This is a genomic window from Marinilactibacillus piezotolerans (assembly GCF_900169305.1).
GTDB lineage: Bacteria > Bacillota > Bacilli > Lactobacillales > Carnobacteriaceae_A > Marinilactibacillus > Marinilactibacillus piezotolerans_A.
Genome location: NZ_FWDP01000004.1, coordinates 173,015 through 230,685 on the forward strand (window position 1 = coordinate 173,015; position 57,671 = coordinate 230,685).

Genomic DNA, 57,671 nt, shown 5'->3' on the forward strand with positions numbered 1-57,671 from the left:
ATTTCCAGTGTAATGGCTCAACAAAATATTCAAAATGTTTCGGTCATCAAGCATAGCGGCGGGCTGACTGTGGAACTTGCGAGATCTCTGGGTGTAAAAGCTCTGGTCCGAGGAATCCGTTCTGTAAAAGACATGGAGTACGAAATGGATATTGCCTCAATGAATAAAACGCAAGCTGCAGACATTGAAACGATTTTTTTAATGTCTGATGAAAAGTACCGCTTTATCAGTTCTTCTCTAATTAAAGAAGTGGCTAAATTTGATGGAGATCTAAATAAATTAGTGCCTAAGGTCGTACTTGAAAAATTGCAAAATCATTTACAGTAATAGTGAAAGCAGGCGAATAGATTGAAAAGAATTCCAATTTGGGTTAAAGGAATCGTTATCATTGTAGTGCTTTACTTATTCTTCCTTCAACCGATTCCTTACTATATTGAACGTCCCGGTGGTGCACTGGAGTTAGATACAATGATTGAAGTAGATGGAGAATATGCAGAAGATCCGGGTACTTATATGATGACGACAGTATCAATCATGCAAGCGACGCCTTTTACTTATTTATCGCAATTCTTACCTTATACAGATGTAGTACCCGAGTCCGCGTTATTTGGAGAAATTGAAAATTATGAGCAATATAATATGCTGCAGCGCTATTATATGGAAAGTTCCATTCACTCTGCTGTCGTCGCTGCTTTTGACGCAGCAGAGCAGCCTTATGACTTAACCTATAATGGCGTCTATGTGATGAGTGTCACTGAGAATTCTAGTTTTGCTGAGAGTCTCCAGATGGGAGATGTGATTACGGGAATTGATGGGACAACTTTCGAAAATACGGAAGCATTCATGGAGTATATTAAAAACCAAGAGGTAGGACAGACGGTGTCGATTGAGTATCAGCGGAATGGTACCGACTACGTTTCAGAAGGTGAGCTGGTTCAGTTAGAAGAAACTGGACAACCAGGTATCGGCATTACTCTAGTCGACCAGTCGACAGTAGAAACCGATCCGGAAGTCAGTGTACACTCTGGGGAAATCGGCGGACCTTCAGCTGGTTTGATGTATTCCCTGCAGATTTATTCTCAGATTACCCAATCAAACCTAAAAGACGGCAGAAGAATTGCCGGTACGGGGACGATTGCAGATGATGGTTCGGTTGGACCAATCGGTGGCATCGACAAGAAAATCGTTGCTGCTGACAAAGAAGGTGCTGTAATCTTTTTTGCTCCGCACAATGAGCTTGAACCGGAATTGAAAGAGCAATATCCTGAGTATGAAACCAATTATGAAATTGCCGTTAATACTGCAGAAGATATTGGTACGGATATGGTAATCGTTCCTGTTCAATCGTTGAATGATGCGATTGACTATCTAGAACAAAGCAGCGTTGAAGCGAGTCTGCCGAGTTCAAAACAGGTAAACAATCTATTAGTTGCATAATCAATAGAGGAATCAGACCTTAGTGTCTGGTTCTTTTTTTATTTTTAACTGATGACTTTCAAAAAGATTGGATAATATATCTAATAGAGGTTGCTTGAGGAGGGATGGAGAGATGTTTGGATTTTCAGAAAAATCTGATGTTATTGAATGGATAAAAAATCTTAGCCTTCAAACAAAAGTGATATGTTTTTCAATGGTAGTAATCTGTTTACTGGGCATAACCTTATTGATACAGCAGAATGAAGACAATGCAACCTCAGCTGAACAAACAGATTCAGTTGAAGCACTTTTGAGTGAATCATCAGAAGCGTCTTCAACATTATCTTCAGAGAAACCGACAAGCGATCCTGAAACAACAGTATCCGAAACTGAAAGTCAACCACCACATTCTGCTCTAGAAAATAAAGCTTTAGTCGTTGATATAAAAGGAGCGGTTGATCAACCGGGCGTTTACGAATTTCAATCTGGAGACAGAGTTGCAGATGCTGTCAAAGCAGCTGGCGGATTAACGAAGGATGCAGAAAACCAGCAAGTTAATCAGGCTAAACTGCTGGAAGACCAAATGATGATCTATGTGCCCGAAAAGGGTGAAAAAACTTTTCAACCTGCGATACAACCGGAACAGACAGCAGAATCTGCATCAAATACAGTAACTCTGGTCAATATAAATGAAGCAGCCGCATCTGAACTAATCACTTTAAATGGGATTGGAGAGGTAAGAGCACAGTCTATCATCCAGTATCGAGAAGAAAACGGCGGATTTAAAACGATTGAGGAAATTAAAAACGTTTCTGGCATCGGTGAAAAGATTTTTGAAAACTTAAAAAATGAAATTATGGTAGAGTAGTCAATGTAGAATTGCTTCGGAAAAAACTCTCTTGTATACTATAGACACGGGAACTTTTATCCGAGAATAGAGATACTTAAATAAGCTATCTTATCGAAAGGAAACTGCTAAATGAAAAACAGAATTCCCTGGAATCAATACTTCATTTCCCAAAGCATGCTTTTGGCCATGCGAAGTACATGTACAAGACTAGCAGTTGGAGCTGCTATCGTCAGAGAAAAACGAGTGATTTCGGGCGGGTATAATGGATCGGTCAGCGGAGATGTCCACTGCAGTGAACTTGGCTGTTACGTCGTTGAAGGTCATTGTGTCCGTACAGTTCATGCTGAAATGAATGCAATACTCCAATGCTCAAAATTTGGAGTAAAAACAGAAGGTGCGGATATCTATGTTACACACTTCCCGTGTTTGCAATGTACAAAAATGATCATTCAGGCAGGCATACAGAAAATCTACTATCTAAAAGACTACCATAATAATCCTTATGCAATAGAACTATTGGAGCATGCACGTGTAGAATACGAGCAAGTTGAAGTTCCAAAAGATTTATTTCAATCCATAGGTCATTTTTACAGTTCAGATCTAACTACCGAAACAGAACGATAAGCATTTCTATTGAAAGGCGTTTATATCTATCCGGCCCTCTTTTCTCTGGCGGTTGCTGTGTTCGTTCTTGAACAGTTCGCACTGCTGCCGCTTATAGCAGTCTGTATGATTTGTTTAAGAATCATTTTTACGAGAAATAAAAAAATAGTATGCCACTCTCTAGCTTGGGGCAGTCTGTTTTTTTTGCTGACCTTTACTCAGCAGCTTAAGCAGGAAAGTGTTCTTACAGATCAGCAACCCGTGTTCATTACAGCAGTAGAGCAGACAACTGTTAGAATAGATGGAGATCAGTTAAGATTTACAGGTCAGACAAAAAATCAAAACAATCAGACAGAAGAAATCGTAGTAACCTATCGTTTCTCAGAACAAGAGGAAAAAGAACGGTGGCAAACAAAAGAGATGCCTGAAATGTTGAAAATCACAGGTGGTTTAAAGCAACCGAGTACAGCTAGAAACTTTAACCAATTTGACTACCGTGCTTACCTGAAAAGAAAACAGATCTACTGGACCTTAAAAGCCGAAAAAATAGAACCGGCAGAAGCCCATCAATCACTTTATTCTCTTGCTTATCAGATCGATAAGGTGAGATCTGATTTTTTTAACTTTATTGATCAGTATATACAAGGAAAACCAGCCAGCTATCTGAAGGCATTGCTGTTTGCAGATAAAAGAGCATTAAATGATTCTACTTTAGAAAATTACCGAGCGCTTGGTATTGTTCATCTGTTAAGTATTTCAGGTCTGCATATCTCATTTCTGATTGCTTTTGTTGAAAAAATACTGCTTCGATTAACGGTCACAAAAGAGAAAACAGCTTTGATTCTTTTTTGTCTGCTTCCTGTATATGGACTAATGGCTGGATTTGGGATCAGTGTCTTTAGGGCAGTGATTCAAGCGGTGTTGCGACTGGGAAGCCGTTTGCTGAAACTAAACATCTCTTCGCTGGATATATGGTCTTATACAATGCTTCTAGCATTAATAGTCGATCCATACCAAATCTATTCGGCTGGGTTTCAGTTAAGCTATCTTTTAAGCGGCATTCTCATATTCCTTAGCGGTCAAACCTGGTTTATTAAACAGCCTGCCGTTAAATCGGTTATTTTATTGAATGGGCTTATTTCATTAGTCAGTCTGCCTATTTTGACCTATCATTTCTATGAGTTTTCTTGGGTTGTTTTATTATTGAATCTAGTATTTGTACCTTTATTCTCTTATCTAGTGCTTCCGCTGCTGATAGGTCTCTTGATCAGTATTCCTGTCTTAATGTTCCTTCCTTGGCTGGAAGGTTTAGTTTTCATGGCCGATCTATGCTTGAACTATCTGGAAAAGCTTGTGGAAGCCATCAGCAGCAGTGCATCCTTTAATATTATTACAGGCAGGTTATCCATAATTGGAATGACTATAATGCTGATAGGTGTTACCTGGTTGTTTATCAATTTTGAAAAATCTATCAAAAGGTGTAATCGTTGGCAATGGTGGGCAGCTGGTTCGCTTATTGTTATAGGCTTGTTTTCTGAAGTTTATTCTCCTGCCGGCAAAGTTGTCATGCTGGATATCGGTCAAGGAGATGCGTTGTTGATCAAAGAGCCTTTTGGTCGCGGCAACTATCTGATCGACACAGGAGGAGCAGTGGATTGGAAAGAAAAAGAAGAATGGGCCAAAGCTGAAGCGCCATATTCAGTAGGGAATGATATAGTTATTCCCTCTTTAAAATCTTTGGGTGTTCCTAACTTGGATCAACTGATTTTAACCCATGCAGATACAGATCATGTTGGCGCATTAAAAGACATTTTAGAAGATATGCCGACAACAGAGATCACTGCAACAAAACGTACGCTGTTGGACCCAATTATACAAGAGAGCTATCCGCTGATTAAAAAACAGTCTATTAGTCTGAATGCAGTCAATGCAGCCAAACAAGAACGAGTTGGACCAGATCTGATGGTCTTATATCCTTTAACAGAAACAAACGTAACAGACGAAATCAGTAAAAACGATGCTTCTTTAGTCTTATACGGAAAAATCGGGGGACAAAAGTGGTTATTCACTGGAGATGTGGAATCTGGTGGAGAAAATGAATTATTATCTTACTACCCGGGGTTAAAGGCTGATATACTGAAAGTTGCCCATCATGGAAGCAAAACTTCTTCACAGGAGACATTTGTAAATAAAGTGAGCCCTGCTGTCGCTCTTATATCCAGTGGGCAGAATAATTTTTACGGACATCCCCATGCTGAAGTCGTCAAACGATTGAAAGCAGTTCAGGCAAAGCTGTATCGAACTGATCAGCAAGGGGCAGTGATGTTCACTTATCTGCAGCTGCCTATGCAGAAAAAGCCTAAGACAGCATTTAAGACCGCAATACCAGCTGAGATGAATTAGAGTGAGGAGCTCAATATGAGTGGATTAAATAAACAGCTACAAAAAATCAAAAGCAAACAACATGCTCCAGTCTATCTCGTCCAAGGTACGGAGCATGTTTTAAGTGAAAAGGTAAAATTTGCATTACTGAACTCCGTTTTGGATGAAGAAGCCACAGACTTTAATTTTGGGCAGTTTGATATGCGAGAAACAACGATTGACCTAGCGATACAAGAAGCAGAGTCCTTCCCGTTTTTTGGGGACAAACGGCTGATTTTTATTCAGCATCCCTTTTTTCTCACTGGGAAAACTGTTTCAAATGGACCCGATCATAATACTGAATATTTGGAAAAGTATGTTCAAAATCCTTCAGAATTTACAGTGCTGGTCCTATTTGCACCTTATGATAAACTGGATAAAAGGAAAAAACTGACGAAAACACTTTTAAAACATTCAGAGGTCATCAATGTAGATCCCATGAATGAAAATGAAATCAAATCTTATATTCAACAAGCCTGTCAATCACAGGATTTTGCGATTGACACAGATGCTCTGGAAGAACTACTGAAACTGACAGACAGAAACCTTTCAAAAGGCATGCAGGAGCTGGACAAACTGATGATTTTTCATCAGCAAGACAAACGGATTTCTATTTCGACAGTGAGGTCATTAGTGCCAAAAACATTGGAACAGAACATTTTTGAACTAAATGATCTAGTCTTAAGCCGACAAGCACAGCAGTCAATTGAACTTTACCAGGATCTGTTGATGCAAAAAGAAGATCCGATCAAAATAATTGCTTTGATGATCGGACAGTTTCGTTTGCTGCTGCAGGTAAAAATACTGAGAAAAAAAGGGTATCAGCAAGCAGATATTGCCAAGCTGTTGAAAGTGCATCCTTATAGAGTAAAGCTGGCACTTCAAAAAGAAAAGAAGTTTGATCAGAGTGTCTTGTCGCTTGCCCATCACCAGTTGATTGATGCTGACTTCCGGATTAAATCCGGACAAGTGCATCCTGAGCTGCAAGTAGAACTGTTTATACTGAATTTTACAGATCAGACCCCAGTACTTCAAAAGAATCTTTAAAGTTTATGCATAGAAATATTGCATAATTTTTTAGAATAATGTACAATGGAGAATGTTGAAAATCAACGGAATAGAGAAGGCGATTTTAAACATTCTTTGTAGAATCTATCTATGTAGAATAATGAATCTGCCGGATTTAAAGAATTTCTTATAAAGGAGTGTTTTGAATATGCCAAATATGGTGCAAACAATCAAACGTCAACGCCAAGATGTTAAAAAGAACGCTAACAACATTTCGCAAGTATCCGCTATGCGTAGTGCTAAGAAAAAATATTTAACAGCGGTTGAAAACGGACAAGACAATGCAGCTGAGTTATTTAACCAAGCAGCAAAAGCCATTGATGCAGCAGCAACTAAAGGATTAATCCACAAAAACAAAGCTGCCCGCGACAAGTCTCGTTTATCAAAAAAATTAGGATAATGTCTTAATTGAATTAAAAGTTCTTCCTTTCTGACCTGGTCAAAAGGAAGAGCTTTTTTTGTGCGGTTTATGGTATGATTAATACGAATGTATGTTTAGTTTCGAAAGGGGAACCACAATGCCTGATAATAAATTTCAATTAAATTCCGTCTATCAGCCGAGCGGTGATCAGCCTGAAGCGATCAAAAAACTAATAAAGGGGATAAAAGCCGGACAAAAAGAACAGGTACTCCTTGGAGCCACAGGTACAGGGAAGACTTTTACCATGTCCAATGTAATCCAAGAGGTAAATAAACCAACACTGGTTATTGCACATAACAAAACCTTAGCCGGACAATTATATTCGGAGTTCAAAGAATTTTTCCCAAATAATGCCGTTGAATATTTTGTCAGCTACTATGACTACTACCAACCAGAAGCTTATGTTCCATCTACAGATACTTTTATTGAAAAAGATGCTTCGATCAATGATGAGATCGATAAGTTGAGACACTCTGCGACGAGTTCTCTTTTAGAAAGAAGAGACGTCATTGTAGTCGCTTCAGTTTCTTGTATCTATGGTTTGGTTAACCCTAAAGATTATGAAGAACACGTGCTGTCTTTAAGAGCAGGGATGGAAATTAGTCGGGATGCTGTTTTAAGAAGATTAGTGGACATGCAATTTGAACGAAACGATATAGATTTCCAGCGGGGAAGATTTCGTGCACGCGGAGATATTGTTGAAATCTTTTTAGCTTCCAGAGAAAGCGAAGCCGTTCGTGTGGAATTTTTCGGTGATGAGATTGATCGGATTAGAGAAGTAGATGTATTGACTGGGGAAGTTAAAGCAGACTTATCACATGTGGCGATTTTTCCTGCAACCCACTTTGTTTCTAATGATGAACAGACAAGATCTGCCATTGATTCGATCAAAACAGAATTAGACAGCAGACTCAAAGAATTGAATGAGGATCATAAGTTACTGGAAGCACAGCGACTGGATCAGCGAACCCATTATGATATTGAGATGCTGATGGAAATGGGCTATTGCTCCGGGATTGAAAATTATTCCAGACATATGGATGGCAGAAAGCCCGGAGAAGCACCTTATACACTGTTGGATTTCTTCCCTGAAGATTCTTTGTTTGTTGTGGATGAGTCGCACATTACGATGCCTCAGATCCGCGGAATGTATAATGGTGACCGTGCCCGTAAGCAACAATTAGTTGAGCACGGCTTTAGGCTGCCGAGTGCACTGGACAACCGTCCTTTGAGATTAGAAGAGTTCGAAGAACGTGTTCCACAAATTACGTATATCTCTGCAACACCAGCAGATTATGAAATCAGCAGAGCTTCCCAGGTTGTCGAACAAATCATCAGACCGACTGGGTTACTGGACCCAATTATTGAGGTGAGACCGATTGAAGGCCAAATTGATGATTTGATTGAAGAAGTCAACCTGCGTATTGAAAAAAATGAACGAGTCTTTATTACAACACTTACTAAGAAAATGGCTGAAGATTTAACCGACTACCTTAAAGAAGTCGGGATAAAAGTTCAATACCTGCACAGTGATATCAAGACGTTAGAGAGAACGCAGATTATTCGCGACTTGAGAGTCGGTAAGTTTGATGTATTGATTGGAATCAACTTGCTGCGGGAAGGGTTGGATGTCCCAGAAGTTTCAATGGTGGCTATTCTTGATGCAGATAAAGAAGGATTTTTAAGAAGTACACGTTCACTGATTCAGACAATTGGACGAGCAGCGCGTAACGAGAACGGCAGAGTTATCATGTATGCAGATAAGCGGACAGACTCTATGAATATGGCGATAGAAGAAACCGAGCGTCGTCGTGAGATTCAAGAGGAGTACAACCGCGAACATGGAATTACTCCGAAAACAATTAAAAAAGAAGTACGCGATCTAATTCAAATTTCTACGGTAGTTGAAGATGGCGAAGGGTTATCGGAAGACAGCGTCAAGAAATTATCAAGAGAAGAAAGAAGAGAACTGATTGAAACGATGGAGCTGGAAATGAAGCAAGCTGCAAAAGAGCTTGATTTCGAAAAGGCTGCTCAGCTGAGAGATGTCGTAATGGAAATCAAAACAAAGTTCTCCAAATAACAGTGTTGACTTTCACAAGCGAAACCTGTAGAGTAAATTTAAAGTTAATCGATATCCTTTAAAAAGTAGTCCAGTGAGGCTGATAAGGAGCAAAAGCGTTCAATACAGCATTGATCTAAATCAGTGCGATTGAAAATATAGGAGCAGAATCTATTCTGCATCTATATCTAATCCTGAATATATTTTGGGAAGCTCTCTTATCTAATATGGATAAGGGAGCTTTTTTTAATCATTCGATTGCCGACTCCAAGGGTCGTTAACTGACAGTGCAAAACGAAATGGAGGTATTCTGATGGAAAAACAGGTGCAAGAAATCGAATTAATGAATGAAGAAGCAGTTAAACGAGCTTTGACCCGAATTACGTATGAAATTATAGAGAAGAATAAAGGAGTGGAGGATTTAGTCATTCTGGGCATCAAAACCAGAGGCGTATACTTAGCACACAGAATAGCGCAGAGAATGGAACAGTTGGAAGGTCGGCCGGTAGAAGTAGCTGAACTGGATATTTCAAATTATAGAGATGATCAGCAGTCTCTTGCTTCTGCTCATAAACCTGATCTGAACTGCACTGTACAAGGGAAAAAAGTCGTGATTGTAGATGATGTATTGTATACCGGAAGAACGATCAGGGCAGCGTTGGATGCGATCATTGATCAGGGAAGACCAAAAAGAATCTACCTGGCAGTACTCATTGACCGAGGCCACCGCGAGCTGCCGATCAGAGCGGATTTTATTGGAAAAAATATTCCGACTTCCAGCGAAGAAGACATTAAAGTTTCTTTAACAGACATAGATGAAAAAGATCGTGTGACTATTCATAAACCAACTCAATAACTGCCGAACTTTAAAAGTTGTCCAGAGAGGCATCAAAGGTCGCAGGCAAACATGCATCTCTTCTCTTTCATTAAGAGAATGAGTCTGTCTTTTTACACTGGTAAAAGTAGACGATGATTGCCTACAGCTTTTAGACCTGATGCCTCTTTACATCAGGTCTTTTTTTAGCGAAAAGAAAGGAAGCGACTATGGTTAATCGTCACAAGATAAAACATCCTAATCATTTTTTGTCACTGAATGCACTATCAGAAAAGCAGTTATTTCAACTTATTGAACGGGCCGTTCATTTTAAGAAACATCCGTTTACTGAGAAAAAACGACATTCACTGTATGCAATAAATTGTTTTTTTGAAGACAGTACACGTACACATAAAAGTTTTGAGATGGCAGAAAGAAAACTAGGTATGCAGCTTTTGGATTTTCACCCTTCAACCAGCAGTGTGAAAAAAGGGGAAAGCTTGTTTGACACAGTAATGACACTTCAGGCAATCGGAGTAGATCTGATTGTGATACGCCATCCGCAAGAAGCATTCTATGAAGAACTTATTCAATCTCCTTTATTGACCAGTTCCATTGTTAACGGAGGGGACGGATCTGGAGAACACCCTAGCCAGTCTCTGCTGGATTTGATGACCATTTATGAAGAATTTCATACTTTTAAAGGAGTGAAAGTCGCGATAGCTGGAGATTTAATCCATTCACGGGTCGCAAGAAGCAATGGTCGGATACTTAAAAAACTCGGTGCTGAAGTATGGTTTACGGGCCCTGAGGCTTGGATGGATCCCTCTTACGAAACCTTCGGATCATATGCGCCGATGGATGATCTGGTAGGAAAGGTAGATGTAATGATGCTGCTGCGAGTACAGCACGAACGGCATAAAGAAAGTCATTCGGCTTTTTCAAAAAAAGGATATCTATCAGAGTATGGGTTAACTTCTGACAGAGAACAGAAAATGAAATCAGATGCCATTATTATGCACCCGGCACCGGTTAATCGCGATGTCGAGATTGCGTCAAACCTAGTCGAAAGCAGTCGTTCTCGTATATTTAAACAAATGGAAAACGGCGTTTATGCCAGAATGGCTATTATCGATTCACTACTGCAATGATCACAGGAGGAGACTTATGACATTACTGATAAAAGAGGCGCAACTCTTAAATACTGAGCTGGGTCAATTGACTGACATCTATATAGAAAACAAAACGATTAGTGCCATTGGTCAGGATCTACCGTATGAAGCAGATACTGTACTGGAGGCGAAAGGAAAATTAGTGACAGCCGGATTGATTGATGTGCATGTGCATCTGAGAGAGCCCGGATTTGAATACAAGGAAACGATTGAAACAGGCAGCAAAGCAGCGGCTAAAGGCGGATTTACTACAATTTGTGCTATGCCGAATGTCAATCCGGCGCCTGATACTGTTGAAGCTCTACAGAATATACAAAATATCATACAAAGAACCGCCGCAGTGAAAGTTAAACCTTACGTACCAATCACTAAAGATCTGACTTCAGATGAATTGACTGATCAATCTGCTCTGAAAAAAGCAGGGGCATTTGCATTCACAAATGATGGAGTAGGGGTTCAGACAGCGGCTACTATGTATTTAGCCATGCAAACAGCAGCGAAACTCAACGTGCCGATCGTTGCGCATACAGAAGATAACTCCTTATTGTTTGACGACGGCGGTGTCATGCACGAAGGCAAGCGAAATCAGGAACTGGGTCTGCCGGGAATGTCTCAACTAACGGAATCAACACAAATTGCAAGAGATGTTCTGTTGGCTGAAGCAACCGGTGTTCACTATCACGTTTGTCACGTATCAGCGAAAGAAAGTGTAAGAGTCATCAGAGATGCTAAAAAAGCAGGCATCAATGTAACAGCAGAAGTAACACCGCATCACTTGCTGCTTTGTGAAGAAGATATTCCAGCTGATTCAAGTCTTTATAAAATGAATCCACCGTTAAGAAGTCGATCAGATCAAGCAGCATTACTCGAAGGACTGCTTGACGGGACTATTGATATGATCGCAACAGATCATGCACCACACAGCGAAGCGGAAAAAAAAGGCTCAATGATAGGTTCTCCATTTGGGATTATCGGCAGCGAAATTGCCTTTCCCCTTTTATATACTTATCTGGTCAAAACTGGAAAAGTTTCATTGAAACAATTGATAGACTGGATGACCGTTAATCCGGCTCAAACATTCTCGCTGGGGACTGGAAAGATTACAGTCGGGTCAATGGCTGATATAGCCTGTTTTGATTTAGAGCAAAAGAACAGCATCGAAAAGGACTTCTTTCACTCTAAATCGTCTAATACGCCCTTTATAGGTTGGACGATTTATGGTGCAGCAGCGTTTACGGTCGTCAATGGACAAGTGGTCTATCAGGAGGGGAAATAAGTGAAAAGAAGAATGCTTGTATTAGAAGACGGAAATGTTTTTAAAGGATACGGTTTTGGATCGGAAAAGGAAACAATCGGAGAAGTTGTTTTTAATACAGGAATGACGGGGTATCAAGAATCCATCACAGATCAGTCCTATAACGGTCAGCTTTTGACCTTTACCTACCCGTTGATTGGGAACGCCGGCATCAACCGCGACGATTATGAATCAATCTTTCCAACAATCAAGGCTGTGATTGTAAAAGAGTTTGCCAGAGTTCCTTCAAACTGGCGCAGCCAGATGAATTTAGATGAATGCTTAAAAGAAAAAGGCATTCCGGGGCTGACAGGCGTGGATACTAGAAGACTGACACGTGTAATTAGAGAACATGGTGCAATGAAGGCGCTGCTTACAGACACAGATTCATCAATCGAGGAATGTCTTCAAAGAGTACGATCGAAAAAACTGCCGACCAACCAAGTTGCCCAAGTATCAACGACACGACCGTACGTCAGTCCGCAAAATGGCAGAAAAGTAGTAGTAATTGACTTTGGCTTAAAACACAGTATTTTGCATGAATTGAATAAACGGGCTTGTCATGTCATGGTACTGCCTTTCGATACGTCGGCTGAAACGATTCTGAACTTGAATCCTGATGGGGTTATGCTGACGAATGGACCGGGAGACCCGACGGATTTACCCGACGTTATTGAAATGATAAAAGAACTTCAGCCGCAAATACCGATTTTTGGTATTTGTTTAGGGCACCAGCTGCTGGCTCTAGCCAATGGTGCAAAAACATATAAGATGGATTTTGGGCACAGAGGGTTTAATCATCCAGTCAGAGAAATCGCCACTGGCAAAATCGCTTTTACTTCTCAAAATCATGGATATGCTGTTGCGGCAGACTCCGTTGATCCAAAACGATTAAGCGTTACACACGTTGAAATCAATGACGGAACAGTGGAAGGACTGAAGCATCGTGCTTACCCGGTATTCAGTGTTCAGTATCATCCAGATGCTGCTCCGGGGCCGCATGATGCAGCCGATTTGTTCGACCAATTTATTGAAGTGATGGATGCACAGAAAGCGGGGATGATTCATGCCTAAACGACAGGATATCAAAAAAATATTAGTTATTGGATCCGGACCGATCATTATTGGACAAGCTGCAGAATTTGATTATGCAGGGGCACAAGCCTGTCTGGCGCTCAGAGAAGAAGGCTATGAAGTCGTACTGGTCAACTCTAATCCAGCTACGATTATGACAGACAAAGAAATCGCCGATAAAGTTTATCTGGAGCCGCTGACTTTAGAATTTGTTTCTAAAATCCTCAGAAAAGAACGGCCGGATGCAATCCTGCCAACATTGGGCGGCCAGATGGGATTGAATATGGCGATTGAACTGGATAACAGCGGCATCATAGCAGAACTGGGCATTGAACTGCTGGGTACGAAATTGTCAGCTATCAATAAAGCAGAAGACAGAGAGCTGTTCAGAGCTTTGATGCGAGAATTGAATGAGCCGGTCCCGGATAGTGAAATCGTGCATACAGTGGATGAAGCTCTCGACTTCGCCGGTCAAATCGGCTATCCGCTGATCGTGCGTCCTGCCTTTACGATGGGCGGTACAGGCGGCGGTTTATGCGACAATGAAGCAGAATTGAGAGAAATTGTTGCAAACGGCATAAAACTTTCTCCGGTACATCAGTGCCTAGTCGAAAGAAGTATTGCCGGTTATAAAGAAATAGAATATGAAGTGATGCGGGATCATGCTGATAATGCCATAGTAGTCTGTAATATGGAAAATTTTGACCCAGTTGGGATTCATACAGGTGATTCGATCGTCTTTGCTCCGAGCCAGACACTGACAGATAAAGAGTATCAGCTGTTGAGAGACGCTTCCTTGAAGATTATTCGGGCGCTTGAAATTGAAGGCGGATGTAACGTTCAGCTTGCTTTAGATCCTCAAAGTTTTAATTACTACATTATTGAAGTGAATCCAAGAGTCAGTCGTTCTTCGGCATTGGCGAGTAAAGCGACCGGATATCCGATTGCAAAACTGGCAGCTAAAATTGCGGTCGGTCTGACACTGGACGAAATGAAAAATCCTGTTACTGAAACAACCTATGCTCAATTTGAACCAGCTTTGGATTATGTCGTTGCAAAGATCCCAAGATGGCCGTTTGATAAATTCGCAACTGGAGACCGTACCTTAACAACGCAAATGAAAGCAACAGGTGAAGTGATGGCGATTGGAAGGACTATTGAAGAAAGTTTGTTGAAAGCTGTCCGGTCTTTGGAAGTCGGTGCTCAGCATATTGAGTTGCCTGAATGTGCAGATCTGCCTGATCACCAATTGATCGATAAAATCGTAAAAGCCGAAGATGAACGCTTATTTTATCTAATGGAGGCTATTAGAAGACAGTATCCAATTGAAGAACTGGCACAGCTGACCAAGATAGATCTGTTCTTTATGGATAAACTCCTGCACATTGCAGAAATCGAGAATACTTTAAAACAGTCAGTATTTGATGCCGATACACTGCGATATGCTAAGCAATATGGCTTTTCGGATCAGGCAATCGCTGATCGCTGGGGTTGTACAGCAGAAGAAGCCGCCCAACTCAGAAAGAAAAATCAGCTCACACCTGTTTACAAAACAGTTGATACTTGTGCTGCGGAATTCCAATCTTCTACACCTTACTTATATAGTACTTATGAAGAGGAACAGGAAAGTATCGTTACAGAAAAGCCATCTATCTTAGTACTCGGCTCTGGTCCTATCCGAATCGGTCAAGGCGTTGAATTTGATTATGCTACTGTCCATTCAGTTAAAGCGATTCGCCAAGCAGGGTATGAAGCGATCATCATGAATAATAATCCAGAAACTGTTTCAACAGACTTTTCAATTTCGGACAAGTTGTATTTTGAACCATTAACAGTGGAAGATGTCATGAATGTCGTTGAACTAGAGAATCCAAAAGGCGTCATCGTACAATTCGGCGGACAGACAGCCATCAATTTAGCTGAGCCGCTGGAAAGACGTGGTGTGAACATTTTAGGAACGACGGTGGAAAATCTGGATCGTGCTGAAAATCGTGATTCATTTGAAAAATCGTTAAAAGAACTAGGGATTCCGCAGCCAGAAGGAGATACAGCCAGAGCAGAAACGGAAGCTTTAGAGATTGCTGAGCGTATTGGATATCCTGTGCTGGTAAGACCGAGTTATGTATTAGGCGGGCGCGGAATGCAGATTGTAGATAATGCGCAAGATCTGATGACGTATGTACGAGGTGCAGTCAAGCTTTCGACAGAACATCCCATATTGATCGATCGCTACCTCATTGGGAAAGAAGTCGAAGTGGATGCAATTTGTGATGGTGAAACTGTCTTGATTCCTGGAATCATGGAACATATCGAAAGATCAGGGGTCCATTCTGGGGATTCTATGGCTGTCTATCCTCCGCAAGCCTTGTCTGACAATGTTATCGAGAAAATTATAGATTATACACAAAAACTGAGTATCGGTTTAGACTGCATCGGATTAATGAATATCCAGTTCGTTGTGCATGATCAGACTGTTTATGTCATTGAAGTGAATCCGCGTGCTAGTCGTACAGTACCTTTCTTGAGCAAAGTAACCAATATTCCAATGGCACAAGTAGCGACAAAAATTATTCTAGGACAGTCGTTAAAAGACCAAGGTTACCAAAACGGATTGCATAAGCCGGGAAATGGAGTCCATGTTAAAGCGCCTGTGTTCAGTTTTTCCAAGCTGCATAAAGTGGATGCTTCGTTAGGACCAGAGATGAAATCAACAGGGGAAGTAATGGGCAGTGACCATACGATGGAAAAAGCATTGTATAAAGCCTTTGAAGCAGCCGGGACACATTTGCTGGATCATGGAAAAGTATTATTTAAAATAACCGATGAAGACAAAAAAGAAGGACAATTATTAGGCAAACGGTTTGCGGAAATTGGCTACACGATTATTGCAACAGCAAAAACCGCAGAGATATTTGAGGAAAAAGGCCTTTCGGTACAGAAGATAGAAGGCAAAGGTCAGAAAAATGTAGAAGAATCAGTGCTGGATCTGATTACGAATCAGGAAGTTGATCTAGTGATCAATACAATTGGAAAAAATGCAGCGGCCATTAATGATGGTCTGTACATTCGAAAAGCTTCTATTGAAAAAGGGATACCTTTAATGACTTCTCTGGACACTGTATCAGCTGTTTTAAGAGTGCTGGAGTCCAGATCTTTTTCTACTTTGGCATTATGAAATAAAAAAATGAATTAAAAATGGAGGAATGGATATGGGACAATTAACAGTAACATTACCCGGACTGAGAATGAAAAACCCGATCATGCCGGCAAGCGGTACATTCGGATTTGGAGATATGTACCAAGACCTATATAATTATAATAAACTGGGAGCTTTAGTCCTGAAATCTACAACCGAACATCCTCGAAAAGGAAATGAAGATCCAAAATTCCACCCTTTAAGAAGCGGCGTATTAAATGCAGTAGGATTAAAAAACCCTGGTGTCGATAAAGTGATTTCCGACAAACTGCCCAAATTGGCTCACTATGAAACACCGATTATAGCAAGTGTCGCTGGAGCAACAGTGGAAGAATTTGTAACTGTAGCTGAAAAGCTCTCTCAAAGCCAATTGATCTCTGCCTTGGAAATCAATGTGTCTTGTCCGAATGTGAAAGAAGGCGGATTGACGTTTGGAACAAACCCTGCAGTAGTGCAAGAAATCACTGAAAAAATCAAGCAAGTTACAATACTGCCGATCTATATCAAACTGACACCGAATGTTACAGACATTGTGAAAATCGCAAAAGCTGCTGAAGCTGGTGGTGCAGATGGAATCAGCTTGATCAACACTGTGCTGAGTATGAATTTTGATGTGCAGACTCGAAAACCGGTACTGGGTAATGGAATGGGCGGCTTATCTGGAGAAGGCATTTTCCCGATTGCTGTACGCATGGTTTATCAAGTAGCACAAGCGGTTGATCTGCCAATTATCGGCATGGGCGGCGTCCGCACCACAGATGATGTGATCCAGATGTTTCTAGCGGGGGCATCTGCTGTAGCAATCGGAACAGCGACGTATAAAAATCCGCTGGTTATGAATCAAATCATCGAAGAACTACCAGTCAGATTAAATGAATTAGGGGTCAGTTCAATTGAACAGCTGATTGCTGATGTGAAAAGAGCGAAAGTACATGGATAATAAACCGATTATTGCTTTAGATTTTTCAACAAAACAGGAAGTACGTAAGTTCCTTGAACAATTTCCTTCAGAATCCCTGAATTTGAAAATCGGGATGGAATTATTTTATCAGCAGGGACCTGAGATGCTGTATGAACTTAAAACACAAGGACATGACTTGTTTTTGGATATCAAACTGCATGATATCCCGACCACTGTTCGCAAAGCGATGAAAGGACTTGCTTCTTTAGGAGTAGATATGGTCAATCTTCATGCAGCCGGCGGCAGAAAAATGATGGAAGCAGCGAAAGAAGGACTAACGGCAGGTACACCGGCTGGTCAGAACTCGCCGATCCTGCTGGCCGTTACTCAATTAACGAGTACAACAGAACAGATGATTCAAGAAGAACAGCGTCTTGCCTGTTCATTAGAAGAGAGTGTCCTACACTATGCTGAATTGGCGAAAGCATCTGGTGCAGATGGTGTTGTCTGTTCAGTTCTGGAAGCAGAAAAGATCAAAAAGACGATTGCACCGACATTTTATAGAGTAACCCCTGGAATCAGATTGGCCAAGGATGATACAAACGATCAGCATCGAGTAGCTGATCCAAAAACAGCAAGGATATCTGGTGCAAGCCATATTGTTGTTGGACGCACCATTACACAGTCAACCGTTCCTTTTAAAACGTATCAAACAGTTTTAAAAGAATGGAAGGGAGAATAATATGAATCATTCATTTGAAGTAGCAAAAGCTTTACTATCTATCGGTGCTGTTTCTATACAGCCCAATGACCCCTTTACATGGACAAGCGGTATGAAAAGCCCGATCTACTGCGATAATCGTATTACAATGAGCTATCCTGAAGTCAGAAGAAGCATTATTCAAGGGTTTGCAGCTCTGATCAAAGAGCGATTTCCTGAAGCAGAAGTGATTGCTGGCACAGCCACTGCAGGCATACCGCATGCTGCCTGGCTTGCTCAGGAGCTGGATCTGCCGATGGTCTACATTCGCAGTGCAGCAAAAGAACATGGAAAAGGCAAGCAGATTGAGGGTGTATTTGAGCCGGGAGCTAAGATGGTTGTGATCGAAGATCTGATATCAACAGGCAGCAGTGTGATCAATGCGGTCCAGGAAGCACGCAGTGAAGGGGCTGAAGTTCTCGGAGCAGCAGCTATTTTTACGTATGAACTGCCAATCAGCTTCCAGGCTTTCCAGGATCTTGGAATTGAGTTCTATACCATTACGAATTATACAACACTGATTGACTGTGCGCTGGAGTCAAAACAGATTGAACAAAAAGATATGAAGCGTTTGGAAGAATGGAAAAAGGATCCGAAAAGTTGGCATTGACACTTGCTTTTTGTACTAAAATGCTGTAACCTTAATCAAGTGCTATTGGGCCGGAAAGTGTTTAAAGCTGAATGGTTTAATAGAACAAAGTCCGTTACTTGGATAGGCGTTTCACCAGCGTTATCTCAGTAGCCGGAGTCAAAAAAAGAGAAAGAGGTGTAGTGAAATGGCAGTATCAAAAGAACAAAAAACACAAATCATGACTGATTATGCTCGTCACGAAGGAGATACTGGTTCTCCAGAAGTACAAATCGCAGTTTTAACAGCTGAGATCAATGAATTAAACGAGCACGCAAGAGTACACAAAAAAGATTTCCACTCTATGCGCGGGTTGATGAAAAAAATCGGACACCGTCGTAACTTGTTAGCATATCTTCGTAATAAAGATATTACTCGTTACCGCGAATTGATCCAACGTCTAGGTTTACGTCGTTAATAAAAAGCTATATAGACCGCTTAGTTATGCAAGATAAATGGATCGCGGCCAGCTTTTTAGCAGCCTGATCAAATCTTAATAACAAATCTGGATTTATATGCTGGATTTTATGTATAATAAAAAGCGGGATTCTCTGGAATCTCGCTTTCTTTATCGTTAAAATGAAACTGCAGGAAGTTTCAGTTCTCTACTATGCAAATGTGAGGGTTTAATCAGTGATTAAATAATGACATTTGTTTAGTAGAATGGGCTTCCTGACAACTTATGCTCAAAGGAGATTATAATGTCAGATAAAAAAGTATTTACGTCGACGATCGGCGGCAGAACACTGACCGTTGAAGTTGGTCAACTAGCAAAACAGGCGAACGGAGCTGCATTGATCAGATATGAAGACACTGTTGTATTAACGGCAGCTGTTGCAAGCAGTCAAGCCAGCGACCGTGATTTCTTCCCGTTAATGGTTAGTTATGAAGAAAAAATGTATTCAGTAGGAAAAATTCCTGGAGGATTCATCAAGCGTGAAGGACGTCCTTCAGAAAATGCAACCTTGACAGCTCGTCTGATCGATAGACCTTTACGTCCTATGTTTGCTGAAGGTTTCCGTAATGAAGTTCAAATTACAAACACAGTTATGTCAGTAAACCCTGACAACTCTCCAGAAATGTCAGCAATGTTCGGTTCATCATTAGCGTTGTCTATCTCAGATATTCCATTCAACGGCCCGATTGCAGGGGTTAATGTTGGGAGAGTTAACGGAGAATTATTGATTAACCCTACAGAAGCACAAACTGCTGAGTCAGATATCCACTTAACGGTTGCGGGAACAAAAGAAGCCATCAACATGGTGGAAAGCGGCGCAGAACAAGTATCTGAAGAAGATATGCTGGAAGCACTCTTATTCGGACACGAAGCCATCAAAGAATTAGTCGCTTTCCAAGAAGAAATTGTTGAAGCGGTCGGACAAGAAAAAATGGAAGTCATTTTATCTGTTCCTAACGAAGAACTTAAAGCTGAGATCGTTGCTGCATACAATGATGAAATGAAAGCTGCGATCCAAACGTTTGATAAACAAGAACGTGCAGAGAAAACAGAAGCTGTTAAACAAGACATTATCAGCACGTATGAAGAGAAATATGCAGATCACGAAGATGCTGCAAGCATTTTAAAAGATGTAAAAGCCATTGCCTCTGGGATGGAAAAAGATGAAGTACGTCGTCTGATCACTAAAGAAAATGTTCGTCCAGACGGTCGTAAAGTGGATGAGATTCGTTCATTAGAGTCAGAAGTTTCTATTTTACCGCGTGTTCACGGCTCGGGGCTATTCACCCGCGGCCAGACGCAGGCACTTTCTGTCGCAACTCTGGCACCATTGAACGAACATCAGATTATTGACGGGTTAAGCAGTGAAGACAGAAAACGATTCATTCACCACTATAATTTCCCGCAATTTTCAGTAGGAAGTACTGGACCTGTCAGAGGACCGGGACGTCGTGAAATCGGACACGGAGCTTTAGGAGAAAGAGCATTGGCTCAAGTTATTCCAAGCGAAGAAGAATTCCCTTATACAATTCGTCTAGTAGCAGAAGTACTTGAATCTAATGGATCATCTTCACAGGCAAGTATCTGTGCGGGTACCTTAGCTTTAATGGATGCCGGAGTTCCGATCAAAGCTCCTGTTGGCGGTATTGCTATGGGACTGGTTATGGAAGGCGACGATTATACCGTATTGACGGATATCCAGGGTCTTGAAGATCACTTAGGCGATATGGACTTTAAAGTTGCAGGAACTCGAGAAGGAATTACTGCATTGCAGATGGATATCAAAATTGAGGGAATCACTAAAGAAATTTTAGTTGAAGCTTTAACGTCAGCTAAAAAAGCTCGTCTTGAGATCCTGGACAATTTAGAAGCAACGATTGAACAGCCGCGTACAGAGTTAAGCCAATACGCTCCGAAGATTGAATCAATCAAGATCAAACCTGAACAAATCAAAGTTGTGATTGGTAAAGGTGGAGACACCATCAACGGTATTATTGACGAAACTGGCGTTAAAATTGATATCGATGAAGAAGGTAATGTGGCAATCTACGGTGTTGATGCATCAGCTATCAAACGTGCGGTAGAAATTATCGAAGAGTTGACGGAAGAAGTTGTCGTTGGGAAAGTTTACAATGGAACAGTCAAACGTGTTGAAAAATTCGGTGCCTTTGTAGAAATTATTAAAGGGAAAGACGGACTGGTTCACGTTTCTGAATTATCCGACAAGTACGTTAAAAATGTTGAAGATATTGTTTCTATAGGGGACAAGTTAGAAGTTAAAGTAACAGAAATCGACAAAATGGGTCGTGTAAATCTTTCTAGAAAAGCTGTACTAGAAGCAGACGCTTCAGACTCTGAGAGCGAATCTAAGTAATTTTTATTTAGTCAAATATCGGCTGGGACAAAAACAGCAACCTGGCTAATGAAAAAATAACCGAGCGGAACTGTACATGAGTACAATACTGCTCGGTTTTTTCTATCTTATCCTTTTATTTTATTATTTATTTTAGTCTCATTATTCAAAGTTTTGATTTAATAGGGATTTACTTTTCAGTTCGGGTTGTCTCCTGCTTTTTTTGCTTAAAATAAATTACTTATAGATACCCATGTTCACCACGGATAGAATAATGGGTAGAGGTCAGTACTTCAGTCTCGGAATTATCCAGGTACTTCACTACTAAACCACCCGTTTCATTAATGGTTTGAATTAATGCTTTTCGATGATTCTGGTCAGCAGAGTGTGTGTCAATGATCCAGAAAGTATGACCAATCAGAGCAGAATGGCTGCGGCAACTATCTAAAAAATGGTTCGACTGGTGTGTTGTCAGCCACTCCGTATACAGCTGTTCGAATTTCTCGGCAAATCGTGCAATGATTAAATTTGGATCCACCGTACCCCTCACAACTTTCAGCGAACCGGCTTTCAATTTCAGTTCTTCTGAAAAATCTGTTTCTTCCAGATTAGTATTTATCCCAATTCCTATGATGATCCCTTCCAGGAAACTGCCGGAATATTCTGCTTCTGTCAATATGCCGGCTACCTTTTTGTTCTGAACAATGATATCATTCGGCCACTTGATTTTCGCCTCACAGTAAATTTCTAATGCAGAAACTAGCGCAGCAGCAGCTAATTGAGTCAGAAGGGAATAATCCAACAGTTGATCAGCCGGCTTCAAAAGCAAGCTCATGGAAACCGTTTTTCCAGCAGGAGAAGACCAGTTTCTTCCGAGTCGTCCCTTGCCGGAGTATTGCTGATGGGCTAAGACAAGAGTTCCTTCTTTCAAGTCTTTGACTTGATGTTTGATCCAATCATTTGTAGAGGGAATGGATTGATGCAGAAGAGTCGCTCTGCCGACAAAGCTTGTTGTTAACCTGCTATTAATGGCTGACCTGGACAATATTGGATTGATCAGCCGCACAAATTGACTTTGAACAATCACCGGCATATTGTCTGATACAATTTCTTTGATTACTTGCTCAACCGTTTGACAGTCAATACTAAACTGATTAGCTAGTTCTGAATATGAAACGGAAGCAGGAAAGCAATGATTGAGATAGTCTAATATCGTTTCTTTTAATGACACAAAAATACAAATCCCTTCTAACAACGAGCTATGCCCTGTAATTCACTTGCTAGTATACATAGATTATAATGAAATGTCGATAAATGAACAGATGGAACATTAGTAGGAAATAACAGATATCTATGCTATACTTAAAGCAGTGTAGAATGAACGGACGTAAGATCAATAGGTGGAATATCCTATAATAACTAAGTTGAACTATACGGAAATCAACTTTTAGAGGTGAAAAAATTGAGTAATATTAAGATTATTCCTCTTGGAGGAGTAAGAGAAAATGGTAAAAATTTATACGTGATTGAATCTGGTGAGGATTTATTCGTATTAGACTGCGGGTTAATGTACCCGGAAGATGAGCTGTTCGGAATCGATGCAGTCATTCCTGATTTTAGTTATCTTTTAGAAAATAAAGAACGGATTGCAGGAGTCTTTCTTTCTCACGGTCACGAAGATGCAATCGGTGCATTGCCGTACTTTTTAGATGTCTTCAACGTTCCAGTTTTTGGCTCTGAACTGACAATCGAACTTGCTAAACTATTTGTAAAAGAATCTAGTCGCGGCAACAAGTTTGACGACTATCACGTGATTGATGAACATACCGAAATCGACTTTCATGGAAATTCTGTCAAGTTCTTCAGAACAACGCACACGATTCCTGATTCAATGGGAATTTCTGTTAAAACAGCTGAAGGAAATATTGTTTATACGGGGAACTTTAAATTCGATCAAAGCGCGAGTGAAATTTACCGAACAGACTTTGCACAGATCACTGAGATCGGTAAAGAAGGCGTGCTTGCTTTATTAAGTGATTCCAATGAAGCCGAAAGCGTCGTAGAGAATGTTTCTGATAAAAGAGTTCAGGAAGAAGTTCTGGATATCTTCCAGGATACCAATAGCCGTATTATCGTTGCGGCTGTCGCGAGTAATATTTTAAGAATCCAGCAAGTATTGAATGCTGCGCATCAGTCTGGTCGAAAAGTCTTTATTACAGGACGCAACCTAGAAGCGATCATTAAAACAGCAATGGATTTGGATAAACTGACATTGCCGGATGAGCATTTAATTACACCTGTCGATAAAATCGATCAATATGATGATGAGCAGATTCTGATATTGGAAACAGGAGCTTCTGGCGAACCGATCAAGACATTAAATCGTATGGCCAGCGGCAGTCATGGGCAAGTGAATATCAAACCAGGCGATTTAGTCTTTATCGCAACAAGTCCATCTACCGCAATGGAAGTCACTGTAGCAGAAACAGAAAATCTGATTTATCGTGCAGGAGCCACTGTTAAACATATTTCAGATAATATGAAAGCTTCTGGTCACGGTACGCCGAATGATCTACAGTTGATGATCAATCTGCTGCGTCCACAATACTTTGTTCCTATTCAAGGAGAATATCGTATGCTGGCAGCACATGCTGACTTGGCCAATGAAACCGGCATTTCTAATTCGAATATCTTTATTTTAGGTAATGGAGATGTATTGGATTATCAAAAAGGCAAAATGACTCAGACAGGACAAGTTCCTGCTGACAATACGCTGATTGACGGAATCGGTATTGGCGATATCGGAAACATTGTTTTAAGAGACCGCAGATTGTTGTCTGAGGACGGAATCTTTGTGGCTGTAGTAACGATCGACAGAAAGAAAAAAACGATCGTCTCTGGTCCGCATATTGTAACAAGAGGGTTTGTTTTCGTTAAAGAAAGCCAGGATCTGATCAATGAATCAAACAGCATTGTAAAAGAGGTCGTCCGTAAAAATCTAGAACACAATGATTTTGACTGGGGATCAATTAAACAAGATATCCGAGAAGAACTTGGAAATCAATTATTTAAAAAAACCCGTAGACGTCCGATCATCTTACCTGTTATAATGGAAGTGAATCAAAATCGCCGATTTAATTAATCAAATGATTAAGTCGCACAACAATTAAACTATTGTACTAGGGGAGCCGGTAATACTGGCTGAGAGTAGGACTGTTAGTCCAGACCCTTTGAACCTGTTACGTTCGTACGTGCGTAGGGAGAGTACTTAAAAACAGCAGAGAGAATTCTCTCTCTCTCAAAAATGCTTTTTTGCTGTGATTAAAATCTATTCCACTCCTCCTCTAGTATAAATAGTGACTATAGGAGGAGTATTTTTATGCAAAACGGTCAATTAAGAATTTATTTGGAAGGAACATTATTTGCAGCGATTGCAATTATTTTATCTTTGATTCCGCTCGGGATCGGATCATCTTACAGTATATCGCTGGGAACGATTCCGCTGGCGTTTTATGCAGTCAGAAGAGGGTTGGTGCCTGGAATCTTTGCAGGATTCATTTGGGGGATTCTTCACTTCTTACTGGGAACGGCTGTAGTATTGACTTTCTGGCAAGCGACGATAGAATATGTAATTGCCTTTACTGTCTTGGGATTCACTGGGTATAACAGCAGCAAGATCCAGAAACTGATTAAAGAGAATCACATGGATAAAGCTGGCAGAGCCATTGTACTTGCAACCATTGTAGGCTCATTATTCAGATACTTTTGGCATTTTGTTGCAGGCGTAATTTTCTGGGGAGAATATGCGGTTTGGGGATTAGATCCTGTTACATTTTCTCTTCTGTTCAATGGCGCAAGTATGATTTCAACTATTGTCGTAACAGTCATTGTACTGTTGATTTTATTGAAACGTGCTCCCAGAATGTTCATTCCCCAAAGATAACCGGATAAATTAGAATAATAGAATACGCTGAAAAAAGACCTTTTAATAGAAGGTCTTTTTCATTGCATAAATTGGCAATATACAAAAAACTAGCGATGTCACTCTTGCGTATCGTATAATATATGTAGACGGGAAACAAAAAGATAGTGTACACTAGTTAGATATCACTATAGAAGTCTATTGTATTTAATAAAAGTACCCAAGGAGACAAATATGCAAATTCTCACATCACTTTTCTGGCTTTTTATCTTTTTAAACTCTGCTTTAGCAATTTTCACTGTTTTCAGAGAAAAAGAAAGAGATATCGCAGCAATCTGGGCTTGGCTGCTTGTTATTACAATGCTTCCCGGAGTTGGAATCATTATTTATTTATTCTTAGGACGCAAAATCTCCAGAGAAAACATTTTTGATATACGTGCTCAAAAAAGAATTGGTATGAATCAGTTAGTTGAAGCGCAAAAGTATCTCATTGAAAATGAGAATTTGGATATTCCAGAAACCCGTTATTTAGATACAACGATGGAACTTGTCTCACTATTTTTAGAAAGTAATCAGGCAGTTTTAACTAAGGGAAATAAAGTGGATATTCTCATTGACGGAAGAGATAAATTCGACAAGTTGATAGCGGACATTCAAAAAGCAACGCATCATATTCATGTGATGTATTATATCTTTAAAGCGGATGGCATTGGAACGACATTATTACGAGCGTTAGAAGAACGAGCGGAGAATGGAGTAGAAGTTAAAGTACTTTATGATCCGATTGGAGCACGAATTCTGGGGAAACATTTTTTCGATCGTTTAAAATCTTTTGGCGGTCAGGCAGAACCTTTTTTCGGATCAAAATTTCATCTCCTAAACTTAAGATTAAATTACCGCAATCATAGGAAAATTGTTGTGATTGATGGAACGATTGGCTACACCGGTGGATTTAACGTCGGCGATGATTATTTAGGTCTTTATGAAAAGATGGGATACTGGAGAGACACGCATCTTAGAATTGAAGGAAATGGTGTATTGCCTTTGCAGACACGGTTTTTAATGGACTGGAATGCTTCTGCAGACCAGAAAACAGTTGAGTATAAAGAAAGTTATTTCCCTGTTTCTTCATTTAAAGGCTCTACCGATCTGCAAATTGTTTCTAGTGGTCCAGATAACGAAGTACATGCAATTAAAAAAGGATTCTTGAAAATGATTAGTATGGCAAAAGAATCGGTTTATATCCAGTCACCTTACTTCATTCCTGACGAGGCCTTAATGGAGACGATTAAAATTGCCAGTTTATCAGGGATAGATGTTAAGCTTATGATTCCCAACAAACCAGATCACCCCTTTATCTACCGAGCAACACTAAGTTATGCTGAAGATATGATTAATAGCGGAGTAGAAGTATATATTTATGACGGCGGCTTTATTCATGCTAAAACGATTGTTATTGATGGGGAAATTTTATCCGTGGGAACAGCTAATTTCGATATCCGCAGTTTTAAGCTGAATTTTGAGGTTAATACATTCATGTACGACCGGTCATTAGCAAAACAACAAGTTGAGATTTATCATAAAGATATTGAGCAATCGTACTTGCTGACGCCGGAAATGATTGCTGACTATTCAAAATGGGAAAGATTCAAGCAGCAGTTCAGTCGTCTATTTTCACCTATTTTATAAAAAAAACCCGTTCATTCTGCTTACACGGTAGAATGAACGGGTTTTTACTAAAAAATACAGGATTATGCAATACGAATATGTCTGATTTGATCACTGTTTACAAGATGATACGTTTTATGATCCTGACTGGTTAAAATGATCTGACTAGAATACGGAGAAAAAGTCGCAATGCCAGTACACTCAGACACAGCTGCTTGATGACTTGATGGATTCAGTTGAATCGTAATAGTTAATTGCTTGCGAACGGCTTGTTTAATAAAGTGTCTGACTTGGCTGACGGGCATTTGTCTTTGTACAGTAATAGGCTGACGTTTTAAGTAATGAGCATACTGATCTTTGAATAAAGAAAATATAGGCTTCATTTCCATTGCGATTTTTTCCATACTTTCATCTCCCGAACGTTTGTTTAATTAAATTATACCGAACAGGTATTCCTGATGTCAATACTAAAATAATAAATATGTTGGACTTCTTGCTCTTAATATTTGCAGAATTGATACGATAAAATGAAAGGGGCAATAAAATGGATAACCGCTATTTTTCTTATGCACTCTTTTTTTTACTTCTTTTCCATAAGAATAGTCTTTTTCTTCCTATTTTATACGGTTGACAGTATAATGATGATAGATTTCAAAGAAAGGAGTTGAAAAAATGACCTATCAGATCTTAACAGATTCCTGCTGTGATTTACCGCTTGAACTTATAGACAAATACGAGATCGACACGTTTAATTTTATCATTACAATAGATGACGAAGAGCTCATAGATGATATGGGAAAAACATTTGATCGAGACGCATTTTTTGAGCGATTAAAGAATGGAGCGACTGCTTCCACTTCTCAAGTGAATATTCACACTTATCTCGAAAAATTCAAGTCTTATATTGAGCAGCAAGTTCCAGTATTGTATTTGGCATTTTCTTCTGAACTGAGCGGCTCTTACAGTAATGCTGTACAAGCTAAAAAAATTCTGGAAGAAGAATATGGGAAAGTCGATATTACAATTGTCAATACCCGGGCAGTATCATTAGGTCAAGGCTTGCTGGTCTATGAAGCTGCAAAGAGAAAAGCTGACGGTGAGTCACTAGAAAGTGTAGCAGAGTGGGTTGAACAGTCAAAATACTCGCTTCATTCATGGGTCACAGTAGATGATATCAAGCACCTCCAGCGGGGAGGCAGAGTTACTGCAGCAGCTGCTACTGTAGGAACAATTCTAAGTATCAAGCCCATTATTATAATGAATCGTTCAGGCAAACTGATTCCTTATTCGAAAGTACGCGGCAGAAGAAAATCACTCCAATACTTAGTTGAGAAAACAGTAGAAGGATTGGTTGAGCCGCAAGAACAAACAATATTCATTGGGCATGTAGGTGTGCTTGAAGAAGCAGAGTATGTGAAAACCTTATTGGAAGAGAAAGAGACTTTCAAAGAGATTATCATCGCGGCTTATGGTCCGACAGTTGCAGCTCATACCGGCTTTGGTTCGCTGACAATATTCAGTTTAGGAAATGAAAAAAAATAATTGCACTCCCTCATTGGCAAAGGATATTTTAAGGAAAAAGAATGAATTGAAAAATGCCATGAAAGCATACGGTTAAGGCAATTATCGTTCCAACGTTAAGAAAATTAAGTGAGAATTCATTTTATCCCAAAAACTGATTTTTTATGAAAGAAAGTTAAGCTGCAAGTGCTCACAACCTCAAGTAATAGAGCGGTTTTCTTCATTATACAGAAAGTGGTCTAATTGACATTGGAGAACGCCGGTGGTACTATATATTACGTGAACGAATTAAATTATAAAGCGGTTGGGCGTGAGCTTTCAAGGTAAATTTCTTCTAGGGCGAGAAGAAGCTTGTTAGTCACGTCCTTTTTGGCGGAAGGAGGCACGATATGAACCGTGAAGCAATTAATTATGTAAAAGAAGCTGAAGCACGCGCTTCTCAATTACGGAAAGATGCTGATGAGGAAATCAAGCAAATTGAACGGGAGACAGCTCAAGAAATTGAGGCAATCCAGTCTAAGCTTGAATCAGAATTATCAGATTATAGATCCGAGCAAGAACAGCAGTCTTCTTCTAAACTGGAAGAAGAAAAAGCTGAGATGGACGAATCCGCTGATAGAGAAGCAGAGCGGTTCGAAAAGGCTTATCAAGAAAAGAAAGATGTTCTAGCCAATCGAATAGCAGAGGAGGTAGTGCGTCGATATGGCAATCGCTAAAATGAAAAAGCTGACTCTAATGGCTGAACAGCAAAATAAAGAGCCATTACTGCGTTCCATTCAGGAAATGCAGTCCGTCGAAGTCATTTCTTTGACGGATGTTTTAGAAGAAGAGCTGCTTGAACAGTTTGAAACAACAGATTCTTATAAAGAATCAGCAGACCTTCAAACAAAGATACAAGACATTGAACATGCACTATCTTATATCAATCAATATGTTCCACAACCGGGAATGATCGAAAATCTGAAAACAAAGCGTGATGTGCTTTCTTTAAATGAACTGGAAGACCACGTAAATAAAACAGATGTAGATGGATTGATTGAACAGGTCAATTCAAAAGAACAAAAATTAAACCAACTGGAAGAACAGAAAAAAGCGTTACAGGAAGAGGAAACTTTTCTTAGAAAATGGCGCGGGCTGAAATTCTTGCCAGAAGAAGTTAAAGGGTTGAAGTTGTTGAATGTCCATATCGGAACAGTGGACAATGAACATACCCCGATGCTGACTGCAGGCTTAGACGAGCTATCTACCGTCTATTATGAAGAAATTTATGGTAGAAGCGAAGAATCAGCTTATCTGATTATACTTCCAAAAGAATCTGAACAGGCGTTTAGTGAGCTGGTTACAGAACTAAGCTTTAGAGAATTAAAATACACGTATGACCTTTTACCAGAAGATGCATTATATTCCAATCTGAATACTCAGAAAAGTCTGCGTGAAGAAGAAAGAACGATCAAAAATGAAATGAAGCAGTGGAAACCTGATGCAAAAGACTTGGAACTGGCTGAAGAATATTACTACAATATCGGTCAGAGAGAAGTTGCAAAAGATCTTGTCTTGAACAGTGAACATTTATTTCTGGCAAGCGGCTGGATCGAAGCGGATAAAGTCGAAGCGTTGAAACAGAAATTAATCAATGAACTAGGTGAAGACGGTATAGTTGTTATGACAGATGACGTTAAAATGAATGAGTACGATCAAGTTCCGATCGTCTTGCATAATAACAGCATTATCAGTCCTTTTGAAATGATTACAGAAATGTTCAGTCTTCCCAAGTATAATGAAGTTGATCCTACTCCACTGATGTTCCCGTTCTTCCTGGTGTTCTTTGGAATGATCGGAGCTGATCTAGGGTATGGTTTATTGCTTGGAGTTGCTACGTTTGTTGGTTTGAAATTCTTCAATCTTGAAGGATCTACCCACAGATTTGTTAAATTCCTGCACATTCTGTCCTATCCGACTATGGCATTCGGATTGTTTTTCGGAAGTTTCTTCGGGATATCATTGCCGTTTAATGTTTTGTCACTGCAAGATGATGTTATTAGTGTGATGATTTTGTCCGTAGCAATCGGGGTCGTTCAACTGATCTTCGGTCTAGTCATGAACGGAATCATCAAAGGACGTCAAGGTCAGAAAGCTTCCAGCTATATAGATGGCTATGCTTGGGCAATGATGCTGATTGGTCTCGTGATCTATGTATTAGCTTCTATGGTCTACAGTGTTCCGCTAGTAGCTCAGATCGGTTTAGGTCTAACCTTGATCAACGTTATTGGGATTGTTGTTATCTCTACAATTTCAAGCAAAAATAAAGGTCTTGGATTTGGTTTGGGACTGTATAATTTATACGGAGTTACTGGCTATGTCGGAGATATCGTCAGTTACACTCGTTTAATGGCGTTAGGTGTGGCAAGTGCGAATATTGCAATGGCATTTAACCTGATTGTAGGGTTCTTACCCCCTCTATTCAGATTTACAATCGGTGTTGTACTGATTATCGCTTTGCAGGCTATGAATATCGCACTATCGTTCTTGAGTGCGTATGTCCACTCATCCAGACTGCAATATGTAGAGTTCTTTGGTAAGTTCTTCGAGGGTGGCGGTAAACCGCTGACTCCACTGAAAACACTTGAGAAACACATTTGGTTAAAAAAGAATTAATTAAACTATTGGAGGAATAAAATAATGGAATTTTTACAAACACTTTTAGGTGACAACATGGGTCAAATCTTTGCGGGTCTAGGGATTGCAATGGCTGTTATCTTTTCAGGAATTGGTTCGGCACGCGGGGTAGCTACTGCAGGTGAAGCAGCAGCAGCACTAACAAAAGAACAACCAGAATCATTTGGTCGTGCACTTGTACTGCAAATGCTTCCAGCAACACAAGGTCTTTACGGTTTCGTTATCGGGTTCTTGATTTTCTTAGAAATCACTCCTGAATTAGCAGTATCTCAAGGTTGGTACCTGTTCATGGCTGGACTTCCAGTTGCGTTTACTTGCCTTTCTTCTGGTGGTAACCAAGGTCGTGTTTCTGCAGCAGCTATGCAAATTTTAGCTCAAAAACCAGAACACACTACTAAAGGGATTATCTACTCAGCGATGGTTGAGACTTATGCGATCTTAGGATTTGTTATTTCCTTAGTAATGATTATCTTATAATTTCCAACAAAATCACTTCTTTATTAGAGTATAGGTCTAATTAGACCTATACTCTTTCGGAAAAGAAGCACTACTACTAAGGAGGCTAAGTATGGCAGATTTGAAACTGTTGACTGAACGTGTCGTTGAGAAAGAAAAAGCAGCGATTCGTCAGCGTGTAGAAGAAGCGCGAAAAGATGCTGAAGATGAAATTCAAGCAGCTCGTGCAAAAGAAGAGCAAGACAAAGTTGCTCGCAAACAGGCGATTGATGCTGATGTTCAACACCAGTATACGATCCGCAAAAACACATTAGACATTCAAAAAAGAAATAACGTGCTGGCTGCAAAACAAGCTGTCCTTTCTAAAGTACTGGAAGATGCAAAAACAGCACTAGATCACATCAGCGAAGCGAAATTTAAAACATTTGCTGCAAATGTACTAGAGCAGTTCAAGACAGAAGAACAGGTAGAAGTTGTTCTTGGCTCAAAAACTGCTGGGATGCTTGATCAAGCATGGCTTGACCAAGTTACTGGAACTGAGTTGCAGGCAACACTTTCTAATGATGTTGTTCAAGACGAAGCAGGATTGCTCGTACAAAAAGGTGGAATTGAGTATAACTTCATGTTCGATGCATTAACAGAAGATGCAAGAGCTGAACTATTACCGATCATCACAAAAGAATTGTTTGATTAAGGAGGAGAAAAATTTGAAAGATACCGCTTATGGTTCAAGCAATGTACTCATTCGTGTGTATGAAAATAACCTCCTGAATCGGGGACATTATGACCGTATGCTGGCGGCTGATTCATTTGAAGATGCTGTAAACGTGCTGCGTGAGACCCCATATAGAAATGATGTTGATCGAATAAAAGAGGATAAGAATTACGATACGATGCTGATGAATGAATTGCATCAGACGTTCGATGAGTTGTTCAACATTTCTCCGAACAAAGCGCTGATCGAATTATTCGGGTTGCGTTATGCCTATCATAATCTCAAAGTACTATTCAAAGAAGAATTCACAGACCAAGATATGGATCATTTATTTATTCCGATTGGTCGCTATGATATTGCTGATTTGAGACAAGCCGTGAGAACAGGGGCATCTGATGTTCTTCCAGAACCCTATCTGGATAGTATTCACGAAGTACAAGAAGATTATGATCAGTACCATAACCCCCAAGCAGTAGATATTATTTTAGATCGTCGCTTTTTCACCCATATGCGTATACTTGCAGACGAAACTGGAGAACAGGGTATACCAGAAATGGTTGAAACGTTTATCGATTACCAGAATTTATCTACTTTGACTCGTGCAATGAGACAGAATAGAACACGAAACTTCTTGAAGACCATTCTATCCAGTTCAGGGTCTATTCCTAAAGAAGAATTAGTAGAAATTGCGAATAAGGATATGAGTACAGCTGCCAATATTCTTGGCAACACAAAGTATAAATCTATTATTGAAGCTTCTATTGATCCTGAAACTAATGAGCTATCACCTGTAAGATTAGACTTTGCAACAGACAATGCCTACATGGAAATGATGCGAAACGCTAAATTAGCTGCTTTCGGACCGCTTCCGATCGTAGCCTTCATTTATGCAAAGGAAACAGAAGTGAAAAATCTGCGTCTCATTCTTTCTGGTAAAGAAAACGGTGTTTCTGCCGACGGTATCAGAGAAAGGATGCGATTAAATTATGCCTAGTAAAATTGGTGTTGTAGGAGATAGAGAATCTGTGCTAGCGTTCAGAATGCTCGGTTTTGATGTTCATTTTGCTACTGAAGCAAATGAAACAAGACGAATTGTAGATCAATTAGCCAGTGAAGATTACGGCGTTGTCTATTTAACTGAGCAATTGGCTGAACTAGTCCCAGATACGATAAGACGATATGATGCGAAGTTGACACCTGCCATCATTTTGATCCCGAATCATGCTGGTTCACGCGGCATTGGGAAGAAACGTGTCCAAGAGAATGTCGAAAAAGCAGTGGGTCAAAATATTCTATAGGAGGGTACGAATTTGAGTAATGGAACAATTATAAGTGTTTCCGGACCGTTAGTTACAGCAAGCGGTATGGAAGCAGCAAATATACAAGATATTTGCCGTGTCGGTGAATTAGGACTGATCGGTGAAATTATTGAGATGCGTGGAGACATCGCATCCATTCAGGTTTATGAAGAAACATCTATGATTGGACCTGGTGAAAAAGTAGAAACAACAGGAGAACCATTATCTGTTGAGCTGGCACCAGGAATGATTGCGCAAATGTTTGACGGAATTCAACGTCCGCTAGATGAATTTATGGATAAAACACAAAGCAACTTCCTGGAACGCGGGATGGAAATCAAACCATTGAACCGTGATAAAGAATGGGAATTTACTGCTTCCGTAGAAGCTGGAACAGAAGTCTCAGCTGGAGATGTTGTTGGGGTAGTACCTGAAACAAGTGTTTTAGAACATAGAATTATGGTGCCTAACGGTATCAGCGGTAAAATCAAATCCATCAACAGTGGAACATTTAAAGTAACGGATCCATTATATGTGATTGAAACAGAAGATGGAGACAGAGAATTTACAATGATGCAAAAATGGCCGGTTAGACGCGGTCGTCCGATTCAACGCAAATTGAACCCAGCAGAACCGCTGATTACTGGACAACGTGTAATTGATACACTGTTCCCAGTTGCAAAAGGTGGAGCTGCAGCTGTACCTGGCCCATTTGGAGCAGGTAAAACGGTTGTTCAACACCAAATCGCTAAATGGGCAGATGTAGATTTAGTTGTCTATGTAGGCTGCGGCGAACGCGGAAATGAAATGACAGACGTAATCAATGAGTTCCCAGAATTGATTGATCCAAACACAGGTAAGTCTATCATGGAACGTACCGTATTGATTGCCAATACTTCGAACATGCCGGTTGCGGCTCGTGAGGCGTCTATTTATACAGGAATCACCATTGCGGAATACTTCCGCGACATGGGTTACTCTGTAGCAATCATGGCAGATTCAACTTCTCGTTGGGCTGAAGCACTTCGTGAAATGTCAGGTCGTCTAGAAGAAATGCCGGGGGATGAAGGTTACCCAGCATATCTAGGAAGTCGTCTTGCTGAGTATTATGAAAGAGCGGGTAAAGTCGTTGCACTTGGATCTCAAGGACGCGAAGGAAGCATCACTGCTATTGGAGCGGTTTCTCCTCCAGGGGGAGATACTTCTGAACCGGTTACTCAAAACACATTACGTGTTGCAAAAGTATACTGGGGACTAGACTCTTCACTAGCACAAAGACGTCACTTCCCATCTATCAACTGGTTAAGTTCGTATTCATTGTATTCAAATGATATGAACAATTTTGTTGGAGAAAAACTGAATGTTGACTGGGATAGAAAAGTTACACGCGTTAAAGCGTTGCTTCAAGATGAGTCTGAATTACAAGAAATTGTACGTTTAGTTGGGGTGGAGTCTCTTTCTGAACGCGACAGATTAAAACTAGTCATTGCTAGAATGATCCGTGAAGACTTCTTGCAGCAAAATGCGTTCGATGATATCGACACGTATACTTCTCGTGAAAAACAATACGAAATGATCGAAACAATTTTGGACTTTGAAGATAAAGGGATTCGTGCAATGGACCTAGGTGCCTATTATGATGAAATTATCGATGGTACAGATAACGTCCGTGAAAGAATCGGTCGTATGAAGTTCATTCACGAAGACGATATTGAACGTTTCGCTGAAATTCGTAAAGAGACAGAAGACACAATGCAAAAAGTCATTGAAAAAGGCGGTGTAGAATCTGATGCTTAAGGAATATAAAACAGTTTCCGAAATAGTAGGTCCTTTGATGACTGTTGAAGGTGTTGCCGGCGTTAAATACGATGAGCTTGTGGATATTGAACTGCAAGATGGATCTAGAAGACGTGGTCAAGTACTGGAGATCGATGGCGATAAAGCAGTCGTCCAGTTATTCGAAGGGTCAACTGGGATCAACTTGAAAGACACAAAAGTACGATTTTTAGGAAAACCACTTTCATTAAACGTATCTGAAGACATGATCGGAAGAACGTTTGATGGAATGGGTCGCGTCAATGATGGCGGACCTGAATTAATCCCAGAAAAAAGTTTAGACATTAATGGGATTGCGATCAACCCGATTGCTCGTAATTATCCTGATGAATTTATCCAAACAGGTATTTCAACAATCGACCACTTGAACACATTGGTTCGTGGTCAAAAACTTCCAGTGTTTTCAGCATCTGGTTTGCCGCATAAAGAACTTGCTGCGCAGATTGCCAGACAAGCGAGTGTAACAAACTCTGATGAAAAATTCGCGGTTGTCTTTGCGGCAATCGGGATTACTTTCGAAGAAGCTGAATTCTTCATGGAAGACTTTAAGAAAACCGGGGCAATCGACCGTTCTGTGTTATTTATTAACTTGGCGAATGACCCTGCAATCGAACGTATTGCGACTCCTCGTATGGCTTTGACAGCTGCCGAATATTTAGCATTTGAAAAAGACATGCACGTTTTGGTTATCACGACTGACATGACAAACTATGCTGAAGCGCTGCGTGAAATTTCTGCAGCGAGACGTGAAGTTCCTGGTCGTCGTGGATATCCTGGTTACCTTTATACTAACCTGGCTACATTATATGAGCGTGCTGGTCGTTTGGAAGGGTCAAACGGTTCTGTAACACAGATTCCGATCCTGACAATGCCGGAAGAAGATATTACTCATCCGATTCCCGATTTAACTGGGTACATCACTGAAGGACAAATTATCCTTTCTCGTGACTTGTACAACCAAGGATATCAACCGCCGATCGATGTATTGCCATCTCTTTCACGTCTGAAAGATAAAGGGACTGGTGAAGGTAAAACGCGTGAAGACCATGCACCTACTATGAACCAGATCTTCTCCGCTTATGCCCAAGGGAAAGAAGCGAAAGAGTTGTCAGCCGTTTTAGGTGAATCAGCTCTATCAGAGAGTGACCGCAAATATGTTGAGTTCACTGACAAATTCGAAAAAGAATATGTCAATCAAGGAAACTATACAAATCGTACGATTCAAGAAACACTTGATCTAGGCTGGGACTTGTTGAAAGTTCTGCCTCGTGCTGAATTGAAACGTATTAAAGATGATATGCTGGACAAATATTTACCAAAAGGAGAGTGAGGTAAATGGCTAAATTAAATGTCAACCCCACTCGAATGGAACTAGCGAACCTTAAAGACCGCTTGTCTCTAGCTTCTAGAGGTCATAAACTTCTTAAAGATAAGCAAGATGAATTGATGAGACGTTTCATCACTTTGATCCGTCAAAACAATGAACTGCGCATCGAAGTAGAAGGGAAACTAGAAAAAGCAATGCAGTCCTTCGCTATGGCAAAATCACTGTTGCATGAGAACTTCATTGAAGAACTCATGGCAGTGCCGAGCCAAAGTGTTAGTTTGAATATTGATCAAAAAAACGTTATGAGTGTTCGGGTACCTCAAATGCATTTTCAGTATGATGACGATGCGAATGATCCTGAAGACCTAAGCTATGGTTATCTGAATTCAAACGGTGAGCTGGATTTGACATTTCGATATCTGATCGAAGTGATGCCAGATATGCTGGAACTAGCTGAAATCGAAAAAACTTGTCAATTAATGGCAGATGAAATCGAGAAAACGAGACGTCGTGTTAATGCACTTGAGTATATGACGATCCCTCAGTTAGAAGAAACAATCTACTTCATCCAGATGAAACTGGATGAATCGGAACGTGCTTCTATCACTCGACTGATGAAAGTCAAAGACATGGGTTAATGTATAAAGTATTGGTATCCCTCGAGGGTATCAATGCTTTTTTGCTTTATACTTAAACAAAACGGAATAGTGATTTTAAAGGATAAGTAATTTTAGTTGTCGATAACGCTAGTGACGAGTACTATGAAACTAAAAGAAAACAATTAGGCGAGCAGGGGGAAAAAACAATTGTCTAAAGATTTTTTCAATCAAGTAAAAAACTCAAAATGTGCTTTAGTACTAGGCGGTGGAGGTGCAAGAGGCTCTTTTGAAATTGGAGTCTGGAAAGCTTTGAATGAATTAGGTGTACAACCGGAAATCATCGTCGGGACCTCTGTTGGAGCTCTGAATGGTGCACTCATGCTTCAGGGAAACGTAGAAGAAGCTGAAAAGATGTGGAAAGAAATTGAAGGAAACAATATTCTCGAATATGAATTTCCATTGAGTATAAATAGCTTCAAAGAATATCAACGTACATTAGGCGGATTCTTTATAAAAGCGATTGGATCAAAAGGTTTGAATTCTGAACCTTTAAAACAACTGATCAATCAGTATATTCCTGATGAACAGCAGATTCGTTCCGCACCTACCATTTTTGGACTATCTGTAACAAATGGAGAAACAAACGATATTGAATATTTCTTTCTTGAAGATATCCCAGAAAATCACCTAGAAGATTTTCTGATGGCCAGTGCTTCACTCTATCCTGCGATGCAAAAAACAGTTATTAACGGAACCGCCTATATGGATGGGGGTTACCGTAATCGGATTCCTTATGATATGGCTCTGCAGAAAAATCCAGATCATTTAATTATAGTGGATATAAACGGACCAGGCTTGTTTAGTGTGAATCATAGCGTAGATACCGTTCCTGCTCTATGGATCAATACAGAATGGTCGCTGGGAGATCTGCTTTTTTTCCATAAAAAAAGAACTTCTTTAAATATAACGTTAGGTTATTTAGAAACAATGAAGTTATCTGAGCATTATAAGGGATTCTTGTATACATTTCAGACCGATTCGCTCTCTCTATTTCATCAGAGCTTCTACGGGACTCTAAGAAAGCTGATAACCGGCAGGATACTTCTGCCTCTGACTGACTGGTTGCTGAAAGAAGATTACCAGTTGACGATAATCAGCGATCTGTCCAAACGCTGGAAACAAGAAGTTACCAAAGATACACTGCCACTAGCATTGATGGAGTTGGCTGGCAAGTGCTTTAGAATATTGCCGGAAAAAGTGTATACTACAGAGTCTTTTCAGTCAGAGTTACTTCTTAGGGAAGAGAAACTAAGGGCAAAAGGGTCGTTTGAGTTATTTGAAGAATTGTCTCCTGATTTTCATTTGAGCGGTTCTGAATGGATCGAACGGTTTAAAGAAAAGATTCCTTTTATTTCAAATCGCCATATGATATTGCTGATTCTGGATGCAATGGAACATCCTGATAATGAACTGACTAAGATGATCGCAAAATGGATTATACCTTTCAAACCTTTTCCTTACACTATTGCCGTTTATCTATGGCTTTTAAAGAAAAAAACAGTAAAGAACTAAAAATAACTAAAAAAAATCCCAAAACAATTGAAAGATGTGTTAAAATTGAGGATAAGGGTTAACTGAGAGAATTGTTTTGGGAAGGAAGAAATAATGACTGAGCGAGGATTATTGATTGTCTTATCTGGACCTTCTGGTGTAGGAAAAGGAACAGTTAGAAAAGCTATTTTTGATAATTATAATAATGATTTTGATTACTCTGTTTCCATGACCACAAGAAAGCAGCGAGAAGGCGAAGTAGAGGGTGTGGATTATTATTTCCGCACAAAAGAACAGTTTGAACAATTGATTGAAGATGACGGATTACTTGAATATGCCGAGTATGTAGGGAATTATTATGGGACTCCTCTTGAGTATGTCAATAAGACTTTGGACGAAGGAAGAGATGTTTTCTTAGAAATTGAAGTCCAAGGCGCGTTTAAAGTGCGAGAAAAAATGCCTGAAGGAATCTTTATTTTCTTGTCTCCTCCCGATCTAGAAGAGCTGAATTCTCGTATCATCAATCGCGGGACAGATAGTGATGAAATGATAGAAAAACGCATGACTAAAGCTGTAGAAGAGTTGAAACTGATTCAATACTATGATTATGTTGTTGAAAATGATACCGTTAATAATGCAGCCAGAAAAATCAGAAACATTATAGAAAGCGAACATCTGAAAGTAACTCGAAATCTGAAAGAGTTCGCAGAAATTATAGAGGAGATGGAGTAAGATGTTATTATACCCTTCACAAGATAAATTATTAGAAAAAATCGATTCAAAATATTCTTTAGTCATTTTAGCAGCTAAGCGAGCTAAAGAAATGCAGGATAGTCAAAACGCTGAATTGCTGGATCACTATGTATCTTCTAAAAATGTTGGTAAAGCATTGGAAGAGATTGAAACAGGCGATATCGTTTTAGACCCAGATAGTCTTCAAAAATAATTAAATACAAGTGCATTTGTCACCTCTGCGGGTAATCCATAGCTGTTCAAGTTGTTGAACACTACTGATTAGCAGAGGTTTTTTTATGAAACCGATAGGTCGATTAATAATCAGAAAGTCTAGTTCAATGATCCAAAGACAAAGGAAGAGATTCTTGGTAAAATAAGAAAAAGAAATGAATCGAGGGAAGAGTATGTTCAAAGATAAAAAAATCGCCTTCTATGTGACCGGAGGTATTGCTGTTTATAAATCGATCCAGTTAATGAGAGACTTGATTAAACTGGGTGCAGAAGTTAAAGTCGCCATGACACCAGCGGCTGCTGAGTTTGTTGCCCCGCTGACTTTTCAAGTCTTGAGCAAGAATGCTGTTCACATGGATACTTTTTCTGAAGAACTTCCTCAGTATGTTCAGCATATTCATCTGGCTGACTGGGCTGATTTGAACATCGTAGCACCAGCAACGGCCAATACAGTCGCCAAGCTGGCTCATGGATTTGCTGATAACTTTGTGACTTCTGCTCTACTAGCAACCACTTCGCCGCTTTTTGTTGTTCCTGCTATGAATGAGCATATGTATGAACATCCCGCCACACAAGAAAATCTTCAGATTTTGCAGAATCGCGGAGCATATATTATGGAACCGGAAACGGGATTTCTGGCAGAGGGATATAGCGGAAAAGGCCGGTTTCCTGAATCAGCTGCTATCATTGAAGCATTAGAAAGCTTTCTGATCGATCTTGATGAACAGCTGCCATTAAAAGGCAAATCGATTCTCATAACAGCAGGCGGAACGAAGGAACGGATAGACCCTGTAAGATATATTTCCAACGATTCTTCGGGTAAAATGGGGCATGCTTTGGCAGAAGCAGCATGCAGACAAGGGGCTGAGGTGACCTTGATTACCGCAAGCAGCTTGCCAGTGCATAAGAAAATCAGAACAATTTCCATTGATTCAGCAGCTGCCTTATATAAAGAAGTTGATCAGCGATTTGATCAGACTGACGCATTGATTATGGCAGCAGCCGTTTCTGACTATGCACCCGCTCATCAAGCAGACCATAAAATGAAAAAACAAGATCAGCTGACAATCGAGTTAAAAAAGAATCGGGATATCTTAAAAGCGATGGGCAAAAAAAAGGCTCATCAGATTCTGATAGGATTTGCAGCGGAAACAGAGCACATTGAACAGTATGCACTAAAAAAATTAAAAGAAAAAAATCTGGATATGATCGTAGCAAATGACGTGGGGCAATCTGACAGAGGATTCAACACGGATCAAAATGAAGTAACGATCTATTTTAGAGCAGAAGAACCTGCGACGATCTTACTGACGGATAAAACAAAAGTAGCTGAAAAAATCGTACAATTGCTGATTCAACAGATGGAATGAAAGGAAGACCGTAATGCCCTTTATAGCTGAAGTAATTGTGGATGTACCCGTATTGCAAACCAATAAACCGTTCCATTATGAAGTTCCGGCAGCTTTTGAGAAACAGCTGATGCCTGGCATGCGTGTAGTTGTTCCGTTTGGGAACGGCTCAAGACTGGTTCAGGGTTTTGTAACAAACACTTTTGAATCCAGCGATTATGAAGGTGATTTGAAAGAAATCGATCAGTTGATGGATTTGACACCTGTATTGAACAGGGAACTGATTGACCTCGGAGAGTATATGGCAATGGAAACATATAGTTTCAGGATCAGCTGTTATCAAACGATGCTGCCAGCTGTTCTAAGAGCCAAGTATGAAAAAAAAGTATCAATCATTGATGAAATAGATGAAGACCGATTTTTTGAATTATTCAAAGGTAAAGAGGAATTATCTTGGGACGAAGTAATCCAGCGCGGTCTTGTCAAAGATATGCTGGAATTAAAAGCCGAGAACAAAATAGAAGTGAATTATACGGTAAAAGACAAACGAACGAAAAAGACTGTAAAAAAAATAAAGCCTATACTAAGCTTTGAGCAATATGAAGAGTTAAGAGAAAGTATCAGAGCGAATGCTAAAAAACAGATTACTTTATTGAATCAGCTGCAGTCAGCTGAAGCAGAAGAGTGGTTGGATGCCAAGGCTTTAACGGAGGAACATGGAATAACTTTAGCGGCACTGAAAACGGCTGAGAAAAAAGGCTGGTGCACGATAAAAGATGTAGAAATCTACCGTGATCCTTTTGCCCAAAGCGAATTCAAAACCAGTGAACCGCTGCAGTTGAATGAGGATCAGCAAAAAGCATTTGATACAATATCCAGCAAAGTAGACAAGCATGAACATGAAGTTTTTTTGCTCAAAGGAATTACTGGAAGCGGAAAGACGGAAGTGTACTTGCAGACGATACAAAAGGTACTGAAAAAAGGAGAAGGTGCCATCATGCTGGTACCTGAAATTGCTTTGACGCCGCAGATGGTGTATCGCTTTAAAAGCCGGTTTGGAGAAGAAGTCGCTGTCTTGCACAGCGGATTGTCTGAAGGAGAAAAATATGATGAATGGCGCAAGATCAATCGTGGTGAAGCTTCTGTTGTTGTCGGCGCACGTTCCAGTGTTTTTGCTCCTTTAAAACGCATCGGATTGATTATCATAGACGAAGAACACGAGACCAGTTATAAACAAGAAGAGAATCCGAGATATCATGCTCGAGATATTGCTATCTGGAGAGCAAACAAGCATCACTGTCCTGTGATTTTAGGCAGTGCTACACCTTCATTAGAATCCAGTGCCAGAGCAGGAAAAGGGGTCTACACCTTACTTGAATTGAAACAAAGAGCCAATCAGATGGACTTGCCGGAAGTAACGGTGGTCGATATGCGCGATGAAGCTAAAAAAGGGAACCGAAGTAATTTTTCTCTAGAGTTGCAAGCGGCAATTCAAGACAGGGTTCAAAAAAAAGAACAAACTGTCTTAATGTTAAATCGAAGAGGCTATTCTTCGTTTGTTCTATGCAGAGACTGCGGATTTGTACTTGGTTGTCCAAATTGTGATATTTCTTTAACGCTCCATATGGATACGAAGACAATGAAATGCCATTATTGTGGTCATGAAGAAGGTATTCCAATTACCTGTCCGAATTGTCAGAGCAAAAGTATTCGATATTATGGAACAGGCACACAGAAAGTTCAAGAAGAACTGCAAGCTCTTTTTCCAGAAGCACGCATTCTTCGTATGGATGTAGATACGACGCGTCGAAAAGGAGCTCATGAACGGCTATTGAGAGCCTTCGGAAATAAGGAAGCAGATATTCTGTTGGGCACTCAGATGATTGCCAAAGGTTTGGACTTTCCGGATGTAACCCTGGTTGGAGTCATCAATGCTGATACTTCTCTAGGATTGCCGGACTTCAGATCAGCGGAAAGAACATTCCAGTTATTGACGCAAGTCAGCGGAAGAGCGGGCCGTTCTGAAAAATCAGGAGAGGTGATTGTTCAGTCGTTTAATCCTGAGCACTACGCCATCCAGCATGCAAAAGAGCATGATTATGATACTTTTTATAAAAAAGAAATGCATTTACGGCATATTAGTGATTATAGTCCATACTATTATCTAGTACGTTTATCGGTGAGTCATGAACAAGAAATGACTGCAGCGAAAAAAATTGGAGAATTTATCGATTTTATTCGTCCTGCGCTAAGCGAAAAAGCCATCGTGCTGGGACCTACTCCCAAATCGATTGCCCGGACACACAATCGTTATCACTTTCAAGCCATTATCAAATATAAAAAAGAAGCAGCTTTGTCAGAAAGGCTGCATGAATTACTCATGACTACACAAAAAGATCAGGCGAAGGGATTATTTATTTCTATTGATGCTCAGCCTGTAAACTTTATCTAATTGAGTGACCGAATAGTAGAGGAGAGATAACGTGTATAAAGTGATTTTTATGGGGACTCCCCAATTCTCAGTGCCGATTTTAAGAGCACTGGCAGAAGAGCAGCAAGTTGAAGTGGCAGCCGTTGTCACTCAGCCTGATCGTAAAGCAGGACGCAAGAAAATCCTTACGCCGCCGCCGGTTAAAGAAGCAGCAGCAGCTTTAAATATTCCAGTTCTGCAGCCGGAAAAATTATCCGGGTCAGAAGAGATGAATAAAATTTTATCTATGGAACCGGATCTGATTGTTACAGCTGCATATGGGCAGTATGTTCCAACCAAGTTGTTGAAGACGCCCAGATTCAAAGCTGTCAACGTGCATGCTTCGCTTCTGCCGAAGTACCGCGGTGCTGCTCCTATTCATTCTGCAATCATAAATGGAGACCAAGAAACCGGCGTAACCATCATGTATATGGAAAAAGAGATGGATGCCGGCAATATCATTGCTCAAAAGACCATACCGATTACTAAGCAAGATGACGTAGGAACAATGTTTGAAAAATTGAGTTTACTAGGCAGAGACTGTTTGATTGAGACGTTACCCATGATTTTTGATGAAACGAATGAATCAATCGAACAAGATCCTGAAGCAGTAACCTACGCGCCGATGATTCACTTAGAACAAGAAAAAATCGACTGGACAAAAACTGCTGTTGAAATTGACAATTTGGTCAGAGGTTTGAGACCATTCCCAGGTTCCCATACGTATCTTGAAGGGAAGCGGTTCAAAATCTGGTCAGTAGAACCCCTTGAACGATCGGCAGCTCAAACACCCGGAACAATCGAAGAAATTCGTAAGAAGGCGATTGTAGTTGCATGCGGAAAACAGACCCTGCTTTCTCTTAAAGAAATTCAGCCTGCTGGGAAACAGCGCATGCAGACCATAAACTATCTGACTGGTGCAGGCAGTCACTTAAAGGAAGGAATGCAGTTTGGCGAATAAATCAATCAGAAACAGCAGCCGCTATCTAGCGATGACGGTTCTGGAAAAAGTGAATACTAAAGGTGCATTCAGCAATATTGTATTGAATCAGACGATAGAAAAGGAAAACCTCTCTAGAGAAGACAGCAACTTGCTGACAGAAATCGTCTATGGAGTGATTCAAAGAAAACGAACATTGGATTATATCTTGATGCCTTATTTAAATCAAAAGAAAAAAATAGAACAATGGGTGATCCAGTTACTGCGATTATCTGTATATCAGCTTTACTATTTAGAGAGAGTGCCGGACCATGCTGTACTCAATGAAGCAGTCAATATCGCTAAAGTACGCGGTCATAAAGGGATATCTGGATTAGTGAATGGTGTCTTGCGAAATGTCCTTCGCGGTGAAAAACCTGATTTCAGTAAAATCAGTGATCCTGTTGAACGTCTAGGAGTTCAGTATAGCTTGCCGGACTGGATCATAGATCAAAGCATTCAGCAATTAGGAATGGACGAAACTGAAAAGTATGCTCAATCTTTACTAGATAAGTCAAAAGTCAGTTTAAGAGTCAATACGACACAAATTTCAGTGAAAGAAGCGATTGAACAACTGACAGATGAAGGATATACCGTAAAAGAGAGCAGGGTTTCTCCCCATGGACTGATCAGTGAGAGCGGTCTGCCAGCCAGATCTGAACTTTTTAAGACAGGAAAAATAACGATTCAAGATGAAACCTCTATGCTGGTAGCTCCCGCACTGGGAATCCAGTCCGACGACAAAGTATTGGATGCTTGCGCTGCACCCGGAGGGAAAACAACTCATATTGCTGCTTATTTAGATAATGAAAAAGGCGGAGAAGTTCTTGCTCTGGATTTGCATGCACACAAAATCAAGCTGATTGAAGAGAATGCTCAGAGACAGCGGGTACGTCCAGTCGTAAAAACTAAAAACCTGGATGCAAGAAAAATCAGTGAAGAAGTCAACCCAGAAACCTTTGATAAAATTCTGGTTGATGCACCGTGTTCTGGATTAGGGTTGATGAGAAGAAAACCGGAGATCAGATACTCTAAGACACCGGAAGATTTGTCAGCCTTGAAAAAAATACAAATCGATATTCTGTCCAGTGTAGCGCCATTTTTGAAAAAAGATGGACGCTTAGTTTATAGTACTTGCACCATCACACAAGAAGAAAATGAACAAGTTATAGAAGCCTTTTTAGCTGACCATCCCGATTTCAGTGTTGAACCTGTTTTGCTGGAAAATGAACAGTTAGAAAGAAGCAAGGATCAGATGCTGAGAGTGTACCCGCATCAATACGGTACCGATGGATTTTTCATCTGCTCGCTGCGCAGACAAAAATGAGACTTGTACATTTTTCTTAAATAAGCCATACTATTATAGAAATCGTCCTGCCCCACCAAGGCAGGTACATAGGAAAAAAGAATGATCTTTCATTCGAAAACTCAGGAGTGAACGAAACTGAACGCAATAACTAGATCTCATATTGGGAAACGAGAGACAAATCAAGACTATGTCGCAACTTTTATCAACCAGACCCAGCAGGTTTTAGCAGTATTGTGCGATGGAATGGGCGGTCATAATGCTGGTGATATTGCCAGCGAAATGGCGGTTCTTCAACTTGGTAACAGCTGGAAACAGTCCAGCTTTGAAGCATCTGAAATAAAACAGGCTGAAGCTTGGCTGACGGAGCATATCAATGAGGAGAATAAGCGGATATTTGATGCTGCTACGGTATTTCATGATCTTCATGGTATGGGTACAACTCTAGTAGCGGCAGTGTTGTTTGAAGAAACAACCTTGATTGCGAATATCGGCGACAGCCGTGCTTATATAATAGAAGAAACTGGGTTGACTAGAGTGACTGAAGATCACTCATTCGCAAATGAATTGAAACTCACTGGACAAATCTCGGAAGAAGAAGCAATGACCCACGAGAAGCGGAACACTTTGACAAGATCTTTAGGAGTAGGAACAACTGTGAAAATCGATTTTTTCTATGTATCCAACTTTAACAAAAAGTTTCTTTTGCTCTGTTCTGACGGACTGTCCAATGCAGTAAGCGAGCAGCAGATGAGTCAGATTCTTATCCAACATTCGGATGAGCAGACGAAGGCAGATCAGTTGATTAATAAAGCGATAGAACAAGAGGCAGCGGATAATGCAACGCTTTGTCTCATTCATCTTGAAGCAGACAAACGAATGGTCACAGAAGCAGGTAGTCTGGAAGGAGGTGCTGCAGATGGAAACAGGTGAAAGAATCAATGGGCGCTATAAGATTATTAGAAGTATCGGCTCAGGTGGAATGGCCAAAGTTTATCTGGCAAGAGATTTGATTTTAGAGAGAGATGTTGCGGTCAAATTAATGGCCTACAACTTTCATAATGATGAAAACAGCATCAGACGATTTAAAAGAGAAGCATTAGCGACAACCGAACTTGTTCATCCTAACATTGTAAACATTTATGATGTTGGAGAAGACGAAAATCCTTATATTGTGATGGAATATATTGATGGGATGGACTTGAAACAATATATTCACGATCATCATCCAATTCCTTACAGAAAAACGATAGAAATCATGCGTCAGATTTTAGATGCTGTGAGCTACGCTCATCAGCATCATATTATACATCGGGATATTAAACCGCAAAATATACTGATCGACCATGATGGTACAGTTAAAATCACAGATTTCGGGATTGCCGTAGCACTTACTCAAAATTCATTGACACAGACGAATTCTTTACTTGGATCCGTTCATTATCTGTCTCCAGAGCAAGCGAGAGGCAGTATGGCTACTAAAAAGTCTGATATCTATTCTCTAGGAATCTTGCTGTTTGAATTATTGACAGGTGATGTGCCATTCGACGGTGAATCAGCAGTCTCTATTGCGCTGAAACACTTTCAAAACGATCTGCCTTCTATTCGAACAATCGATAACCGAATACCGCAGCCGCTTGAAAACGTGGTTTTAAAAGCAACAGCTAAAGAAGCTAATCAGAGATATAAAACCATTGATGAAATGAAAGAAGATCTTTTAACTTCTCTATCGCCTGAAAGAGCCAGTGAACCGAAATTTGTGCCAGTAGATGCTTCTAAAGAAGAGACAAGAGTCATGCAGCCGATCTCTTTGCCTGTTGGCGGTGGCCAGACAGCAAATGTTGAAGCAGCTGTTGTTGATCCGAAAGGAGAGAAGAACACAGAACAAACAAAAGGAAAGAAGAAGAAAAGAAGAAAGTGGCCTTGGCTGCTTTTATTGTTCCTTTTCCTAATTGCTTCAGGTGTAGCGGCAATCGGCTTTTTCAGTAGACCGCAAGAAGTAGAAGTGCCTAGTCTTGCCGGTTTGACAGAATCAGAAGCTGCGTCTGCATTAGCAGAACGTAACTTGGTTATAGGAGAAGTCACTGAACAAAATAGTGAAGACGTTGAAGAAGGACTCGTTATCCGGTCAAGTCCAGATTCAGGAGCCACTCTTAGAGAAGAAGCTAGTGTTGATCTTTATATCAGTATCGGACAAGAACCATTCGAATTAGGGGACTATGAAGATCAAGGGTATGAAGATGTCAGAGCACAGTTGACAACACAAGGCTTTACAGTTGAAAGTGAAGAACAGAATAGTGATACAATTGAAGCAGGAAATATCATTGCTCAAGATATTGAAGCTGGGGAAGAAGTCATCCCAGGTGATACTGTCATCACTTTCACTGTCAGTACTGGACGCGAAAGTTTTGAATTGAGGGACTTGATTGGGTTTTCTGAAGCTGGAGTCAACGCCTACGTAGAAGAAATTGGTCTATCTGTTTCAAGTACAAGCGAACCGAGTGACGAAGTACCAGAAGGACAAGTGATCAGCCAATCACCGGAGCCGGGTACAACAGTCTATTCTGACAGCAGAATCTCATTAGTTTACTCGACGGGACCAGAAGAAGTTGAAAGAATAACGTTTGACGAAGGAATCATTATTCCTTACGAAGCAACGGAAGTTGAAGAGGGAGAAGAGACGGAAGAACCTGTTCCTAATCAGATTCAAATCTTTATAGATGATGCTGAGCATGATTCGGATACACCTTATGAAGAATATGAGATTACAGAAGACACACCGGAAATTTTAAGTTTTGTAATTGAAGAAGGCAATTCAGCCAGTTATCGTGTTGAACGAGATGGAGAAGTTATATTAGAGGAATCCGGTTTAACAGAATAATCTCTTAACTAGAAAGGATGTTCGTTAGTGCAGAAAGGTCAAATCACTAAAGCACTCAGTGGATTTTATTATGTAACCGACGAGACAAAAACGATTTATCAGACCCGTGCCAGAGGTGTCTTCAGAAATCAGAACCTTACACCTCTAGTTGGGGATTATGTAGAATTCGAAAGTGATAACGTACAAGAAGGACTTATTCAAAAACTGCTAGAGCGAAAAAATGAACTATCCAGACCTCCAGTGGCGAATGTAGATGTGGGCATCATAGTTATGGCAGCAACAGATCCGGCGTTTTCAACTCAATTACTTGATCGCTTTTTAGTTATGCTGGAGGCAAAACACATTATTCCTTATATTGTGGTAACGAAGATGGACTTGCTGACGGAAGCAGAAAAACAGCTGATACTCAGTTACCAGTCCGACTATCAAACGATAGGGTACCAGATGATGTTGATGGAAGAAGCGGAAGATGATAGAAGTGAACAGCTAGAAACCTTGTTCAAAGATCGTTTCTCCAATCAGTTACTGGTGTTCATTGGTCAGTCTGGAGCAGGCAAGTCGACGCTCTTGAATGTGATCGATCCTTCGCTCGAATTAAAGGTCGGAGAAACCTCCCGCTCGTTAGGCAGAGGAAAGCATACCACTAGACATGTTGAGCTGATCAAAGTTTTTGATAGCTTGATTGCTGATACACCAGGATTCAGTGCTTTGTCTTTTGATGAAATCGAAAAAGAAGAACTTTCTGAGTATTTTCCTGAAATGTGGGACCGCAGGGCGGAGTGTAAATTCAGCGGCTGTCTGCATGTGAACGAACCGAAATGTGCAGTGAAGAAAGCAGTATCTGAAGGTGACATTCCAGAGTATCGGTATGCGGATTATGTATTATTTTTTGAAGAAATCCAAAATAGAAAACCACGGTATAAGAGAAAGGGCGAATCATCTTGAAAATAGCTCCATCTATTTTAAGTGCAGATTTTGCACGGTTAAAAGAACAAATTGCATTAGTTGAACAGGGAGGAGCCGACTGGATTCATGTTGATGTGATGGACGGTCATTTTGTTCCGAATCTGACTTTTGGCTACAATGTCGTTGAAGCCATTAGACCGCATACAGCTCTTCCGCTTGACTGCCACCTTATGATTGAGCATCCTGAGCAATTTATCGAGCACTTTGCGAAAGCTGGGGCAGATTATATCTCTGTTCATGCTGAAAGCACTCCGCATATCCATCGTGCCCTCCAACTGATTCGTGATCATGAAGTGAAAGCTGGGATCGTCATTAATCCTGGTACTTCAGTCGAATCCATCAAGCCTGTTTTGCATATGGTAGACATGGTACTAGTGATGACGGTCAATCCTGGATTCGGCGGACAAAGCTTTATCCCCGAGTCAATAGATAAAATCAGCGCATTAAGACAACTGAAGCAGGAACAGGATTATCACTTCATCATAGAAGTTGATGGAGGGATTGTACCGGAGACAGCGAAGGCCTGTAAGGAAGCTGGTGCAGAAGTCTTTGTAGCAGGATCCTATGTCTATTCTTCGGAGAACCCGGAAGAACAAATTACGAATTTAAAGCATGCGGTGAGTTGAATGAGTACGGTTCATATTATGCTGGGCAGTCCTGATCACAGAAGAAAGCTGCCGCCGAAAAATTCGAAAGATTATTATATTGGTGTAGATAGAGGATCTCTAATTCTAATGGAACATGATTACCAGATGAACTTAGCTTTGGGAGATTTTGATTCTATTACTGAAGAAGAAAAGCTGGCCGTTCAAAGCCGTACAGATAAATTTCAACAATTTAATGCGGATAAAGATGATACAGATGCAGAATTGAGCCTTGTCTATGCCATGGAGTTATTTCATTCTGATCAAATCATTTTTTATGGCTGGTCTGGTGGGAGACTGGATCATCTGATCAGCATTTTGATGCTGGTATTACAGCCAAGATTTAGTTCCGTTATTTCAAAATTGCATTTTGAAAACCAGACTAATACAGTCAGGTTTTATCAGCCGGGGGAATACCTGCTGCAAAAGGAATCAGATAAAGACTATTGTTCAGTTATCGGAATGACACCGTTAAAAGCAGTCACTTTAAACGAAGGTTTTAAGTACACTTTAGATAGCAGGGATTTTGATTATCCCATTGCATTAATCAGTAATGAATTTGTTCAATTAGAAGCAATACTTTCATTTTCAGAAGGTCTCATTGCGTTTGTTCAGAGCAGAGACTGAGTTTAAATCATTGAATATATCGAAAAAAACTGAATAAAAAAGTAAAAAAGAATCTAAGCAGGTCTTAGATTCTTTTTTACTGCAAACAATGTTTACTGAAAACTAAAAGAGGGTACAGACACTACCTTGATAGTGTCTGTACCCTCTAAACAGTTCTAAAAATTATACACGTTCAACTTTACCTGATTTCAAAGCACGTGCTGATACCCATACTTTTTTAGGTTGTCCGTCTACCATGATGCGCACTTTTTGCAAGTTTGCAGCAAAACGACGTTTAGATTTATTGTTAGCGTGTGAGCGGTTGTTACCACTTCTAGCTTTACGTCCAGTTACAAAACATTCTTTAGCCATAATTAACTCTCCTCCTTTACGCAATAGCTTCTACGTTAAGAAGCTAACTCATACTTATATAAGATACCACATACAATTCAAACAAGCAAGAAAATTATCGCAATCTTTCAAGTGTTCTACCTTGACAGTGAAAAAAGCCATCTTTAGAGCTAAATACTTTCAAATTAGGTATTGTCTTTCATTATAAAACACGATATGCTAAAATATGTTTGAGTATATAATATTGCATTCATGAAATTTATAAGAAATCTATCAGCTTTTATTATGCAGATTTTGAACAGAGAGGGGAAACTCATTAATGGTAGTAAACATAGAAACTGAATACGGAAAAGTTGAAATTTCCAACGAGGTCATTGCTACTGTGGTTGGCGGTGCTGCTACAGAAAATTTCGGAATTGTAGGTATGGCAAGTCGTAAACAAGTACGTGATGGACTCATCGAGATTTTGAATCGTGAGAACTACTCTCGTGGTATCGTCGTACGTCAAGAAGAAGAGGCAATCGTCATTGATGTCTATATTATCGTAAGCTATGGTACAAAAATATCTGAAGTATCGAAAAATGTGCAAGAGCGCGTAATGTACCAGTTAGAAGCTACATTAGGAATCAAAGCAAAATCAATCAACGTATTTGTTCAAGGCGTACGCGTTTAAAAAGAATAAGCCAAAGTCGCAAGATATTTGCGACAGGGGAGGAACTCATAAAAGTGGAAGTATTAAATTTAACATCTGAAGATTTTAAGAACATGGTATCGGCAGGTAGAGCACGTTTGGACGAAAACTCTGAATACGTAAACTCTTTAAACGTATTTCCAGTACCAGATGGAGATACAGGGACCAATATGAATATGACATTTACCAGCGGTGCAAAATCTGTTAAAGAAACAGATAGTATGCATCTGGGTGAAGTCGCTCAGTCACTAGCTAAAGGGCTTTTGATGGGGGCAAGAGGGAACTCTGGCGTTATTTTATCTCAATTGTTCCGTGGTTTCGGAAAAGAGGTTAAAGAATATGACTCTATCAATGCTGAACAATTTGCTGCAGCATTCAAAGGTGGAGTAGATTCAGCTTATAATGCAGTGATGAAGCCCGTTGAAGGTACGATCTTGACGGTGGCAAGAGAATCGGCCAAAGCTGGCTCTAAAAAAGCAAAAGATACAGATAACATCATTGAAGTGATGGAAACGATCCTTTCTGCAGCTAAGAAATCTTTAAAGAAGACACCTGATCTGCTGCCTGTACTTAAAGAAGTAGGCGTTGTCGATAGCGGCGGACAAGGACTTGTCTATGTTTATGAAGGCTTTTTATCTTCGTTAACGGGCGAAGCGCCTGTTGAAGAAGAACCGGAACTAGATGAACTGGTTCGTGCAGAACACCATCGCAATGAGGTACATGAACATGTACATACAGAAGACATCACATATGGATACTGTACAGAAATCATGGTCCGTATCGGCGAAGGTGAAACGGTAGAACAGTCATTTGATTATGATGAATTCAGAAACTACTTGGATCAGTTGGGAGATTCTCTTTTAGTGGTTGCTGATGATGAAATCATTAAAGTTCATGTCCACACTGAACGTCCAGGAGAAGTCATGAACTATGGTCAGAAATTCGGTTCACTGATCAAAATCAAAGTGGACAACATGCGTGAGCAGCATTCTGCATTATCTACTGACAGTACTGCTTCAGATCAGAAAGTTGAAGAAAAAGACTTAGCGGTTGTTGCTGTAGCAGCAGGCGAAGGGTTAAAACAACTATTTGAAAGCTTAGGAGTAGATTACGTGCTGCAAGGCGGGCAGACCATGAATCCGAGTACGGAAGATATTATCAATGCAATGGAAAAAGTGCCTGCTAAGCAGTATATTATCTTGCCGAATAACAAAAATATTTTCATGGCTGCTCAACAAGCCGCAAAAGTTTCAGAGGCTGAAGTAGCTGTAGTGGAAACGAAAACGATCCAGCAAGGACTAACTTCCATGTTAGGTTTCAACTTGTCACAAAATCTAGCAGAAAATCAAGAAAGTATGACGGCTGAATTGAGTGAAGTTGTCTCCGGTCAAGTTACATTTGCCGTAAGAGATACTGAAATCAATGGTGTAGAAATCAAGAAAGATGATTACATGGGAATCATTGATGGCGACATCAAGGTTTCTGCAAAAGACCTTAAGACGGTTACTTTAGATACAATTGATCAGATGATCAACGAGGATAGTGAAATTCTGACATTGCTGTATGGCGAAGATGGATCAAAAGAAGAAGCAGAGTCAATCGGACAGGCAGTAGAAGAAAAATATGAAGAGATCGAAGTAGAAATTCACGAAGGTGGTCAACCTGTCTATCCTTACTTGATTTCTGTAGAATAAATCTTGACGATATACATTTAGAGGGGGAATAGATGAATCAACGAAGTACATCTTTGTTGTTTTGTCTATTCCTTTCTGTTTATAAAGAAGGGAGGCAGTAATTTGACAGACAAAAGTATAAGAGACTCCGTTTCCATACTTTCTGGCGTCGGCCCTAAAAGAGTAGATGCACTGAATGAATTAGGGATATATACAATACTAGATTTATTGACTTATTATCCTTTTAGATACGAAGATCTGACAGTACGATCTATTGAAGAAATTGAAGACAAGGAAAAGGTCGTCTTGAAAGGTCCGCTGATATCAGACCCTGTAGTCAGTCACTTTGGCAGAGGAAAAAACAGATTATCTTTCAGGATAAATGTTGAACACGTTATTGTCCCTGTTACCTTTTTTAATCAGCATTATCTTAAAGATCAGCTGCATGCTGGAGAAGAAGCTGTCATCTTTGGTAAATGGGATGCAGTCAGAATGCAATTGAGCGGGATAAAGATACTCAGTTCTGCAAGGAATGACGGAAAAGACAATCGAGAACCGGTTTATCACACTTCTAAACATATTAAACAGGCCACATTAGTGAAACTGATCAAACAAGCTTGGGAGCTGTACCATGAGCTGATTCCAGAAATCGTCCCTGCATTTTTAAGAGAAAAGTATCATCTTGTGTCACAGAAAGAAGCGATCCGGATGATGCATTTTCCTAAAGACGACCAGGAAAATGAAATCGCCAGAATATCCATCATATTTTTAGAGTTCTTGGTTTATCAGCTGCAGATGCAGTGGTTAAGAAAACAACATAAATTGGCAGACCGCGGTAATGCTGTGCAATATGATGTAAAGAAGTTGAGAGAATTTTTCAAATCTCTGCCATTTGAATTGACTGAAGCGCAAAAAAGAGTCGTTAATGAAATCAGTAAAGATCAGAAAATGCCGATTCAGATGTATAGACTCCTGCAGGGAGATGTAGGGAGCGGGAAAACGGTGGTGGCTGCAGCAGCGATATACGCTGCCTGGACTGCTGGGATTCAATCTGCACTTATGGCACCGACCGAAATTCTCGCCACACAACATATGGAAAGTTTTTCAGAAATGTTTAATGACTTGGGGTTAAATGTCGCGCTGCTGACGGGGTCTACAAAGGCAGCACAACGGAGAGAAATTTTGCAGCAGTTAGCAGATGGCGAAGTGCATGCTATCATTGGTACCCATGCATTGATCCAAGAAGATGTTGTATTTTCTGATCTCGGGCTAGTGATTACCGATGAACAGCATAGATTTGGTGTGAATCAGCGGAAAGTCCTGCGCGAAAAAGGCGATAATCCAGATGTGCTCTTCATGACGGCGACACCTATCCCGAGAACTTTAGCAATCAGTACTTTTGGTGAAATGGATGTCTCTGTGATTGATGAACTGCCTCCAGGAAGAGAACCAGTGGCAACACATTGGATTCGGCCTAAACAATTCACACAAATGCTCCCGTTCGTTTTTAAGCAGCTGAAAAACGGCTCACAAGTTTACGTGATTAGTCCTCTAATTGAAGAGTCCGAGCAGATGGATCTGCAGAACGCAACAGATCTTTACCAAACCTACGCATCAAAATTTGAGCCGGATTACAAAGTCGGGCTGCTGCATGGCAGGATGTCCGTTTCAGAAAAAGATGATGTGATGGAGAGATTTAAAAGAAATGAACTTCAGGTATTAGTCTCAACGACCGTTATTGAAGTTGGTGTGAATGTACCAAACGCTACTTTGATGATTATCCATGATGCAGATCGTTTTGGGTTAGCACAACTTCACCAATTAAGAGGACGAGTTGGTCGGGGAAGAAAAGAGTCATACTGTATACTGATTGCTGATCCAAAAGGAGAAACGGGTGCTCAAAGGATGGAGATTCTTACGCAGACCAATGATGGATTCAAACTAAGTGAAAAAGACCTTGAGATGAGAGGTCCGGGAGAATTTTTTGGAAAAAAACAATCTGGATTACCCGATTTCAAAGTTGCAGATATTGTGGAAGATTTTGAAATTTTGGAGAGCGCTCGCAACGAGGCAGCTTTATTATTGAATCAGTCAACTTTTTTCACTGATTCAACCTACCAGATGCTCAGAGAAGAAATGGGCATGGACGAGGCAGCGCGTCATTCATTTTTAGATTAATAGAATCAATAAAAAGAAACAGGAGGAGATTTTACAAATGAGAATTGCAGTAGACGCTATGGGTGGAGACAACGCACCTCAGGCAATCGTAGAAGGAAGTATGAGAGCCGCTAAAGAGTTTAAAGATATTACTATTGTCCTTTATGGGAAACAGCCGATGATCGAGCAGTACCTGACTGAAAAAATGGATAATATAGAAATTGTTCATACTGATGAAAAGATTGAAAGTGATGATGATCCTGTCAGATCGATCCGCCGTAAAAAGGATGCGTCTATGGTCATGGCTGCAAGATCTGTAAAAGAACAAGCAAACGATGCTTTGTTCTCAGCAGGAAATACAGGTGCTTTGTTGGCATCGGGTACATTAATCATAGGAAGAATGAAAGGGATCGACAGACCCGGCTTGCTGGCAACGATGCCGGCTCTTGCAGAAGATAAAGAGGCTTTTAACCTATTAGATGTCGGAGCGAATGCTGACAGCAAACCAGCTAATATCAACCAGTATGCAACACTAGGAACGTACTATGCCAAATTTGTAAGAGGAGTCGCTCATCCAAAAGTTGGACTCTTGAATAATGGTACAGAAGAAAATAAAGGAAATGAAGTAACAAAAGAAGCTTACAAGCTGCTGAAAGAAAATGATGCTATCAACTTTATTGGAAATGTAGAAGCACGTGAGCTGCTTAATGGTGTAGCCGATGTCGTGGTTTCTGACGGCTTCACAGGGAATGCAGTATTAAAAACGATTGAAGGTACAGCTCTGTCTATGGTACAACTCATCAAAGGCTCTATTATGAACAATGGCTTAAAAGCAAAAGTCGGCGGTCTGCTTTTAAAAGACAGCTTGTCTGGGTTAAAAGAAGTGTTGGATTACTCGAAACATGGCGGAGCAGTATTGATCGGTTTGAAAGCGCCGGTCGTTAAGACACATGGTTCGGCAACAGCTGAGCCAGTTTATCATACACTTAAACAAATCAGAGAAATGTTAGCAACAAATATTGTAGGTGATTTAGTCGATTACTACGAAGAAAAGAAAGCAGAAGACTAATTTTACTTTTTATTCTTAGAAAAATGAGGAACAATTTCTGACAACAAAGAGCAGAAAATGATATTAATTTATAATTCATATGGAAATTAAGTTAGAAATACGCTACAATAGCATTTGTGAATGAAAAACGTATTAAAAGAAACACATCAGCTTATAACAAAGCCGGTTATAGACCTAAAATTTAATTGCGGAGGGATAGACAATGGCTGAACAAGAAGTTTTTGAAAAGGTAAAAAACATTATCGTAGAAAGACTAGGGGTAGATGCAGATAAAATCACCAGAGATACTACGTTTAAAGAAGACCTAGGGGCTGATTCATTAGATATCGTCGAGCTGGTTATGGAATTAGAAGACACTTTCGGCAAAGAAATCTCTGATGAAGATGCTGAAAATATCACGACTGTCGGCAAAGCAGTAGATTATATTAAAGATAATCAATAAAAGTAGTTCCTTAAATTTGAACATTATGTGTAATTGTTATAAATAATTAGAATATATCTGCA

The 57,671-nt window shown here is 40.2% G+C and carries 51 protein-coding genes, 1 riboswitch and 1 other annotated feature (1 of these 53 cut by a window edge); of the genes, 48 read left to right on the forward strand and 3 right to left on the reverse strand.

The window, feature by feature from the left end; genetic code table 11:
- From coaD to pnp, 18 genes are all read left to right on the forward strand, one after another.
- Positions 1–327 carry the 3' portion of a pantetheine-phosphate adenylyltransferase gene (gene coaD, locus B6F02_RS04840; RefSeq protein WP_179128527.1) on the forward strand. Its footprint begins 162 nt before the window's first position, so the window shows 327 of its 489 coding nt (coding positions 163–489); its start codon lies off the left edge, out of view; the stop codon is at positions 325–327.
- 21 nt (positions 328–348) lie between these two features.
- Entirely contained in the window at positions 349–1,437 is a 1,089-nt protein-coding gene (locus tag B6F02_RS04845; protein ID WP_080146247.1) for a SepM family pheromone-processing serine protease, read from the forward strand.
- A 112-nt stretch (positions 1,438–1,549) separates the two neighbouring features.
- Positions 1,550–2,284 (forward strand): helix-hairpin-helix domain-containing protein, encoded by a 735-nt coding sequence (locus B6F02_RS04850; protein WP_080146248.1) that lies wholly within the window; start codon positions 1,550–1,552, stop codon positions 2,282–2,284.
- 111 nt (positions 2,285–2,395) lie between these two features.
- A complete protein-coding gene (locus tag B6F02_RS04855; RefSeq protein ID WP_080146249.1) occupies positions 2,396–2,890 on the forward strand; it encodes a ComE operon protein 2 in 495 nt (164 codons plus the stop codon).
- 9 nt (positions 2,891–2,899) lie between these two features.
- A complete protein-coding gene (locus tag B6F02_RS04860; protein WP_080146250.1) occupies positions 2,900–5,272 on the forward strand; it encodes a DNA internalization-related competence protein ComEC/Rec2 in 2,373 nt (790 codons plus the stop codon).
- 15 nt (positions 5,273–5,287) lie between these two features.
- Positions 5,288–6,337: a DNA polymerase III subunit delta gene (holA, locus tag B6F02_RS04865; protein WP_080146251.1), complete on the forward strand. Its 1,050-nt coding sequence runs from the start codon at positions 5,288–5,290 to the stop codon at positions 6,335–6,337.
- Between the two features lie 169 nt (positions 6,338–6,506).
- Positions 6,507–6,758: a 30S ribosomal protein S20 gene (gene rpsT / locus B6F02_RS04870; RefSeq protein WP_080146252.1), complete on the forward strand. Its 252-nt coding sequence runs from the start codon at positions 6,507–6,509 to the stop codon at positions 6,756–6,758.
- Between the two features lie 118 nt (positions 6,759–6,876).
- On the forward strand, positions 6,877–8,862 hold the full coding sequence (gene uvrB / locus B6F02_RS04875; RefSeq protein ID WP_080146253.1) for an excinuclease ABC subunit UvrB: 1,986 nt from the start codon (positions 6,877–6,879) through the stop codon (positions 8,860–8,862).
- A 292-nt stretch (positions 8,863–9,154) separates the two neighbouring features.
- On the forward strand, positions 9,155–9,697 hold the full coding sequence (gene pyrR / locus B6F02_RS04880) for a bifunctional pyr operon transcriptional regulator/uracil phosphoribosyltransferase PyrR (RefSeq protein ID WP_080146254.1): 543 nt from the start codon (positions 9,155–9,157) through the stop codon (positions 9,695–9,697).
- A 188-nt stretch (positions 9,698–9,885) separates the two neighbouring features.
- The gene (locus B6F02_RS04885; RefSeq protein ID WP_080146255.1) at positions 9,886–10,806 is read left to right on the forward strand and encodes an aspartate carbamoyltransferase catalytic subunit; all 921 of its coding nucleotides are present in this window, start codon (positions 9,886–9,888) and stop codon (positions 10,804–10,806) included.
- A gap of 16 nt (positions 10,807–10,822) precedes the next feature.
- Entirely contained in the window at positions 10,823–12,103 is a 1,281-nt protein-coding gene (locus B6F02_RS04890; protein ID WP_080146256.1) for a dihydroorotase, read from the forward strand.
- Positions 12,104–12,115: 12 nt separating this feature from the next.
- Positions 12,116–13,195 carry a carbamoyl phosphate synthase small subunit gene (locus B6F02_RS04895; RefSeq protein ID WP_080147377.1) on the forward strand — a complete coding sequence of 360 codons (1,080 nt, stop codon included), beginning with the start codon at positions 12,116–12,118 and terminating at the stop codon, positions 13,193–13,195.
- On the forward strand, positions 13,188–16,370 hold the full coding sequence (carB, locus tag B6F02_RS04900) for a carbamoyl-phosphate synthase large subunit (protein ID WP_080146257.1): 3,183 nt from the start codon (positions 13,188–13,190) through the stop codon (positions 16,368–16,370). The genes B6F02_RS04895 and carB overlap by 8 nt, the downstream gene beginning before the upstream one ends.
- A gap of 34 nt (positions 16,371–16,404) precedes the next feature.
- Positions 16,405–17,331 (forward strand): dihydroorotate dehydrogenase, encoded by a 927-nt coding sequence (locus B6F02_RS04905; protein WP_143745220.1) that lies wholly within the window; start codon positions 16,405–16,407, stop codon positions 17,329–17,331.
- Positions 17,324–18,034, forward strand: a complete 711-nt coding sequence (gene pyrF, locus B6F02_RS04910; RefSeq protein WP_080146259.1) for an orotidine-5'-phosphate decarboxylase — start codon at positions 17,324–17,326, stop codon at positions 18,032–18,034. The genes B6F02_RS04905 and pyrF overlap by 8 nt, the downstream gene beginning before the upstream one ends.
- A 1-nt stretch (position 18,035) precedes the next feature.
- Positions 18,036–18,662 carry an orotate phosphoribosyltransferase gene (pyrE, locus tag B6F02_RS04915; RefSeq protein WP_080146260.1) on the forward strand — a complete coding sequence of 209 codons (627 nt, stop codon included), beginning with the start codon at positions 18,036–18,038 and terminating at the stop codon, positions 18,660–18,662.
- Positions 18,663–18,828: 166 nt separating this feature from the next.
- Entirely contained in the window at positions 18,829–19,098 is a 270-nt protein-coding gene (gene rpsO / locus B6F02_RS04920; RefSeq protein WP_080146261.1) for a 30S ribosomal protein S15, read from the forward strand.
- Between the two features lie 283 nt (positions 19,099–19,381).
- Complete coding sequence (gene pnp / locus B6F02_RS04925; protein ID WP_080146262.1) at positions 19,382–21,511, forward strand: polyribonucleotide nucleotidyltransferase; 2,130 nt, start codon at positions 19,382–19,384, stop codon at positions 21,509–21,511.
- A 220-nt stretch (positions 21,512–21,731) separates the two neighbouring features.
- On the opposite strand, the gene B6F02_RS04930 is transcribed toward pnp, so the two are convergent.
- Positions 21,732–22,721, reverse strand: a complete 990-nt coding sequence (locus B6F02_RS04930) for a biotin--[acetyl-CoA-carboxylase] ligase (RefSeq protein ID WP_080146263.1) — start codon at positions 22,719–22,721, stop codon at positions 21,732–21,734.
- Between the two features lie 231 nt (positions 22,722–22,952).
- Here B6F02_RS04930 and B6F02_RS04935 point away from each other — a divergent pair, with 231 nt between their 5' ends.
- The 3 genes from B6F02_RS04935 (at position 22,953) to cls (ending at position 27,101) form a co-directional block, all read left to right on the forward strand.
- Positions 22,953–24,632 (forward strand): ribonuclease J, encoded by a 1,680-nt coding sequence (locus B6F02_RS04935; protein ID WP_080146264.1) that lies wholly within the window; start codon positions 22,953–22,955, stop codon positions 24,630–24,632.
- Positions 24,633–24,661: 29 nt separating this feature from the next.
- Positions 24,662–24,770, forward strand: a riboswitch (TPP riboswitch).
- A gap of 99 nt (positions 24,771–24,869) precedes the next feature.
- Positions 24,870–25,433 carry an energy-coupled thiamine transporter ThiT gene (gene thiT / locus B6F02_RS04940; protein WP_080146265.1) on the forward strand — a complete coding sequence of 188 codons (564 nt, stop codon included), beginning with the start codon at positions 24,870–24,872 and terminating at the stop codon, positions 25,431–25,433.
- 213 nt (positions 25,434–25,646) lie between these two features.
- On the forward strand, positions 25,647–27,101 hold the full coding sequence (gene cls, locus B6F02_RS04945; protein WP_080146266.1) for a cardiolipin synthase: 1,455 nt from the start codon (positions 25,647–25,649) through the stop codon (positions 27,099–27,101).
- A 62-nt stretch (positions 27,102–27,163) separates the two neighbouring features.
- Here the strand turns inward: cls and B6F02_RS04950 are convergent, their stop codons facing one another.
- Positions 27,164–27,484, reverse strand: coding sequence for a hypothetical protein (locus tag B6F02_RS04950; RefSeq protein ID WP_080146267.1), 321 nt, complete (start codon positions 27,482–27,484; stop codon positions 27,164–27,166).
- Positions 27,485–27,752: 268 nt separating this feature from the next.
- Between B6F02_RS04950 and B6F02_RS04955 the strand changes: the two genes are divergently transcribed.
- From B6F02_RS04955 to B6F02_RS05060, 22 genes are all read left to right on the forward strand, one after another.
- Positions 27,753–28,622, forward strand: a complete 870-nt coding sequence (locus tag B6F02_RS04955; protein ID WP_080146268.1) for a DegV family protein — start codon at positions 27,753–27,755, stop codon at positions 28,620–28,622.
- Between the two features lie 281 nt (positions 28,623–28,903).
- Positions 28,904–28,950: a sequence feature (sodium ion sensor (DUF1646 type); this cis-regulatory element may regulate processes involved in with the transportation of sodium ions), on the forward strand.
- A gap of 40 nt (positions 28,951–28,990) precedes the next feature.
- Entirely contained in the window at positions 28,991–29,317 is a 327-nt protein-coding gene (locus B6F02_RS04960) for a hypothetical protein (protein ID WP_080146269.1), read from the forward strand.
- Positions 29,304–31,256 (forward strand): V-type ATP synthase subunit I, encoded by a 1,953-nt coding sequence (locus tag B6F02_RS04965; RefSeq protein ID WP_080146270.1) that lies wholly within the window; start codon positions 29,304–29,306, stop codon positions 31,254–31,256. Before B6F02_RS04960 ends, B6F02_RS04965 begins: the two co-directional genes overlap by 14 nt.
- Positions 31,257–31,280: 24 nt before the next feature.
- Positions 31,281–31,754 (forward strand): V-type ATP synthase subunit K, encoded by a 474-nt coding sequence (locus tag B6F02_RS04970; protein WP_080146271.1) that lies wholly within the window; start codon positions 31,281–31,283, stop codon positions 31,752–31,754.
- A 91-nt stretch (positions 31,755–31,845) separates the two neighbouring features.
- Positions 31,846–32,427, forward strand: a complete 582-nt coding sequence (locus tag B6F02_RS04975) for a hypothetical protein (RefSeq protein ID WP_080146272.1) — start codon at positions 31,846–31,848, stop codon at positions 32,425–32,427.
- A 13-nt stretch (positions 32,428–32,440) separates the two neighbouring features.
- The gene (locus tag B6F02_RS04980) at positions 32,441–33,442 is read left to right on the forward strand and encodes a V-type ATP synthase subunit C (protein ID WP_080146273.1); all 1,002 of its coding nucleotides are present in this window, start codon (positions 32,441–32,443) and stop codon (positions 33,440–33,442) included.
- The gene (locus B6F02_RS04985; protein ID WP_080146274.1) at positions 33,435–33,746 is read left to right on the forward strand and encodes a V-type ATP synthase subunit F; all 312 of its coding nucleotides are present in this window, start codon (positions 33,435–33,437) and stop codon (positions 33,744–33,746) included. Before B6F02_RS04980 ends, B6F02_RS04985 begins: the two co-directional genes overlap by 8 nt.
- Positions 33,747–33,758: 12 nt before the next feature.
- Positions 33,759–35,543 carry a V-type ATP synthase subunit A gene (locus B6F02_RS04990; protein WP_080146275.1) on the forward strand — a complete coding sequence of 595 codons (1,785 nt, stop codon included), beginning with the start codon at positions 33,759–33,761 and terminating at the stop codon, positions 35,541–35,543.
- A complete protein-coding gene (locus B6F02_RS04995; protein WP_080146276.1) occupies positions 35,536–36,912 on the forward strand; it encodes a V-type ATP synthase subunit B in 1,377 nt (458 codons plus the stop codon). The genes B6F02_RS04990 and B6F02_RS04995 overlap by 8 nt, the downstream gene beginning before the upstream one ends.
- A gap of 5 nt (positions 36,913–36,917) precedes the next feature.
- The gene (locus B6F02_RS05000; RefSeq protein WP_080146277.1) at positions 36,918–37,547 is read left to right on the forward strand and encodes a V-type ATP synthase subunit D; all 630 of its coding nucleotides are present in this window, start codon (positions 36,918–36,920) and stop codon (positions 37,545–37,547) included.
- Between the two features lie 168 nt (positions 37,548–37,715).
- Complete coding sequence (locus B6F02_RS05005; protein ID WP_080146278.1) at positions 37,716–39,080, forward strand: patatin-like phospholipase family protein; 1,365 nt, start codon at positions 37,716–37,718, stop codon at positions 39,078–39,080.
- A 93-nt stretch (positions 39,081–39,173) separates the two neighbouring features.
- On the forward strand, positions 39,174–39,791 hold the full coding sequence (gene gmk / locus B6F02_RS05010; protein ID WP_080146279.1) for a guanylate kinase: 618 nt from the start codon (positions 39,174–39,176) through the stop codon (positions 39,789–39,791).
- A gap of 1 nt (position 39,792) precedes the next feature.
- Positions 39,793–40,005, forward strand: coding sequence for a DNA-directed RNA polymerase subunit omega (rpoZ, locus tag B6F02_RS05015; RefSeq protein ID WP_080146280.1), 213 nt, complete (start codon positions 39,793–39,795; stop codon positions 40,003–40,005).
- 193 nt (positions 40,006–40,198) lie between these two features.
- Positions 40,199–41,395, forward strand: coding sequence for a bifunctional phosphopantothenoylcysteine decarboxylase/phosphopantothenate--cysteine ligase CoaBC (gene coaBC / locus B6F02_RS05020; protein WP_080146281.1), 1,197 nt, complete (start codon positions 40,199–40,201; stop codon positions 41,393–41,395).
- A gap of 13 nt (positions 41,396–41,408) precedes the next feature.
- Positions 41,409–43,826: a primosomal protein N' gene (priA, locus tag B6F02_RS05025; protein ID WP_080146282.1), complete on the forward strand. Its 2,418-nt coding sequence runs from the start codon at positions 41,409–41,411 to the stop codon at positions 43,824–43,826.
- A 49-nt stretch (positions 43,827–43,875) separates the two neighbouring features.
- A complete protein-coding gene (gene fmt, locus B6F02_RS05030; protein WP_372924834.1) occupies positions 43,876–44,805 on the forward strand; it encodes a methionyl-tRNA formyltransferase in 930 nt (309 codons plus the stop codon).
- Positions 44,795–46,150 (forward strand): 16S rRNA (cytosine(967)-C(5))-methyltransferase RsmB, encoded by a 1,356-nt coding sequence (rsmB, locus tag B6F02_RS05035; protein WP_256864651.1) that lies wholly within the window; start codon positions 44,795–44,797, stop codon positions 46,148–46,150. The genes fmt and rsmB overlap by 11 nt, the downstream gene beginning before the upstream one ends.
- Before the next feature lie 141 nt (positions 46,151–46,291).
- Complete coding sequence (locus tag B6F02_RS05040; RefSeq protein ID WP_256864687.1) at positions 46,292–47,062, forward strand: Stp1/IreP family PP2C-type Ser/Thr phosphatase; 771 nt, start codon at positions 46,292–46,294, stop codon at positions 47,060–47,062.
- The gene (gene pknB / locus B6F02_RS05045) at positions 47,049–49,010 is read left to right on the forward strand and encodes a Stk1 family PASTA domain-containing Ser/Thr kinase (RefSeq protein WP_080146285.1); all 1,962 of its coding nucleotides are present in this window, start codon (positions 47,049–47,051) and stop codon (positions 49,008–49,010) included. Before B6F02_RS05040 ends, pknB begins: the two co-directional genes overlap by 14 nt.
- Before the next feature lie 27 nt (positions 49,011–49,037).
- On the forward strand, positions 49,038–49,955 hold the full coding sequence (rsgA, locus tag B6F02_RS05050) for a ribosome small subunit-dependent GTPase A (protein ID WP_080146286.1): 918 nt from the start codon (positions 49,038–49,040) through the stop codon (positions 49,953–49,955).
- Complete coding sequence (rpe, locus tag B6F02_RS05055) at positions 49,952–50,602, forward strand: ribulose-phosphate 3-epimerase (protein WP_080146287.1); 651 nt, start codon at positions 49,952–49,954, stop codon at positions 50,600–50,602. The genes rsgA and rpe overlap by 4 nt, the downstream gene beginning before the upstream one ends.
- Positions 50,603–51,247, forward strand: coding sequence for a thiamine diphosphokinase (locus B6F02_RS05060; protein WP_080146288.1), 645 nt, complete (start codon positions 50,603–50,605; stop codon positions 51,245–51,247). It abuts the gene before it with no gap.
- Positions 51,248–51,409: 162 nt separating this feature from the next.
- Here B6F02_RS05060 and rpmB read toward each other — a convergent pair whose 3' ends face one another.
- Entirely contained in the window at positions 51,410–51,598 is a 189-nt protein-coding gene (gene rpmB, locus B6F02_RS05065) for a 50S ribosomal protein L28 (RefSeq protein WP_072694661.1), read from the reverse strand.
- Positions 51,599–51,896: 298 nt separating this feature from the next.
- Here rpmB and B6F02_RS05070 point away from each other — a divergent pair, with 298 nt between their 5' ends.
- The 5 genes from B6F02_RS05070 (at position 51,897) to acpP (ending at position 57,609) form a co-directional block, all read left to right on the forward strand.
- Positions 51,897–52,250, forward strand: coding sequence for an Asp23/Gls24 family envelope stress response protein (locus B6F02_RS05070; RefSeq protein WP_080146289.1), 354 nt, complete (start codon positions 51,897–51,899; stop codon positions 52,248–52,250).
- Positions 52,251–52,303: 53 nt separating this feature from the next.
- Positions 52,304–53,962, forward strand: a complete 1,659-nt coding sequence (locus tag B6F02_RS05075) for a DAK2 domain-containing protein (RefSeq protein ID WP_080146290.1) — start codon at positions 52,304–52,306, stop codon at positions 53,960–53,962.
- A 102-nt stretch (positions 53,963–54,064) separates the two neighbouring features.
- Positions 54,065–56,119: an ATP-dependent DNA helicase RecG gene (gene recG, locus B6F02_RS05080; RefSeq protein ID WP_080146291.1), complete on the forward strand. Its 2,055-nt coding sequence runs from the start codon at positions 54,065–54,067 to the stop codon at positions 56,117–56,119.
- Between the two features lie 37 nt (positions 56,120–56,156).
- Positions 56,157–57,167 carry a phosphate acyltransferase PlsX gene (plsX, locus tag B6F02_RS05085; protein WP_080146292.1) on the forward strand — a complete coding sequence of 337 codons (1,011 nt, stop codon included), beginning with the start codon at positions 56,157–56,159 and terminating at the stop codon, positions 57,165–57,167.
- Positions 57,168–57,369: 202 nt separating this feature from the next.
- Positions 57,370–57,609, forward strand: coding sequence for an acyl carrier protein (gene acpP / locus B6F02_RS05090; RefSeq protein ID WP_080146293.1), 240 nt, complete (start codon positions 57,370–57,372; stop codon positions 57,607–57,609).
- Positions 57,610–57,671: the final 62 nt, after the last annotated feature.

Excerpts from the sequence above, each read along its gene's own strand:
- B6F02_RS05000 (WP_080146277.1), top strand. The coding sequence starts at position 36,918 with ATGGCTAAATTAAATGTCAACCCCACTCGAATGGAACTAGCGAACCTT.
- B6F02_RS04965 (WP_080146270.1), top strand. The coding sequence starts at position 29,304 with ATGGCAATCGCTAAAATGAAAAAGCTGACTCTAATGGCTGAACAGCAA.
- priA (WP_080146282.1), top strand. The coding sequence starts at position 41,409 with ATGCCCTTTATAGCTGAAGTAATTGTGGATGTACCCGTATTGCAAACC.
- thiT (WP_080146265.1), top strand. The coding sequence starts at position 24,870 with ATGCAAAACGGTCAATTAAGAATTTATTTGGAAGGAACATTATTTGCA.
- coaBC (WP_080146281.1), top strand. The coding sequence starts at position 40,199 with ATGTTCAAAGATAAAAAAATCGCCTTCTATGTGACCGGAGGTATTGCT.
- B6F02_RS04905 (WP_143745220.1), top strand. The coding sequence starts at position 16,405 with ATGGGACAATTAACAGTAACATTACCCGGACTGAGAATGAAAAACCCG.
- pyrE (WP_080146260.1), top strand. The coding sequence starts at position 18,036 with ATGAATCATTCATTTGAAGTAGCAAAAGCTTTACTATCTATCGGTGCT.
- acpP (WP_080146293.1), top strand. The coding sequence starts at position 57,370 with ATGGCTGAACAAGAAGTTTTTGAAAAGGTAAAAAACATTATCGTAGAA.
- pyrR (WP_080146254.1), top strand. The coding sequence starts at position 9,155 with ATGGAAAAACAGGTGCAAGAAATCGAATTAATGAATGAAGAAGCAGTT.
- rpoZ (WP_080146280.1), top strand. The coding sequence starts at position 39,793 with ATGTTATTATACCCTTCACAAGATAAATTATTAGAAAAAATCGATTCA.
- B6F02_RS04890 (WP_080146256.1), top strand. The coding sequence starts at position 10,823 with ATGACATTACTGATAAAAGAGGCGCAACTCTTAAATACTGAGCTGGGT.
- B6F02_RS04885 (WP_080146255.1), top strand. The coding sequence starts at position 9,886 with ATGGTTAATCGTCACAAGATAAAACATCCTAATCATTTTTTGTCACTG.
- carB (WP_080146257.1), top strand. The coding sequence starts at position 13,188 with ATGCCTAAACGACAGGATATCAAAAAAATATTAGTTATTGGATCCGGA.
- B6F02_RS04955 (WP_080146268.1), top strand. The coding sequence starts at position 27,753 with ATGACCTATCAGATCTTAACAGATTCCTGCTGTGATTTACCGCTTGAA.
- B6F02_RS04985 (WP_080146274.1), top strand. The coding sequence starts at position 33,435 with ATGCCTAGTAAAATTGGTGTTGTAGGAGATAGAGAATCTGTGCTAGCG.
- rpsT (WP_080146252.1), top strand. The coding sequence starts at position 6,507 with ATGCCAAATATGGTGCAAACAATCAAACGTCAACGCCAAGATGTTAAA.
- pyrF (WP_080146259.1), top strand. The coding sequence starts at position 17,324 with ATGGATAATAAACCGATTATTGCTTTAGATTTTTCAACAAAACAGGAA.
- B6F02_RS05070 (WP_080146289.1), top strand. The coding sequence starts at position 51,897 with ATGGTAGTAAACATAGAAACTGAATACGGAAAAGTTGAAATTTCCAAC.
- B6F02_RS04855 (WP_080146249.1), top strand. The coding sequence starts at position 2,396 with ATGAAAAACAGAATTCCCTGGAATCAATACTTCATTTCCCAAAGCATG.
- B6F02_RS04950 (WP_080146267.1), bottom strand. The coding sequence starts at position 27,484 with ATGGAAAAAATCGCAATGGAAATGAAGCCTATATTTTCTTTATTCAAA.
- B6F02_RS04975 (WP_080146272.1), top strand. The coding sequence starts at position 31,846 with ATGGCAGATTTGAAACTGTTGACTGAACGTGTCGTTGAGAAAGAAAAA.
- rpsO (WP_080146261.1), top strand. The coding sequence starts at position 18,829 with ATGGCAGTATCAAAAGAACAAAAAACACAAATCATGACTGATTATGCT.
- plsX (WP_080146292.1), top strand. The coding sequence starts at position 56,157 with ATGAGAATTGCAGTAGACGCTATGGGTGGAGACAACGCACCTCAGGCA.
- B6F02_RS04995 (WP_080146276.1), top strand. The coding sequence starts at position 35,536 with ATGCTTAAGGAATATAAAACAGTTTCCGAAATAGTAGGTCCTTTGATG.
- B6F02_RS05060 (WP_080146288.1), top strand. The coding sequence starts at position 50,603 with ATGAGTACGGTTCATATTATGCTGGGCAGTCCTGATCACAGAAGAAAG.
- pknB (WP_080146285.1), top strand. The coding sequence starts at position 47,049 with ATGGAAACAGGTGAAAGAATCAATGGGCGCTATAAGATTATTAGAAGT.
- B6F02_RS04960 (WP_080146269.1), top strand. The coding sequence starts at position 28,991 with ATGAACCGTGAAGCAATTAATTATGTAAAAGAAGCTGAAGCACGCGCT.
- B6F02_RS04850 (WP_080146248.1), top strand. The coding sequence starts at position 1,550 with ATGTTTGGATTTTCAGAAAAATCTGATGTTATTGAATGGATAAAAAAT.
- cls (WP_080146266.1), top strand. The coding sequence starts at position 25,647 with ATGCAAATTCTCACATCACTTTTCTGGCTTTTTATCTTTTTAAACTCT.
- gmk (WP_080146279.1), top strand. The coding sequence starts at position 39,174 with ATGACTGAGCGAGGATTATTGATTGTCTTATCTGGACCTTCTGGTGTA.
- holA (WP_080146251.1), top strand. The coding sequence starts at position 5,288 with ATGAGTGGATTAAATAAACAGCTACAAAAAATCAAAAGCAAACAACAT.
- rpmB (WP_072694661.1), bottom strand. The coding sequence starts at position 51,598 with ATGGCTAAAGAATGTTTTGTAACTGGACGTAAAGCTAGAAGTGGTAAC.
- fmt (WP_372924834.1), top strand. The coding sequence starts at position 43,876 with ATGGGGACTCCCCAATTCTCAGTGCCGATTTTAAGAGCACTGGCAGAA.
- B6F02_RS04895 (WP_080147377.1), top strand. The coding sequence starts at position 12,116 with ATGCTTGTATTAGAAGACGGAAATGTTTTTAAAGGATACGGTTTTGGA.
- B6F02_RS04970 (WP_080146271.1), top strand. The coding sequence starts at position 31,281 with ATGGAATTTTTACAAACACTTTTAGGTGACAACATGGGTCAAATCTTT.
- pnp (WP_080146262.1), top strand. The coding sequence starts at position 19,382 with ATGTCAGATAAAAAAGTATTTACGTCGACGATCGGCGGCAGAACACTG.
- uvrB (WP_080146253.1), top strand. The coding sequence starts at position 6,877 with ATGCCTGATAATAAATTTCAATTAAATTCCGTCTATCAGCCGAGCGGT.